Below are 51689 nucleotides of genomic sequence, written 5' to 3'. Positions count from 1 at the left end.
ATTTCAGCACAATCGTCAACTCCTTCTTTTTCTCTACTTTACTCAGCATTTGCATGCGTCGTTCAGCGAGGGGGCGAATTATAGCCAAGCAACAGCCTGTCCGCAAGAGCCATTTATGGCAAGACAAACGATTTCACCAGAGTCAGCTCGCCGGCGGCCCGCATCGGCACCTGGAAGCTTTGCAGCTTTTCACGCGGCGTGCCTTCGTTGGTGATGATCGATATGCGCGCGACAGTCAGCATGGCGGTGTTTTCGCCGCTGCCGTAGTAATTGACATAGGCGTGATAGTTGCCCTTCACGGGCGCCGCGCTGGAAAAGATTTCCGGACCATAGCCAGTCGTCACGTCCACGTCCAGCGCGCCGCCATCTTTTAATACGCGGTTGCCATACCAGGCGTGGCCACCATCCGGCGTGACCACATGCAGATCGAGGTCGGTGCCGGCACTGTCCCAAGACAGCACGATGCGCAGGCGCGCCTGGGTCTTGCCCTGGTAGCTGTCGACAAACTGGGTGCGCGCGCGACTCCGACCATCGGGCGAGCGTACTTCCACGCTGTTCGAGCCGCTGCCGAAACCGTAAGGCCGGCCATAGCTGCCATCCTCACCAACTTCCATCGGCATCGCCACGCCGTTGACCACCAGGGTAGCGGGCTTGCCCTTGACGGCGCCCGCGATACGGCCCCGTATCTGCGCCGTTTCAGCCTGGCCCGGCTGCAGGTTGACCGACGCGGCGGGGTAATTGACCGCTTGCGTATAGTCCTCGCGCGCACCGGCCGAATTGCGCCAGCCGCTCTTCGGTGCGTCGATGGTGACCTGGGCCTGCGCCCATAGTGGCAATAGCATTAGCGGAATCGCGCAACGGATATAAAAACTCACAGGGCCTCCAGGTTAAGGTCGACGAGCCGGCGTGCCAGCCGCTCGACATATTCTTCGTCCTGGCCGCGCGGATGATTGCGCAGGCCAAGGTGTAAATATTCATGGGCCAGGGTGATGCGGTCTTCGCGCGTGGCCAGCGGCCGCATATAAATTCGGTTGCGCGACTGCTCCGAATATGGCGCGCCGCTCTGCAAGGCGCAGACCAGCGGCGCTTGCGGCGGCGCTTCATAACCGGCCTCGCGCAGCAGCACGCGCTGCCAGCGCGGCACGGACCGCGCCAGCCAATCCTCGTTCTGCGCCAGGCGCCGGCAACGCGCGCCCGTATTGCCGAAGGTGCTCAGGGCGCCGCCGGGATAGGCCGCCGCCAGCAATTCATCATAGTGCTTGCCCTGTCTGGCCTGGCGCACCGCCTCGCTCCACGCCATCGTGCCCTCGGACGCCTGGTTACTGTGATAGCGCACGGTGACGCCATCGACAATCAGCTGGTCGGTCCAGCGCGCAATCGCCAGGGCCGCTGGCGTGGCGGGGCTGGGACTGACACGCTGGGTCGCGCTGCTGTCGGCGATCTGCTGGCAGCCCGCCACCGTCACCGCGTTCTGCTGCAGATACGTGCGCGCGGCAATCGCCAGCGCCTTGGCCGCTTCCGGCTCGTTGGCATTCGCTTCGCGGTCGAGCACGCGCGCCACATATTCATTGACGCCGAAGCGGCCACGCAATTGCGGACGGCCGCCCTTCTCTTGCAGCAGCATCAACTCGCCGGCGCTGCGCAAGGCCAGGTTCTGGCCATTGTCGAATTGCACATGGTAGCGGCCATTGAGCGGGCCAGGTGCGGCCACGCCACGTTCGCCGCGCACGGTGCGGATCGGATAGCGCTTGAAATAATCGACCACCACGCAACCGCCATCGTCGGCCACGCCTACCGGCGGCAAGCTGGCGGCAAGCCTGGGCGCCCACTGCTCGAAGACATTGCTGCTGCCGCCCGCGCCGCCGAACCAGATCGGCGTACCATCGGCCAGCCAGCCGGCCGCGCCGCCGATACGTTCGTCCGTCCGGCGCCGCTCGTGCCAGGAATACGTTTTGACGCGCAGTTGGCTGCCGAACCATCGAGCAGTACCAGCGCCGCGTCCATCGAGCACCACGCGCAGCAGCGCCGCTTCGGCGTCCGCGCGGCTGGCGGCCGGGATGCTGTCCAGCGCGCGCAGCAGGCTATCGAGGCGCACCGTGCGCGCCGGCGCAAGTTGCGCAGGGTCGGACAGCCAGGCAAAGTCGCCTGCGGGCGCCGCGCCCAGGCGGCCGGTCCAGTACTGGCGCCACGGCGTGGCCGTGATCATCAGACGCCTGGGCGAGAAAAAAGGGCCACACGATTGCGCCAGTGCCACGTCGTGGCCGATGCTCTGGCCAGCATCGCAGCAATACACCTCTTCCGGATCGCGTCCGCCGCAGCGGTAGTCCGGCATCGCCACCTTGTTATCGCTCGCATATACATACACGAACAGCTTCCACAAGCTGGCCAGCGGTACTTGCCGCGCGCCGTCAAACGGCGGCGGCGCCGTGCCACCCTGGCGCAACTGGTGCACTTCCATCTTGCCGTCACGCCACCAGGCCACATCCAGCGATGCAGACCAGGCAGGAGCGGCCAGCAACAGGGCCGCCATGAATGCAGGAAGTGCTACGCGCATCACTCGACCTTCAGCGCGCGCGTGGTCTTGCCGCCGCCTTCGAAGGCTTTCTGCTCCGGCTGGTACATGCGGTAAAAGCGCGCCGGCGGCAGCACATAACTGCCCTTCTGCGCAAAGCGCAGCAAATGGCGCACCGTCACCTCGCCGGCCAAAGGCTCGATCGGCACGGCGTAGCCGTCGCGGCGCTCCGTGTGGCGCGCGCGTTCCAGCGCGGCCGGCTTGTCGCCCGCCATGACCATGCCCCAAGTAGTCGATTCGACCATGGCGCCGGGCGGCAGCGCCACTTCCAGCAAGCCAAAACGGTGCTTCGCACCTGGCCCCGCTTTCAAGGTGATTTCATCGAGGTACAGCGCGTCCGTGCTGAGCGCTTCGCCCGGCTTGACCAGCTCCGTCGTGTAACCGCCCTTGCCCGCCTTCATGCGCAAGATGCGGCGCTCGACGGCAACCGGCAAGGTTTGCGCTTCGGCCGCGTGGCTGTCGTACTGCAGCACAGCCACCGTGCCGGCCGGCGCCGGTGCGGCGAGACGCAATTTATCGGGAATACTCTTGGTGTCGCTCCAGCGCCAGACCGGCTGGCCGCTGCGGCTGTCGCGTTTTTGCCAGGCGCCGTCCAGCGCGACGACGGGTCCCTTGCCGAACGATACGCCGCCCAGCTTCTTTTGCACCCACATCAAGGTCATCGCGCGGTCCAGTGTCGGCATCTCGGCGCGCACACTGGCCAGCACCGCGTCGGCCTGGGTAGCCGGCACTTCGCCGGCCAGCATCAGCAAGGCTTGCGCCACCGGCGCTTTGGACTCGCGCAGCACCTGCCACGAGCTGGCCACTTGCAGTTGCAGCCCATGCGGCAGGGCGATGCCATTCTGGCTGACCACCAGCGCCACCAGGCCAAGGCCCATCGCTTGCGTCTCACGGTCAGAAGCTCCGCCCAGCAGCAGGCTGCTCGTGTCGCCAGGTTGGCGCGGCTTGCCGCCCAGGACGGCAATCGCGCTGTCATCCACCAGGCCGGCCGCCAGGGTCTGCGTGGGCAGGCCCATCTCGCGCGCCATCCACAGCACCAGCGCGCGGTCGCCCATCGCATCCTTCAAGCCATGTTCGCTGTAGACGGCCAGCAGCTTGTTCCAGTGCTCGGGCGGCAGCTCGATGTGCAACGCGCGCGCCGCGTACCAGTCGGCGTAATAGGCGTAGGCCGTCATCAAGGCATTGCCGGCCGTGGCATTGCCCCACCAGCCGAAGACGGCGTTCGGGCCCGCCATCGATACCAGGCGCAGGCGTTGTGCCGTGAGCAGCGTTTGCAGGCGCTCGCTTGCCGCGCCGGCGTCCGGCCCCAGGCTTTGCGTCGCCAGCGCGAGCGGAATCAAACGGCTGGCCGTCTGCTCGACGCAGCCATACGGATAGTCGATCAGGTCGTCGGCAATGCGCGTGAACTGGCTGGCTGCTCCTTGAGCGAACGAAACGCGGATATTGCGGGCGTCCGCCGGCAGCTTGAATGGAATATCACCAGTGCCGCCGTCGAGCGGCAGCACCAAGGAGCGCGGGCTGCTCCACGCGGCGGGCAAGGTTTGCATGGCCGTGTCCAAGGCGTCGACCAGCTTGCCACTCTGTTTCAGCTCCAGGCGCAGCGGCCCTGTAGCGCCAGCGGCGAGCGGGAATTCGACGTAATTGACACCTGGTTTGGCGGACATCTTTTCCGTCTTCGGCTGCGCCCCGCCGGAAAGCACGACGTCGAGCGCCTGCTCCTTGCCCGTCTGGTTGAATACCGCCACCGAGGCACGCGGCGCATCGCCGGCGCGCATCCAGTCGGGCGCGGTCCACTTGGCATAGAAGTTTTTATCGGAACGCAGATAGGCCGTGCGCTGGCCCACGCGCCCCTGTTCATCCATCGCGCGCCCCGTGATCCTCCAGCGGGTCAGCGCGTCGGGCATGGTAAAACTCACGCGCGCGTTGCCATTCACGTCGGTCTTCAGCGAGGGCGCCCAGTACGCCGTATCGATATTGTCGCGGCGCGGACGTTCGAGCACCTTCACGCCACGCTCGTTGTAGTTGTGGCGCGCCGGCGCGCCCGCTGTGCGGCCCTGCGCCATGTCGTAGCTGATGAAGGACAGGCTGGCCGTCGTGCGCACGTTGTTGCGGCGCGGGTGATAGAAAAAGTCGCCGATGTCCGGCGCAATTTCCGGCTGCAGCACATAGATCATTTCATCGACCACGCCCAGCGCCACCATGGTGCTCAAAGGCTTGCCATCGAGGGTCGCCGTCACATCGAGCGTGACTTTTTCGCCCGGCTGGTAGACCTCCTTGTCGCTCTTGAATTGCAGCGCGATGCGCGGCTCGATCACTTGCAGGCCCGCGTTCTCGAAGACAAAGTCGCCATTGCGCGTGTACGCCACCGAGAACGTCATGTTCGGGCCATGCTCTTCTTTTACCGGGATGCGCACCCTCCACTGGCGCGGCGCCACGCGTTTCGCCTGATACCAGTTGGCGGCGCCGGCCATCAGACCATGGTGTTCCACCTTGTCGCGCTCGAGCGTCAACAGCGCCTGGTCGACCTTGTCGGAGAACGTGATCAAGGCCTCGGCCGTGTCGCCCGGACGATAGCGGGCGCGGTCCAGCACGATCTCGATGCTGCCCGGCGTCGTTTGCACGCCATCGCCGGCGACCCAGTGGCTGGCGGCGGCCAGCAGGTTGCCGCGCTCGTCGCGCAGCGCCAGCTGATACGAGCCGGAGGCGGGGAACGTCACGTCCCAGCCCTTGGCATTTGGATCGAACGCGCCGTCGGTCTTGCTCTGTTTTTCCAGCTGCACCATCTCCCAGCGCACGGGTTTGGCCGCGCCCTGGCCATCGGCCACCAGATCGAAATGCACGGCCTGGCCAGGATCGGAAAACTGGCGCGTCGCCTTCAACTGGTAGCTGCTGCTCGAGCGTTCTATCATCAGCTCGCGCGTCGCCTTGACGCGGTAAGCCGCACCATCGGTCGCCAGCACGGTCAAGATGTAGCGCGACGGATCGGCGGCGGGCGGCAAGCTGAAGTCCACATTGCCGCTGCCGTCGCTCGTCACTTCCTCCGTCTTCAGGGCCACGGGAAACAGGCCGCTGTAACGCAACTCGCCTTCGACCATGGTGTTTTGCTGGCCGCGCAAGGACAAGGTCATCTTCGCGTTTTTCACGGGTTTGCCGTCAGGGTAGCGCAGCGCGATGCTGCCCTTGACGGCCTCGCCCGTCTTGAATTCCGGCTTCGAAGGCTGGACGTTGATTTCAAAGTGCGGCTTGACGTATTCAGCCACGCGGAAGGCCGCGCCATACACGCCATCCTTGTAATTGAAACGCAGTTCATAGCCGCCGGCGGTCGCTTCCGTGGGCAAGCGGAAGCGCGTGTCGGCGCCCGTCTCGCCGGACAGCTGCAGCGTTTGCGTCAGCAGCGGCGTGCCATTCGGATTGAGCACCGTCAAGCTGATCGGCGCCGCGCTTGCTGCCTGCGAGTTGCGCGCGGAGGTAAATTCGCGGCCCAAAAACTTGACGTTGACTTCATCGCCGGGCCGGTACAGGGGCCGGTCCGTCACGGCATAGATCTTGGTGTTGTAGATCTCGCTGTCATAGTAAAAATTCTCGGACACGAACACGCCGCCGGCGCGGTCCTGGCCCAGCACATATGTGTGTTCCGGGCTGCCGCGCTCGAGCGAGGCGACACCATCGGCACCCGTGGTGGCCGACTGCAGCACGCCCGTGCCATCGGTCCACGCCACATTGGCGCCAGCCACGGCGGCGCTGTTGTCGCGCCGCGCCGTCCATACGAGCATCTGGCCGGACGACACCTTGGTCACAGCCACCGTGTCCGACACGAATACCAAGGTGGTGGCGCGGTGTTCGCCGATGATCGCTTCGATCAGGTACAGGCCCGGCTTGCGTTTGCCCAGCGGTATCATCACGTTGCCGGCGCCAGCGACGATGAAGTCGCTGCTGGAGCCATCGAGCTTGACGCCTTTCGGCGGCGCGATGGCCTTGGCTTGCCAGATCGGATAGCGGAAGCTGTCGACCAGCTCCATGCCCTTGATCGGCTTGTACTGCGGATGGTTGGCGAACACGGTGCGCCGGCGGATCGCGTCATTGGTCGCCAGCTGCGGCTGTTCTTTTGTCACCGCGAGGCGCGCCTCGCCGGAAAACAGCTTGCGCCAGGCCAGGCGCGACTGCTTCCACCAGCTATCCCACAGAAAGCTCAAGGTGTTGGCCAGGCCTTCGCCCTGGTAATTGCCCTCGACCTGAATGCGGTGCAGATTGCGCTGCTTTTTCAGGAACTCCATCGGTTCGGGCACGCGGTAGACGACGATGTCGGCGCCCGAATATGCTTCCAGGTTCATGCGCCCCATGTCGCGGCCCGGCACCTCGAGGCGCACGCGCGCTTCATCAAGACTGCCGTAGCTGGCGTCCGACAGCAGGAAAAACGGTTCACCCTTGAAGGTGCTGTAGTTGCTTGGATCGCGCGGCTGCGCGGAGGCGTTGCCCAGCATGAGCAGCGCCAGAAAGCCCATAAATAACAGCTTCATGACAAAAACCGGCTTCATGATAAAAACGCCAGCCGGAACACCCCGGCGAAATTGGGATTGTTGACCACAGGTTGCCACCGCGTGTCCTTCCAGCTCGTAAGTTCTTTGATATCGACGGTCCGCAGACCATTGTCGTCGGGGGTGACGGTGCCGGTGTGGTAGGCGATGCGCGCTCCCATCCAGACCATCAAATGCTGTTCGTCTCCCTGGTCGAAAAACAGCAGGTCGCCGGGCAGCGCCTGGCTGATTTCGCGGGCGATGAAACGGCTGTTGTGCTGCACCAGCGCCAGCGCCGTGACGAAGTGGCCGACATTGCCGCCTGTCTGCACCCAGCGGTTGCGCAAGGCGGCCTGATCCGCGCTCAGTTCCAGCTCGGGCGGCAGGCGCCGGTCGCTGGCGATGCCATTTGCATGCAGCCACTTCGCGTCATGCACGGTGAGCGCCTCATTGACGGCAAAGCGCACCAGGCCGGCGCAATCGCGGTGCGTCCAGCGCGGCGACGGGCCACGTTCGATTTGCGCGTTGACGATGCGCAGCATCCAGGCCTGGAAGGCACGGCTTTGCGCCTGCGACAGCTGCACCTGAAGGTCGGCGGCCGCGCGCAAGGCCCAGGCGGGCATTGCCACGGTGGCGGCGCAAGCCGCCAGCCAGCGCAAGGCGGCACGGCGTCCATGCCGCCCATGCCACAGCGTCATCGCGCGGCCTCTTGCCATTCCAGCGTTTCCCATGACGTGCCGCTGGCTGGCTGCCGCTTGAGCACCATGCGCAGCGGCGGATATTTTTTCAAGGCGTTCAGGCGCGGCACCAAGTGTTCGTTGGCGGCCGCGCGCAAGACCGGTTCGTTATTCGCCGGCAGGGTATCGAAGGCTTCCAGCTGGATCAGCCGGGCCAGCGACGCCGGCGCGATCAGGCCGATCGTGCGCGCGCCATCGGGCAGCAGGTCGCTGGCGGCCGGCGCCTGCTTGCGGCGCACGGCCAGCACCTGGTCCACCAGCTTGCCGTCGGTGGAAAAGACAACGGTATTGCCGGCCACGGCCAGCGCCGGCTTGGATTGGCCCAGCGCCGTGGCGACACTGCGTTCCCAACGCGTGGCGCCATCTTTACCTGTCGTTTTGCGCACGGGGTCCTTGCCGCCGATGGCCGCCTCGAACAGGCTGCCATAGACAGCGTCATCACCGGCCTGCGCACTGCGGGTGGCAACAAAAACTGGTGTATGCAGCCGCGAGCTGCCATACCAGCAGGCGGCGGCGGGGCCTTGCAAGTGCCCGGCCAGCGGCGCCACCGGCTCCGATGTCTTGCTGCCCAGGCGTTTGAGCACGGGCTGCAGCGCGGTCCAGTCGACCGGCACGCTGAAACAGGCGCTCGGGTTGTGCGGCAGCTGCGGCCACAGGGCGCTGCTGTCATAGCCGCCGTTTTTCAGTTTATCGGCATTGAGCAGCACCTTCGATTGCCAGGCGCCCTGTTGAAAATCGAAGCGCAGCGCCTCTAACGCGCCAAAGAAAGGCTGGTAGCCGAAGGACAGGAAGTCCGCCTTGACGGCGATGCTGTGGCCCTCGGGCGCGGCGCCGTCGAGATGGAACTGTGCATGAAAGACCTTTTGCTTGGCAGCTTCCGGCGCCAGCAGGCTGGCCACGGTTTTCTCGGCCGTGCCATCGCCATGCTTGCCGTCGCTGCCGCCATACAGCATGCCGGGATGAGACAGGATGACCAGGCGTTGGCCATGCGCGGCAAACAGCAAGGTGCGCTGGTAAGCGTAGTTCAGCGCATACACGGGCACCTGGCCGCCATCGACGCGCAAGCTGCCGGCCACGCGCATCTGCGTATCCTTCAGGGCGATCTTTCCCGCTTCTTCCAGCAAACGCGTCAGCTGGCTGCGCGACACGGCGATGGCGAAATGCTTGAGCGAGCCGTCGGCGTCGCGCCACAAGGCCACTTCCGCCGGCTGGTCCAGCACCATGCGCAGCAGCTGGTCGCCCCAGCCCAGCTCATGCTCGTAAGCGATACGGCGCAAGCTGCCCTTCAGGCCCAACCGGTCCTCGCTTTGCTCGTAATAGAACAGGAAATCCTCGCGCAGCACGTCGCGCGCCAGCGGCACCGTCAGCAAGTCGCGCGGTAAGGCCGACAGGCTTTTCGTGCGGACCAGCGCGTCGGGCCGGGATAAATCGAGCTTCAGGCCATTGACCGGCCCCATCGCACCCCAGCCAAAAACCCGGTAGCCGACCAGTGCGGCGGCTACCACGGCCACGCCGGCAAGCGTCCCGAGCAGGACTTTTTTATTGAGTACTTTTTTCGCCAGCACCTTGTATCCTTTTAGCCTGCCGTAGCATTGACAAGTTAGTAATTATTGACAAATGGTAACATGGCATTTGTTGCCGCAGCGCACAGCTGACGCGACAGCGTAAAATAGCGGTTTCGCCGTTTTCATCGCCTCCCATGACCATCCTGCTCTCCACCCTGAACGCCCGCTACACCCACGCCTCGCTGGGATTGCGCTATCTGCTGGCCAATATGGGGCCGCTGCAAGCGCAGACGCGGCTGCAGGAATTCGTCATCGGCACGAAAACCACGGAACTGGTCGAACGCATCCTCATCAACAAACCGCGTATCATCGGTTTTGGCGTGTATATATGGAACGTCGAGGAAACAACCAAACTGGTGGCCATGCTCAAGCGCGTGGCGCCCGAAGTCATCATCGTGCTGGGCGGGCCGGAAGTGTCGCATGAAGCGGGCGAGCAAGAGATCGTCAAGCTGGCCGACTACCTGATCACGGGCTGGGGCGACGTCACCTTTCCCAAGCTGTGCGGCGAGATCCTCAACGGGCCGAAGCCGCTGATGAAGATCCACGCGGGCGTGCAAGCGCCGCTGGCGGAACTGCAGCTGCCCTACTCCTTGTATACAGACGACGATATCCGCCACCGCACGATTTACGTGGAAGCGTCGCGCGGCTGTCCGTTCAAGTGCGAATTCTGCCTGTCGGCGCTGGACAAGACGGCCTGGCCCTTTGCGCTGGAGAACTTCCTGGCCGAGATGGAATCCCTGCATGCGCGCGGCGCGCGCCTGTTCAAGTTCGTCGACCGCACCTTCAATCTGAACATCAAGACCAGTTTGAAGATCATGCAGTTCTTTCTCGACAAGATCGAAGCGAATCCGGACGATCCGATCTACGCCCACTTCGAACTGGTGCCAGACCACTTGCCTGACGCCTTGAAGGAAGGCATCAGCAAATTCCCGCCCGGCGCGCTGCAGTTCGAGATCGGCATCCAGAGCTTCAATCCGGACGTGCAATCGCTGGTCAGCCGCAAGCAGGACAATCAAAAGGCGGCCGACAACATCCGCTGGCTGTGCGAGGACTCGAACGCCCACTTGCACGTGGACTTGATCGCCGGCTTGCCGGGCGAAGATGAAGCGAGCTTTGCGGCCGGCTTCAACAAGCTGGTGGCCTTGAAACCGCATGAAATCCAGTTCGGCATATTAAAGCGGCTGCGCGGCACACCCATCATCCGCCATACGGAAAACTATGGCATGGTGTTCGATCCGCACCCGCCGTACACCATCCTGGCGAACAAGCAGCTCGACTTCATGAGCATGCAGCGCCTCGTGCGCTTTGCCCGCTACTGGGACCTGGTCGCCAACTCGGGCCGCTTCGCCAATACGGTGCAATGGATGCTCGGTGACGCGCCATTTGAAAACTTCATGGATTTTTCGAACTGGCTGTACGCCCACACGGACGCCACCCACCGCATCGCCATGGAGCGCCTGGCCAAGCTGGTGGCGCAATGGCTGCAGACGCGCGGCATGAGCGCGCTGGAGGCCAACGCCCTCGTGGCCAGCGACTATGCGGGCGGCGCGCAAGCGGCCGCTCACGCCAAGCCGGCCGAAGTGAGTACTGGCAGCGCCAAGGTGCGCCCGGACGTCGCCCTGCCGCAGCGGCAGGCGCGCCACCTGGCATCCTGAGGGGCCGGCGATTGAACAGCGGTGGCGGTCTGCGCCATTCTCCCTTAAACTGGCACGATGCCGACTGTACAATCGCCGAAACTGACCCTCTCCCAGACCAGCTCCCAACAGGGAGCCCTTGTCACTGCCAGCGGCACCTGGCAGGTGCACGCGCTGGCGCATGACAATGCCATCAAGGCCATCGACGCCCAGCTCAAGCCCTTGCAGGGCGATGCCAAGGCGCAATGGGACCTGTCGGCCATCGACAGCATGGACCATATCGGCGCCCAGCTGTTCTGGAATGCCTGGGGCAAGCAGCGCCCCGCACAGCTGACCCTGGCGCCGTCGCAGGAAGAGTTTTTCCGGCGCATCGAAGAAACCGGGCCGTTGACGACGCCGCCGTCGCGCGCCAACCGCCTTACGCCCGTGATGAAGCTGGGCATGGCCATCCTGCTGTTTTTCGAACATTTGAAGGGCTTTATTGCCTTGGTCGGCCAGGTGACGCAGGATATCGGCCGCTTCGCGCGCCATCCGATGCGCGGGCCGTGGCGTGAAATTTCCGCCAATATCTTCCATGCGGGCTTCCAGGCGCTGGGCATCACGGCTCTCGTCGGCTTTCTGATCGGCGTCGTGCTGTCCTACCTGTCCGCGCAGCAGCTGCGCGCGTTTGGCGGCGACATCTACCTGGTCAACCTGCTGGGCATGAGCGTCATCCGCGAACTGGGGCCGCTCTTGGCCGCCATCCTCGTGGCCGGGCGCTCCGGTTCGTCCATCACGGCCCAACTGGGCGTCATGCGCGTCACGGAAGAACTCGACGCCATGCTGGTGATGGGCATTTCGCACGGTTTCCGCCTGATCATGCCGAAAGTGCTGGCCCTGGCCATTTCCATGCCCCTGCTCGTCATCTGGACGGATACGGCCGCGCTGATCGGCGGCATGGTGGCGGCCAAGGTGGAACTGAACCTGTCGGCGCGCTACTTCATCCAGAAGCTGCCCGATGCCGTGCCGCTGGCCAACTACATGATCGGCCTGGGCAAGGGCGTCATCTTCGGCATGCTGATCGCGCTTGTCTCGTGCCACTTCGGCCTGCGCATCAAGGCCAACACGGAAAGCCTGGGGCGCGGCACCACCACCGCCGTCGTCACGGCCATCACCGTCGTGATCCTGGCCGACGCCGTGTTCGCCATCGTCTTCAATGGAGTGGGCTACTGATGGCGGACGACACCAATATCGCCTGCGGCACCGGCAAGGAAGGCCAATTCAACCTGCACGGCAACGCGCCCGTGGTGGACATCACCAATCTGTGGACCAAGTTCGGCCGCACCGTCGTGCACCAGGACTTGAACCTGGAAATCGAGCGGGGAGAGATCCTGTCCATCGTGGGCGGTTCCGGCACGGGCAAGACGGTGCTGCTGCGCCAGATGCTGGGCCTGGAACATCCGGCGCGCGGCTGCGTCAAAGTCTTTGGCGAAGATATCAATAAAGCAAGTTCAGACCAGCTGCAACAGTTGCGCAACCACTGGGGCATGCTGTTCCAGCAAGGCGCACTGTATTCGGCACTGACCGTGTTCGACAATGTGGCCCAGCCGATGCGCGAATTGCGCGTGCTGCCCGAAGCGCTGGTGCACGACGCGGTATTATTAAAGATGAATATGGTGGGCCTGGGCCCGGAACATGCGCTCAAGATGCCGTCGGACTTGTCGGGCGGCATGATCAAGCGCGTGGCCCTGGCCCGCGCCCTGGCGCTGGAACCGAAGCTGCTGTTCCTCGACGAACCGACGGCGGGCCTGGATCCGGACCTGTCGGAAAGTTTTGTCGCCCTGATCCAGTCGCTGCACCGCGAACTGGGCTTGACGGTGGTGATGGTCACGCATGATCTCGACACCTTGTTCGCCCTGTCCACGCGCATCGCCGTGCTGGCGGAAAAACACGTGATCGCCATCGGCCCCACGCGCGAGGTGATCGAAGTCGACCACCCGTTCATCAAGCAATTTTTCCTCGGCGACCGCGGCAAGCGCGCGCTGGCCGTCCTCGATGAGAAACAGGCGGCGGCGGGCAAGGCGGCGCAGCCAGGCGACGACGCCGGCACAGACACGAAAGCGGAGAAGTAATGGAAAACAGATCACATGCCCTGATGACGGGATTTTTTACACTGACCCTGCTGGTGGCCGCCATCCTGTTCGGCGTCTGGTTCAACCGCGACCGCGTGGAACGGGTGCCGTACCTGCTCGCCACCACCCTGTCCGTACCAGGCCTGAACCCGCAGGCGACCGTGCGCTACCGGGGCCTGGAAGTGGGCAAGGTCGACGCCATCGACTTCGACACGCAAAAGGCGGGGCAAATCCTCGTGCACATCAGCGTGGCGCCCGACACCCCCGTTACCAATACCACGTTTGCCACCCTCGGCTACCAGGGCGTGACGGGCATCGCCTACATCCAGCTCGACGACGAGCATGTGGGTTCGAAACTGCTGGGCACCAGCAAGGACAAGCCGTCGCTGATCCCCCTGCGCGCCGGCTTGCTCGACCAGCTGGAAAAACGGGGCAAGCGCATCCTCGACCAGGCCGAACAGATCACCAACAAGGTCAACAACCTGCTCAGCCCCGACAACCAGGCGGCCATGCTGGGCGCCTTCACGGAAGTGGGCAAGGCCGCCAAGGCTTTTGGCGCCATTCCGCAGCAACTGGAACCGACCCTGACACAATTGCCGCAACTGACGGAACAGACGCGCCAAACCCTGACGGCCGTGAGCACGGCCAGCAAGAATGTGTCGGACTTGACGGCCACGTGGAAAAAACTGGGCAACGATATCCAGGCGCCAGGCGGCGTGCTCGACAAGGTCAATGGCACGGTCGACCGGGTCGGCAGCTCGGTGGAAACGGTGGCCAATGGCGTGTCGCTGGAAGTCTTGCCGCAAGTCATCGAGCTGAGCGGCGAAGCGCGCTCCTCGATGCGCGCCCTGAAAACCACCATGAGCACGCTCAATGAACAGCCGCAGAGCATCTTGTTCGGCGCCCCAGACATCCCGCCCGGCCCGGGCGAGCCCGGTTTTTCGGCACCGGGCAAATAAGGAGAACACCGCATGCCTACCCCACGCAATCTCAGCGCACTCATCCTGGCCGCCGCATTCCTGCTGGGCGGCTGCGCCAGCCGCGGCCCCGTCCCCACTTTCTATGATTTCGGCCCGGCCGCACCGCTGGCAGACGCGCAAGCAGCCGCGCCAGCCGTGCCCGTGCTGGTAATCGCCGACGCCAACGGTCCATCCTGGCTCGACAGCCAGCGCATGTATTACCGCTTGCTGTACGCCGATGCGCAGCAATCGCGTCCGTACGCCTACAACCGCTGGAACACGCCGCCGCTGCAACTGCTGAGCCAGCGCCTGAAAACGCGCGTGGCGCAAAGCGGCGTGAAAGTGTTGTCGACCACGGACGCGGCCGCCGGCATGCCCCTGCTGCGCATCGACGTCGATGATTTCTCGCAAAACTTCGATACGCAGACGCAGAGCAGCGGCCACGTGTCGCTGCGCGCCTCGCTGTTTCGCGGCCACCGCCTGATCGACCAGAAAACCTTCAGCCGCAGCGGACCCGCCGGCAGCGCCGATGCGCAAGGTGGCGCGCAAGCGCTGGCGGCGGCATCGGACGCCATCGCCGCCGACCTGCTCACCTGGCTGGGCACGCTGAATATCACGAAAGAATGACCGACCCCGCATCCCCCGCCAGCCCGGCGGCGCCGCTGCCGCCCGTCCGTTCCTCGCCCGTGTCGCGCGCGACCCTGCTCGCCTACGTCTTCCTGATCGTGTATGCGAGCTGGTTCCCGTTCACGGGCTGGCACAGCAATGGTTTGTCGCCGCTGACGTTCCTGGAAAACACGCGCATGCCCCGCTACTGGACGGGCTTTGACGTGGGCATCAACGTCGTCGGCTACATTCCGCTGGGCGCGCTGATCGTGTATTCGCTGTTTCCGAGGATCACGGGTTTCTTTGCCGTCATCGTCGCCAGCCTGTGCGGCATGTTGATTTCGGGCAGCATGGAAGCCGTGCAAACCTATTTGCCCAGCCGCGTCTCGTCGAACCTCGATTTTTATACGAATGCGGCCGGCTGCTGCATCGGTTCCATCATCGGCGCCCTGACGGCGCGCAAGCTGCTCGACCAAAGTCATTTGTTCCGCTTGCGCCAGCGCTGGTTTGCCCAGCACGCCAGCCAGGGCTTGGTGCTCGTGGCCCTGTGGCCGCTGGCGCAAATCTATCCGCAAGGCTATCTGTTCGGCCTGGGCCAGCTGCTGCCCATCCTGTCGGACTGGCTGTCGCAGCTGGCGGGCATCGACATCGACCTGGCCGCGTATCTGCGTCCCGACGTCATCTTGACGGTTGAGCAATATTGGCTTTCGGAAACCATCATCACGGCTTGCGGCATGACGGGCGCCGTACTGACCCTGCTGTGCCTGCTGCGCCGCGCCGCGCCGCGCACCATCTTGATGCTGGCCCTGATCGCCGCTGCCTTGATCGTGCGCTCGATGGCCAGCGCGCTGCTGTTTTCACCGGAAAACGCCTTCGTCTGGATCACGCCGGGCGCCCAGGGCGGCTTTTTGATCGGCCTGATCATGCTGGGCGGCCTGGCCTTCGCGCCGCACGTGGCGCAGCGCCGCATCGCGGCCGCCACCTTGCTGCTGAGTCTGGTGATGGTGAATACGACGCCGATCAACCCGTATTTCATGTCAACCTTGCAAGGCTGGTTTCAAGGCAAGTTCCTCAACTTCAATGGCGCGGCGCAATTTTTGGCCTTGCTGTGGCCCTTCATGGCCCTGTGGTTCCTGTGCCTGCCCTCGCACCGCCTGAACCGGCAGGAAGATGTGCAGCGCCAGCGTCGCGAAGACCACCCATAAGCGTTATCATGGCGCATTGATGATTCCGCAGGAGCATAGTATGAGCGACGCACCGTATTTTGAACGCCACGTTTTTTTCTGCATGAACAAACGTGAAGACGGCCGCAACAGCTGCGGCGACCATGGCGCGGAAGCGGCACAAAAGCATTGCAAGCGCCGCATCAAGGAACTCGACATGAACGGCGCGGGCAAGATCCGCATCAACCAGGCCGGCTGCATGGACCGCTGCGAAGAAGGCCCGCTGCTGGTGATCTACCCGGAAGCGACCTGGTACACCTACGTCGACACCAGCGATATCGATGAAATCATCGATACGCACCTGGTGGGCGGCAAGATCGTCGAACGCCTGAAAATCTGAGCCGCATATTTAATTTCAACGTTTTAACTTCAAATTAAGCCTACGCCACCAGTATGAGCATCATGAACAGAAACTCGGAAAAATTTACCCTCGCCGGCCATGCAGGCAGCATGGAAGGCTTGCTCGATTTCCCGGCAGACACTCCCCGCGGCATCGCCCTCGTTGCCCATCCGCATCCGCTGTACGGCGGCACGATGGACAACAAGGTCACGCAAACCCTGGCGCGCGCGTTTGTCGCGCTCGGTTACGTGGTGGCGCGCATCAACTTCCGCGGCGTCGGTGCTTCCGAAGGCGTGCACGACCATGGCGTGGGCGAAACGGACGACATGCAGTTGCTGTATGAACACATGCGCGGCCTGTACCCGGGCTTGCCCGTGGCACTTTCCGGTTTCTCGTTCGGCACCTTCGTGCAATCGAAACTGCAGGAACGCCTGGCCGCCGCCGGCACGCCCGTCGAGCGCCTGGCGCTGATCGGCAGCGCGGCCGGCAAGTGGGCCATGGCCGACATTCCCGCCGACACCATCTTGATCCACGGCGAACTCGACGACACGATCCCCCTGTCCGCCGTCTTCGACTGGGCCCGTCCACAAGACATTCCCGTGATCGTGATCCCCGGCGCCGACCACTTTTTCCACCGCAAGCTCAATCACATCAAGAACCTCGTGATTGCCCTGTGGCATGGTGACAAACCCGCAATCGCAGCAGATGATCATTGAAGTGTGGGCTTACTAGCGCCTCCACGGCTATAATTGATCCGTTTTTTCCACGCGGCCATGCAAGCACCAACAGCATGGCCCTCAGCCTTCATCTTTTTCTCGCAGACCAGCCTCCATGAAAAAACTTTTAGCGGCACTGGCCTCCAGTGTATTTTTCTTTTCCGCCGCCTACGCCCAGAGCGTTCCAGCCCCGACCATCGCCGCCAAGTCCTGGCTGTTGCTTGACGCCACCAGTGGCCAGATCATTGCTTCGCAAGATCCGGACGCGCGCATCGAGCCGGCCTCGTTGACCAAGATCATGACGGCTTACCTGACGTTTGCCGCCATCCGCGAAAAGAAACTGGCGCTGGACCAGAAAGTCAACGTGTCCGTGCGCGCATGGAAAGTCGATTCGAGCAGCTCGAAGATGTTCATCGACCCCGCTACCCCTGTCTCGATCGACGACTTGCTGCACGGCCTGATGATTCAATCAGGTAACGACGCCGCCGTGGCGCTGGCGGAAGCCGTTGCCGGCGATGAAGGCACGTTCGTCGTGCTGATGAACCGCGAAGCCCAGCGCATGGGTCTGAAAAACACGCGTTTTGCCAATCCGCATGGCTTGCCTAGCCCCGATAACTATTCCACGGCGCAAGACCTGTCCGTGCTGGCCAAGCGCGTGATCGCCGACTACCCGGAATTCTACAAAATCGATTCCATCAAGAGCTTTACGTACAACAAGATTACCCAGCCTAACCGCAACCGCCTGTTGTGGCTGGACCCTACCGTCGATGGCATGAAAACGGGCCACACGGAAGCGGCCGGCTATTGCATGATCGCCTCGGCCCGCCGCCCAGGCGGCACGGGCGAGCGCCGTTTGATCTCCGTGGTGCTGGGCACCTCGTCGGACCAGGCCCGCACGCAGGAAAGCCAGAAGCTGCTGAACTGGGGCTTCCAGAACTTCGATACGGTCAAACTGTACTCGAAGGGCCAGGCAGTGGCCACGCCGGAAGTGTGGAAGGGCTCGAAAGGCACCGTGAAAATCGGTTTCGCCCGCGATGTGCTCGTCACCGTACCAAAAGGCACGGCTGCCAAGATGAAACCTGTGCTGGAACGCAAGGACCCGCTGGTCGCGCCATTGGCTGAAAACGCCCCTGTCGGCAAGCTGAAAATGATGGTCGACGACAAGGTCCTGCTGGAACTGCCTGTCGTGGCACTGGAAACCATCAACCAGGCAACGATCTTCGGCCGCGCCTGGGATTCGATGCGCCTGTGGATGAAATAAGCAGTTAGCGTTCCCCATAAAAAATGCCCGCAGATGTTGCGGGCATTTTTTTCGTCTGTCTCGCCGCCAATTTCTCCACAGCATGCTGTAGCGTAGCTGGCTATAATCGTGGCGTCACCTTCATCTCCACCATCAGAAAGCCAGCCCATGAGCCATGTGTTTCCCGCCAGCCTGCAAGCGCCGCGCAGCCGTTTGAGCAGCAACGGTCCCGAACTGTCGCGTATCGTTGCCGGCATGTGGCGCATCGGCGAGTGGAATATGTCGGCGCAGCAGCGCCTGGCTTTCATCGAACAATGCCTGGCGCTGGGTGTGTCAAGTTTCGACCATGCCGACATCTATGGCGATTACAGCGCCGAAGGGCTATTTGGCGAAGCGCTGGCCCTGCAGCCGGGCTTGCGTGACAAGATGGAGCTGGTCAGCAAGTGCGGCATCAAGCTGCTGTCGCCGCACCGTCCCGGCCATGCCATCCAGCATTACGACACGAGCGCGGCGCACATTACCAGTTCCGTGGAACACACCCTGCGCCAGCTGCACACGGACCGCCTGGACTTGCTGCTGATCCACCGTCCCGACCCGCTGATGGATTTCGACGAGATCGCCGGCGCCTTCACGCAATTGAAAGCGGCGGGCAAGGTGCTGCACTTTGGCGTGTCGAACTTCAGCCGCCACCAGTTCGAGTGCCTGCACCGGCGCTTCCCGCTGGTAACGAACCAGGTGGAATTTTCGCCGCTGCACGTGGCGCCCCTGTTCGATGAAACCTTCGACGGCTTGCAGGACGTGGGCGTGGCGCCGATGATCTGGTCGCCGCTGGCGGGCGGCCGGCTGTTCCAGGGCGGCGACGCGAATGTGGAGAACTTGCGCAATGTGATCAAGCAGATCGCCGACCAGCTGCAGCGTCCGTTTGCCAGCGTGGTGTTTGCGTGGATCATGCAACTGCCTTGCCGTCCCCTGCCGCTGACGGGCACGGGCCGCATCGAAGCCGTCGGCGTGGCCGTGGAAGGCACGCAGTTTACACTCAGCCGCAGCGACTGGTTCGCCATCCTGCGCGCCGCACGCGGGCACGAGGTGGCTTAGTCAATTTCATCCGGATCGTTGAAAACCTGGGGAAGCGCAATGCCGCGCCAGCCCAGGTACCACGCCAGGTTGAGCAGCAGGGTGGCGCCGATGTAGACGGCGAAGAACAGCGCGAAGAAGCTGGTCTTCAGCCACACGAGCAGGGCGATGGCCAAGATCAGCACCAGCAGCGCGGCCAGGCTTTTCTTTTGCTTGGAGCTGGGGAAACGCAAAGTCGACACCATCAGGCTGCCCACGCCGACGAGCAGCAGCATCAGCAGATAGCTGTGCAGCATGGAATCGATGGGCGCCGGCCAGGCCACCACGACGGCCGCCACGCAAGCGGCCCCGGCCGTGATCGGCATGCCGACGAAATACAGGGGGTCCGTGCGCCCCACGTTCACATTGAAGCGCGCCAGGCGCATCGCACCGCACGCGACAAAGAAGAAGCTGGCCATGCCGCCAAAGCGCAGCAGCAGCGGATCGTGCACGCCCATCTGCACGAAGCCGTAGCAGTACAACAGGACGGCCGGGGCGCAGCCGAAATTCATCACGTCGGCGATGGAATCGAGCTGCACGCCGAACTGCGAACTGGTGTTCGTCAGGCGCGCGACATAGCCGTCGAGCGCATCGAACACGCCGGCCAGCACCAGCAGCGCCGCCGCCAGGCGGTAGGCATCCGCGTCGCCCACGGCGGCGTTATCGACGGAAATGACGATGCTGGCAAAACCGCATGCTATCGAAAGCAAAGTCACCATGCTGGGCAAGGCGTATTTGGCGCGCTGCAGGCGCGACTTGGGCAATGTGTTCAAATGTATGGGCAATCAAAAAATCGGAAGTAAGGCGATGCAGCGGCAAACGCTGCGCTACGCTCATTCTACCCTGCGCAGCTGCGGCACCGTCCGCGCACGAGCACGACATATCTTTTCATGGATGCGCTACGCGGTATCAAAATACCTTAGAATCGTTTTACAGGACAGCACGCTGGCCCCACCGCTGTCCGCCTACCTATACAGGAGCCAACTTGATTGCCTCGTCACTGCGTTGGAAATACTGGATACCCGCCCTGCTGAGTGCAGCACTGCTGAGCGCCTGCGGCGGCGGCGATAGCGGCAGCAATACGTCGCTGAGCACCTCGACCCCGGCCGGACAGCTGACACAGGAGCCGGGCGCTCCCGTCCTCAGCAACAATATTGCCACCGATGGCTTTAACTGGTTCAACTACCGGCGCAGCCAGATCGGCCTGTCGCCTATGGTGCGCAACAGCCTGATCGACAGCGCGGCGCTGGGCCATTCCAGCTATCTCAATCTCAACAGTACGGTGGCGCACGAGCAGGTGCAGGGCAAGCCCGGCTTTACGGGCGTCAAGCTGGGCGACCGCCTGGCCAAGGCCGGCTACGTCGTCACGTCGCTGCAGGGCGAAGTCATCGCCGGCGCGGGCAACACGTCCGGCTTTTACCTGGCCGAAGAGTTGGTCACGGCCATCTATCACCGCTTCGTCATTTTCGAGCCGCTGTTCAAGGAAGGTGGCGCGGGCGCGGCCGTCAGCAGCTCCGGCTATGCCTATTTCACCACCGACATGGCCGGCAACCGCAACTATGGCCCCGGGCTGGCGGCGGGACAGATCGTCACCTATCCTGTCAGCGGACAGCAGAAGGTGGCCGTCAGTTTTTCCAGCGATAACGAATCGCCCGATCCCGTGCCGAACCAGGACGTGGTCGGCTACCCGATCAGCGTGCATGCCAACTACGGCACGCCCGTCAGCGTGACGGCATTCAGCGTGCGCCAGCGCGGTGCCGCCACGGACCTGGCGGTACGCCTGCTCACCAGCGGCAACGATGTGCATACGCCGGTCTCGGCCGCGTCCATCATCCCGCTGGCGACCTTGAACGCGAACACCAGCTATGACGTGAGTTTCATCGGCAAAGTCAATGGTGCGGACGTCACGCACAGCTGGTCATTCACGACGCGCTAGCGATGTCGCTGGCGGCCAAGCGGGCGCGGCGTCGAGGATGACTGGATGTAGAATAGCTGTTCCTGCTTTACGGCAATTGACAAGTTTTGGGGCGCTCTGCACAGCATGCTGAAACCACACGCCACTTGCGATGATGATGCCGCCGTTGCGGCATCCGACATGGTCCGTATTCTCGATGTCGAGAACGGACTGGGCCGCATCATGGGCGACCGCATCCTGTACCTGAAAATCCTGCGCCGCTTCCTGCACGACCACGGCACCACGCCGTGCCAGATCCGCGCCGAATTCGACGCGGGCAACTACGCTTCCGCGCGCCTGAAGGCGCATACCCTGAAAGGCGCCGCCGGCATGATCGGCGCGCGCCACGTGCACAGCCTGTCGGAAACCCTGGAATCGGCACTGCGTGCGCAGGCGCCCGACCTGGCCCAGCAGATGCTGCAGCTGGAACTGGCGCAGGATCAATTGCTCGGCGCGGTCAGCAGCATGCTGGGCACGCCGGAGGCAACCCACACGGCGGCGCAGGACGTGGCGCCCGACCCGGCCGCACCCGCCATCCAGCTGCTGCTGGCGCGCCTGGCCAGCCACCTGCGCGAAGGCGACGGCGCGGCCATCGACATCCTGGAAAACTCGGCCAGCCTGCTCGCTGCCAGCCTGGGCGTCAACGTCTACCAGGAGGTGGCGGCCGCCGCGCACGAGTTCGATTTCGACGGCGCCCTGGCGGCACTGCTGCGGCGCCGCTAGCGCTCAGCTGTTGTACTGCGCCTCTTCCGCATACGCCACGCAACAACTCTTGCAACAGAAACGGCGCACGGCATCGAGCGGCTTGTCGCAATACCAGCATGCGCCTTTCGGCGGCAGCGCTGCGATCAATTGCGGCAGGGAAGGCAATGGCGGCGCCACCATCCCCCTTCTTTCCACGACTTCCGGCTGTTCGCTGTCCATGGCGCTTCCTTTCCTAGCGGCACTTCAAGGCCGCTCAGCAAGATTACGTCAGCGTCGTTTGAAGCCCATGACATTTCTCAACCGGGGCCACGCTTGCCCCATCGGCCCCTTGAAATTTCCAAACGACAACGTTGTCACTTCACACTACAATCAGTGTTCCGTTCACTTGCGCGCCCGCCATGAAACACATTCCCCTGCTGCTCTCCTGCCTGCTGCTCAGCGCCTGCGCCACGCGCGCGCCCACCGCCTACACGCTCAATTCAGGCGCCGAACGCACGCCGGAACAATTGGCGGTGGTGTTCGAACACGCCGACCTGACCCTGCGCATCGACCCGGCCAGCCGCAGCATTGCCGGCGATGCGCGCCTGACCTTCCTTGCCACGCACCCGATCTCGCGTTTCGCGCTGGACCTGGACCGCAACCTGCCTGTCGACACCATCGAAATCGACGGCAAGGCGCTGCGGCCGCAAGACTATGCCAACCCGGACGGCCGCCTGAGCATGACCTTGCCTGCCACCCTCGCGGCAGGCGCGCGCACCACCATCCGCGTCGTCTACCACGGCGTGCCGCACGTCGCCGTGAAAGCGCCGTGGGATGGCGGCATGGTCTGGTCGAGCACGGCCGATGGCGCGCCGTGGATCGCCAGCGCCGTGCAAGGCGAGGGCTGCGACCTGTTCTGGCCGTGCATCGACCACCCGATGGGCAAGGCCCGGCTGATCGACCAGCACATCATCGTGCCGGCGCCGCTGGTCGCGGCCGGCAACGGCATCGCGCTCGGCATGGATGAGGCTGATGGCTGGCGCACCTGGCACTGGCGCGCCAAGCATCCGAGCACCTATGGCATCGCCCTGAACGTGGCGCCCTACCGCAGCATGCAGGGCGAGTATGTGAGCCGCTACGGCAACCGCATCCCCCTGCAATTCTGGTATCTGCCGGAAAGCGAGGCCAAGGCTGGCGCCCTGTTCGCGGAATTGCCGCCCATGCTCAACTTTTTTGAAAGCGCCATCGGCCCCTACCCGTTTGCCGATGAAAAGGTCGGCATCGCCGAAACCCCGCACAAGGGCATGGAACACCAGACCATCAATGCCTATGGCAACAAATTCGCCAAGACCAGCTATGGCTACGATGAATTGCTGCAGCATGAGTTTGCCCATGAATGGTTCGGCAACCAGCTGACCAACAGCAACTGGGACGACATGTGGCTGCACGAAGGCTTCGGCACGTATATGCAACCGCTGTACATGCAATATCTGCGGGGCGAGCAAGAGTATTTTGCTTCGCTGCAGCAAATGCGCGCCGGCATCGTCAACAAGGCGCCCATGGTCTCGGGCAAGCCGAAAACCGAGGAAGAAGTGTATGACCTGAAAAAGGGCGGACCGGGCGGCGATATTTATGTGAAAGGGGCGCTGGTGCTGCACACCTTGCGCGGCCTGATCGGCGACGACGCCTTCTTCCGCGCCGTGCGCCTGCTCGTCTACGGCACGGAACAGCCGCAGCCGGGCCAGTTCCAGCCGCGCTATGGCAGCACCAAGGAATTCATGGACATCGTCTACAAAGTCACGGGCAGCAACTACGACTGGTTCTTCCAGACCTATCTGTACCAGGCCGCGCTGCCGGAACTGTACGCCGTGCGTGACGGCGACACCTTGCGCCTGGAATGGAAGACGCCTGCCGACATCGTCTTCCCGATGCCGGTGGAAGTGCGTATCGGCAAGGAGATCCATACCGTTTCCATGTCGCTGGGCTTTGGCGAACTGCCCCTGCCGACTGGCGCCACGTACACGCTCGACCCGCGCTCACGCGTGCTGCGCCGCGCCGAGCATATCGAGACGTTCCAGAAGTTCAGGGAAGAGCAGGCGAAGGGGAAGAAGGGGTAACAAAACCTGGGGTCTGACCCCGGCCTTTTCACCGTTCGGACTTATTTCCGAAAGCTCCTGACCGCATCATTCGCATGCGCGTCGATGACTTTTTTGATCGCCGGCTGTCCCGCATACTTGGCGGACAGCCGTTTCCACTGCCGCTGCGCCTGGCCGCAAGCATCGTCCACGGCAGCGATGATCTCGCGCTGGCGCGCCTTGTCGTTGTCATCCCACTCGCCGGCAAAGTGCTCGCACATCTGGGCATGCTCGACAAACCGCGCCACGTCCTTGGGCAACTTTTCCTGCGCACCGGCCAGCAGCGGCAGGCAACTGAACAACAGAACAAGCAGCAGCTTCATCGAACCTCCTTACTTGCCGATGCAGAAACGGCTGAAGATCACCCCCAGCAGATCGTCAGGCGAAAACTCGCCCGTGATGCTCGACAGTTGGACCTGCGCCAGGCGCAGCTCTTCGGCAAACAGGTCCAGCGACTGGTCGTCCTGCGCCGCGTGCGCGGCCGCGATATCGAGATGCTTGCCGGCCGATTTCAGGGCGATCAAATGACGTTCGCGCGCCAGGTACAGCGATTCGCCCGTCTGCTGCCAGCCGGCGATGCGCAGAAGCTCGGCGCGCAAGAGGTCAATGCCGATGTGCTCGTGCGCCGACAGATACACGTGGGTGGCGTCCGGCATGCTGTCGACGCCGGGTTTATGCCCGGACAGATCAATCTTGTTCCACACGCGCACCACGGGCACGCCTTCGGGGAAGGCGGCGACGATGGTTTCATCGGCCAGGGTCGGGCCGTGGTCGGCGTCGAGCAGGTGCAAGATCACGTCCGCCTTGCCGATTTCGCCCCAGGTGCGTTCGATGCCGATGCGCTCGACGGCGTCGATGGTGTCGCCCGCGCTGCGGATGCCGGCCGTGTCGATGATGTTGAGCGGAATGCCTTCAATCTGGATGGTTTCGCTGACCTTGTCGCGCGTGGTGCCGGCGATCGGCGTGACGATGGCCACGTCGGCGCCCGCCAGCGCGTTCAGCAGCGACGATTTACCGACGTTCGGCTGTCCGGCCAGCACGACATTGAGACCTTCGCGCAGCAGCGCGCCCTGCGCCGCCTGCGCAAACACTTTGTTCAACGCTTCGATCACGGCCTTCAATTGACCGCGCGCATTCGATTTTTCCAGGAAGTCGATTTCCTCTTCCGGGAAATCCAGGGTCGCTTCGACCAGCATGCGCAAGCCCGTCACCTGCTCGACCAGCGCGTGGATCGTGTTCGAGAACGCGCCCGACAGCGATTGCGAAGCGGACTTGGCCGCCGCTTCCGTGGAAGCGTCGATCAGGTCGGCCACGGCTTCCGCTTGCGCCAGGTCCAGCTTGTCATTGAGAAAAGCGCGGCGCGTGAATTCGCCCGGTTCGGCCAGGCGCAAGCCGCTGTCCTTGCCCGCTTCCAGCACGCGCGCCAGCAGCAACTGCAGCACGATGGGGCCGCCGTGCCCCTGCAATTCCAGCACATCTTCGCCCGTGTACGAATGCGGACCCTTGAAGTGGATGGCGATGCCCTGGTCGATGATGCTGCCATCGCTTTCCGTGAATGGCAGGTAGGTGGCGTGGCGCGGTTTCAATTGCTGCGCACCGAACAGGGCCGTCATTAAAGGAGCGAGGTTTTTGCCGGAGGCGCGTACCACGCCGATGCCGCCGCGACCGGGAGCGGTGGCGATGGCGGCGATAGGGGAAGAGTCGAGTTTCATGGGGGATATTGTAGATGAAAAAAAAGCCCGCGCGAGGCGGGCTTTCTGTTCGCTGGCCGGAATTACTTGGCGGCAGGCGCGTATTTCTTGGTGATCACCCATTGCTGGCCGATCGACAGGACGTTGTTGACGACCCAGTAGAGTACCAAGCCCGACGGGAAGAAGAAGAACATCACCGAGAATGCCAGTGGCATGAACAGCATCATCTTCGCTTGCATCGGATCGGCAGGAGCCGGGTTCAGCTTGGTCGTGATGTACATCGAGATCGCGTACAGCACTGGCAGGATGCACCATGGGTCATGCTGGGCCAGGTCGGTAATCCAGCCGATCCATGGCGCGCCGCGGATTTCCACGGACGCGTTCAGCACCCAGTACAGGGCGATAAAGACGGGCATCTGGATCAGGATCGGCAGGCAGCCGCCCAGCGGATTGATCTTTTCCGTCTTGTACAGCTCCATCGTGGCCTGGTTCATCTTTTGCGGATCGCCTTTGTAGCGCTCGCGAATCGCTTGCATCTTCGGCGTGACCAGTTTCATCTTGGCCATGCTGCGGTAGCCGGCGGCCGACAGCGGGAAGAACGCCAGCTTGATCAGGATCGTGAAGGCGATGATGGTCCAGCCCCAGTTGCCCAGCACGCTGTGGATCTGTTCCATGACCCAGAACATCGGCTTGGCGATGATGGTCAGCCAGCCGTAATCCTTGACCAGTTCCAGGCCAGGCGAGACCGGTTCGAGCAGGTGGGCGATTTGCGGACCCGAATACAGCTTGCTATCCATGCTGGCCGAGGCGCCTGGCGCCAGGGTAGGCAGTGGCAGCACGTTGCCGATGGCGTACAAGTTGGTGCCGACCTTCTTCGTGAAGATGTCGCGCTTGGCGTTTTCAGGCGGAACGAAAGCCGAGACGAAGAAGTGTTGCGAAATCGCAAACCAGCCGCCATTCGCCGTGGCCGGATGCAGGCCCTTCATGGCGTTGTCGTTGCCCTTCTTCTCGTCTTCCACTGCCGCTTTTTCGATTTTCTCGAACGTCAGCTTCTGGTACTTGTCTTGCGGCGTATACAGGGTCGGACCCGTGAAACTGCTGTTGAAGAAGGAGTCGCCGACCGGCTTGTTGCCGTCATGCGTCAGTTGCAGATACAGCTGCGGCGTCACGGGCGCTGCGCCCACGTTGGCCACGTCGTGGCGCACGTCGATGACGTAGTCGCCGCGCTTGAAGGTAAACGTCTTGGTCAGCTTGACGCCGCCTTCGACCGCTTCCATCACCAGTTGCACTTGCTTGCCGTCGCCGAGGGTGCGCACGCCAGGCTGTACGGTGAAACCGCTCGCGTGGGTGGGAAATGGACCGCCGACCAGGCCCGACTGCGCCAGATAGGTGCGGTTCGCGCCTTCGTCGAACAGCACTTCGTTTTGCTTGCCATCGTCAGGCTGGCACCATTTGAACAGGCCGAAGCAGCCGCCGAACCAGCCCGGATTGCCCGCGCCCTTGAACTTCAGCAATTCCAGACGCTTGACCTGGCCGCCCAGGGTGTCGATGTCGACCTTGATGACGTCGGTGGTGATGGTAATCACTTCGCGCTTGAACGCGGCGGGATCGGTCGCTTCGCCAGGCACGGCGGCTGCGCCGGCAGCCGCGGCAGCCAGGGCGTCCGTCTTGGCCGGGGTGACAGGCGCCTTGGCGGTTTGTTCCGTGTTCGCGGAGAACATCGACGGCTTGCCGTTCGAGATCATCCATTCGTTCCAGAGAATTACCAGCGAGACGGAAAACACGATCCACAGGATGGTACGTTTATTGATATCCATTAGGGTATTTGTCAGGAGTGGTTGCAACCGCAAGCGGTCGTTGAAGATTGTTTACCGTCGGCCGGCGGCACCGGGTCGACGCCCCCTTCATTCCAGGGGTGGCAACGGCACAGGCGCTTGGCAGCCAGCAGGCTGCCCTTGGCCGTACCGTGCACGCGCAGCGCTTCCATCGCGTAATGCGAACAGCTCGGATAGAAACGGCAATTCTGTCCCAGCATGGGGCTGATCAGCAACTGATAAGCGCGCAGCAGGAACAGCAGCAGGGTTTTCATGGCGCGGATGGTGGTGGCGCAGCAACAGAACGGGCCTGGGCGGCGATTTGCGCCGCGAACAGGCGGCTCAATTCTTCACGCAGCTCGGCTTTGAGCTTGGTCGTGGTGGCCGGGCCATCCTTGCTGTTGACGGCGCGCGACAAACGCACCACGCAGTCGACCGGCGGCATCGCGCTGTTGCGAAACAGCTCGCGCGTGACGCGCTTGATCGTGTTGCGGGTCGCCGCGCGCGGCGCGAAACGCTTCGCCACAACGACGCCCAGCCGCGCATGCGGCAATTGATTGTGTCGGGTGTACAGCACAAAATGCGCTGTTTTTTGCGAAGGGCGCAAACGAAAAACGGATGAAAATTCATCCGTTTTAACGATACGCCGAACGCGCGCGAAGTCGTGTGAACCTTCGCGTTGATTGCCGACTGGAGTACAGCTAGCCACGCGATCAGCTGTCAACGACAAGCCTAGACGGCCAGACGTTTGCGGCCCTTTGCGCGACGTGCGTTGAGCACATCACGGCCACCACGGGTAGCCATACGAGCGCGGAAGCCGTGCGTACGCTTGCGGCGAACGACGGAAGGTTGGTAAGTACGTTTCATGTTGGTCTCGCTAAAAACAAAAAAAATGCAAAATCGGGTCTGACGTCCCGTCAGTTTTTGGTGCCAATGACAATCGCGCACTTATGCCAAGGCACAAGCTGGCCAATCTCATCGCCCGCTTAATCCACGCTTAGTCCATATTGTCGTTCCAAATGAATAAACACGGAATACGGGCGGGGAACCCTGAATTATTCAGCATATGCCCCCCTCTTGTCAAGGATTGCCGTGATCGCCTGGAAATTTGCGCGCCGGCCCCCATCTGCTTGCAAGGCCCCGCCACAGGCCGCGCCAGCACTGCTTGTGACGGGATAACCGGGGGATAAGTCGCCTCTTATGCACATGGCGCCCCACCCCGCCACAGAAAAATAAGCGTCGTGCCTGTGGATAACTTTCTCAGTCGGGAGTAGAATAGCGCGTTACGTGTGGCGAGCCCTCGCGCGACGCCGGCCTTGCAACACGGTGAACGCAGGGCAGAATCGATACGCCCTCCCACACCTTTTCACATAGACATACATGGATAATTTCTGGCAGGCCTGTTCCGCGCAGTTGGAACTGGAGCTGACACCGCAACAATTCAGTGCGTGGATCAAACCGCTTATCCCTCTCGATTACGAAGAGGGCAAGCTGCGCATTGCTGCGCCCAATCGCTTCAAGCTCGATTGGGTCAAGACCCAGTTCGCCAGCCGCATCACTGCCCTGGCCATTCAGTACTTCGAAGCGCCGACGGAAGTGCAGTTCGTGCTCGACCCGCGCCTGGCCTTGCCGAAGAAGCCCGTTGCCGCCAGCACCCCGGCCAGCGATCCGAATGGCGGCGCGCCCAGCGCGCGCGCCGCGGAGCCGCAGCCCAGCGTGCCGGAACTGAGCATCGGCGCGGCGCCGCGCCGCGAGCAGAGCCGCATCAACACCGACCTCACCTTCGACAGCTTTGTGACCGGTAAGGCCAACCAATTGGCGCGCGCCGCCGCCATCCAGGTGGCGAACAATCCGGGCGTGTCGTATAACCCGCTGTTCTTCTACGGCGGCGTCGGCCTCGGTAAAACCCACTTGATCCACGCGATCGGCAACCAGGTGATGGCCGACAATCCGGGCGCAAAAATTCGCTACATCCACGCGGAACAGTACGTTCGCGACGTAGTGACCGCTTACCAGCGCAAGGGTTTCGACGATTTCAAGCACTACTATCACTCGCTCGACATGCTGCTGATCGATGATATCCAGTTCTTTGGCGGCAAGAGCCGCACGCAGGAAGAGTTCTTCTATGCGTTCGAGGCATTAATTGCAGCGAAGAAACAGATCATCATCACCTCGGATACGTATCCGAAGGAAATCACGGGCATGGACGACCGCCTGATCTCGCGCTTCGACTCGGGCCTGACGGTGGCCATCGAACCGCCGGAACTGGAAATGCGCGTAGCGATTCTGTTGAAAAAAGCCAAGCAGGAAGGCGTGACATTCTCCGACGACGTGGCCTTCTTTGTCGCCAAGCACTTGCGCTCGAACGTGCGCGAGCTCGAAGGCGCACTGCGCAAGATCCTCGCGTACTCGCGTTTCCATGGCAAAGACATCACGATCGATATCGTCAAGGAAGCCCTGAAGGACTTGCTGTCGGTGCAGAACCGCCAGATTTCCGTGGAAAACATCCAGAAAACCGTGGCCGACTTCTTCAATATCAAGGTTGCCGACATGTATTCGAAACGCCGCCCCGCGAATATCGCCCGGCCGCGCCAGATCGCCATGTACCTGGCCAAGGAATTGACACAGAAGAGCCTGCCGGAGATCGGCGAACTGTTCGGCGGCCGCGACCACACCACGGTGCTGCATGCCGTGCGCAAGATCGCGCTGGACCGCACCAAGAATCCGGAATGCAACCATGAATTGCATGTGCTGGAGCAAACATTAAAAGGCTAAGCGCCGCTTGAGCAAGACTGGCTCAAAACGTGCTTTACCCTTATCATCTGGGAGGGCACCGCAGCCGGTCTGTCGGGGCTCCCTATGGCAACAATTGTTAAATTAATACGTTAAACGTCGTACTGTTCAACCTATACATTGAGGATAAATATGCAATTGGTCAAAACCACCCGAGATACCCTTCTCCGGCCACTGCAGATCGTGAGCGGTATTGTCGAGCGTCGGCACACTATGCCGATTCTGGCCAATATCCTCATCCGCAAAGACGGTGAAAATGTCTCCTTCCTGTCGACCGACACCGAAGTGCAGATCACCACGCACGCGGAAATCGGCTCCGGCGCGGACGTCACCGGCACCACCGTGGCCGCGCGCAAGCTGCTGGACATCCTGCGCGCCCTGCCCGAGTCGGGCGACGTCACGATGACCCTGCTGAACAAGCGCCTGACCGTGCAAACGGGCAAGTCGCGTTTCGCCCTGCAAACCCTGGCGGCGGAAGAGTTCCCGACCGTGCAACAGGCGGAAAGCTACAACGCCTCCGTCACCCTGCCCCAAAAAACGCTGAAACACCTGTTCAACATGGTGCATTTCTCGATGGCGCAGCAAGACATCCGCTACTACCTGAACGGCTTGTTGCTGGTTCTGGATGGCAATAATGTGATCGCCGTGGCTACCGACGGCCACCGTCTGGCGTTTTGCCAGGTCGCCACCGAGCAGACGTTTGCGCGCCAGGAAGTGATTATTCCGCGCAAGACCATCATCGAACTGCAGCGTCTGCTGGAAGAGAACGATGAGCCGGTCCAGCTGGACATCGCCGCCAACCAGGTGAAACTGACCTTTGCCGACATCGAGCTGATCTCGAAGCTGGTGGAAGGCAAGTTCCCCGACTACACGCGCGTGATTCCAAAAGGCTACAAAAACGACTTCACCATCGGCCGCGATGAATTGCTGCGCTCGCTGCAACGTGCCGCCATCATGACCAGCGACAAGTTCAAGGGCGTGCGCTGCATCATCACCCCGGGCAGCATGAAGATCAGCTCGACCAATGCGGACCAGGAAGAAGCCGTCGAAGAGCTGGAAATCGACTACGGCGGCGACTCCGTCGACATCGGCTTCAACGTGACGTATCTGCTGGACGTGCTGAACAACCTGAAATGCGAATACGTCAACATCGCGCTCGGTGATTCGAACTCGTCCGCCCTGATCTCCATCCCCGACAATGCCGACTTCAAGTATGTCGTCATGCCGATGCGCATCTAAAGACCACAGCAGTGACGTAGGTCGGATTAGCGCAGCGTAATCCGACCTGCTGAATCGCCGTCTGTCGGGTTACGCCGTTCCGGCTAACCCGACCTACGGTCATCAGCCAGCAGCCCCGAATCAATCAGCAATCGTTATTTGAGAAAGCAGTCCATGTCCGAGAATCCACAAGACACCCCGATCCAGGCCAAAACGGAAGAATACGGCGCCTCCTCCATCCAGATCCTGGAAGGCCTGGAAGCCGTACGCAAACGCCCGGGCATGTACATTGGCGACACCTCGGACGGCACCGGCTTGCACCATCTGGTATTCGAAGTGCTGGACAACTCCATCGATGAATCGCTGGCCGGCCACTGCACGGAAATCCACGTCACCATCCACAGCGACAATTCGATCTCGATCACCGACAATGGCCGCGGCGTGCCGACCGGCCTGAAAATGGACGACAAGCACGATCCGAAGCGTTCGGCGGCGGAAATCGTCATGACCGAATTGCACGCGGGCGGCAAGTTCGACCAGAACTCGTACAAAGTCTCGGGCGGTTTGCACGGCGTGGGCGTGTCCTGCGTGAATGGCCTGTCGAAACTGCTGAAACTGACCATCCGCCGCGATGGCAAAGTGCATCACATGGAATTCGTGCGCGGCGTGCCGCAAGACCGCCAGATCGTCATGGTCGGCGACATCGCCACCTCCCCGATCCGTGTCATCGGCGAAACGGACAAGCGCGGCACCGACGTGCATTTCTGGGCTGACGAAGAGATTTTCACGCACGTGGAATTCCACTACGAAATCCTGGCCAAGCGCATCCGCGAATTGTCCTTCCTGAACAATGGCGTCAACATCAAGTTGTCCGACCAGCGCACAGGCAAGGAAGAAGTGTTCGCCTTCGAAGGCGGCACCCGCGGCTTCGTCGAATACATCAACAAGGCCAAGTCGGTCTTGCACCCGACCATTTTCCAGGCCACGGGCGAGCGCATGTCGGACCAGAACACGAACATCTCGGTCGACGTGTCGATGCAGTGGAACGATGCCTACAATGAACAGGTGCTGTGCTTCACGAACAACATCCCGCAACGCGACGGCGGCACCCACTTGACGGGCCTGCGCGCGGCGATGACGCGCGTGATCAACAAATACATCGATGAACACGAGTTCGCCAAAAAGGCGAAAGTGGAAATCAACGGCGACGACATGCGCGAAGGCCTGACCTGCGTGCTGTCGGTCAAAGTGCCGGAACCGAAATTCTCGTCGCAGACGAAAGACAAGCTGGTATCGAGCGAAGTGCGCGGCCCGGTGGAAGAGATCGTTGCCAAGACCCTGGCTGATTACCTGCAAGAAAAACCGAACGACGCCAAGATCATTTGCGGCAAGATCGTCGAAGCGGCACGTGCGCGCGAAGCCGCCCGCAAGGCCCGCGACCTGACCCGCCGCAAAGGCATCATGGACGGCCTGGGCCTGTCGGCCAAGCTGGCCGACTGCCAGGAAAAAGATCCCGCCCTGTGCGAACTGTACATCGTCGAGGGTGACTCGGCAGGTGGCTCGGCAAAACAGGGGCGCGACCGCAAGTTCCAGGCGATCCTGCCGCTGCGCGGTAAAGTGCTGAACGTGGAAAAAGCCCGTTTCGAGAAAATGCTGTCGTCGGAGCAGATCACCACCCTGATCGCCACCCTCGGCACCTCGATCGGACCGGACGAATTCAACGTCGAGAAACTGCGCTACCACCGCATCATCATCATGACCGATGCGGACGTCGACGGCGCCCACATCCGCACCCTGCTGCTGACCCTGTTCTACCGCCAGATGCCGCAACTGGTCGAGCGCGGCCACATCTACATCGCGCAACCGCCGCTGTACAAGGTGAAAGCCGGCCGCGACGAGCGCTATCTGAAAGATGACGCCGAGGAAGCGAGCTACATGATGACCGTGGCGCTGAACACGGCCGTGCTGGTGCCGCGCGAAGGCGCCGAAGGCATTTCCGGCGAGACCCTGACGGAACTGGTGCGCAAGTTCAACCTGTCGAACACCATCATGACCCGTCTGACGCGCGTCATCGACCGTGCCGCCCTGACGGCCATCATGACGGGCGTGCAGCTGGACCTGTCGACCCTGGACTTGGCGGAAACCTCCGCCCTGGCCCTGCAGACGGCCATCAACGACAGCGCCGTGCGCGTGCACGTGCGTTCCGATGACTTGTCGGAAAAGCACAAGCTGCACATCGAGCGCATGTACCACGGCAACGTCAAAGTCACCGCCATCGACGCCGACTTCGTGCAAGGTCCGGACTACGCCGTGCTGAGCAGCGGCGCCGTCACCTTCGAAGGCTTGATCGGCGAAGGCGCGTTTGTCCGCCGCGGCGAAGGCGAGCGCATGAAGGAAATCGCCGTGGTCGACTTCCACCAGGCCATGCAATGGCTGCGCGACGAAGCCGAACGCACGGTTTCGAAACAGCGCTACAAAGGTCTGGGCGAAATGAACCCGGACCAGCTGTGGGAAACAACGATGGACCCAACCGTACGCCGTTTGTTGAAGGTGCAGATCGAAGACGCGATTGCCGCGGATCAAATCTTCACGACGCTGATGGGCGACGACGTGGAACCACGCCGCGCCTTCATCGAAAACAATGCGCTGAGGGCGGGGAATATTGACGTTTAAGCAGTATTCTTGATATATCGGGCGACACTATGTGTCGCCTTTTTTTATCATATTGAATGGCATGATGACATCCAAACTAAGCCGCTACAATCAAAATGCGACAGTTCTGATGGAAACGTCTTAGCTGCTCGTTCAATCATCTCCATAGCAGTCCGAGCTCCGCAAAGAGCTATGCAAGCTGTACTACAGCAGCATGCTTGCCCCGAGGTAATCTGCCCCCCGGGCTAACCTGCTGCTTGACGAAAGCCCTCGCCCTCGGCAGTTTTCTTGATTGCAGCCAGCCGTTTCCAATCTTTCTGCAGTGCGATTTTCATGAATCCCTGAAGAGTACTTGCCTTTAGGACGAGTGCACGATCAGCCGGTGACAGGTGCGCGCCACCTTGTGACCAAGAATAAAGAGAAGTCCAGTAGCCTGATTCAGCCAAGTGCAGCAGCTTGCTCTGCAGGTCAATAGCGTCGTCGACTTGGCCCTGCTTTCTGCCATCTACTTTCTTTTCCTCATAGAAGTCTTTAGAGATAGCGATGCCGCGAACGGTACTGACGTAAGGGACTTTCAGTGCAGCGATGGCATCCCAACACTCCGCGCGCTTGCACCATTCACCGATGTTCCTGACCCCATTTGGTGGTGAAAGCAAGGTGTTCTGCACCAGCGGAGCAATTTCTTCCAGCCTTGCAGCAACTTCCAATCCAGCATCTTGGCTATTCCATATACGTTCAAGATCGAGCTCTTCACGCATATTCCTGATGTCGTGAAAAAGTTTTGCAACTGTGTAAGTAACAATATTGACTCGATATCCGCCTTCATACCATAAGCCTCGGCCTGCATCTACCGTTTCTTCCATTTTCTTCCAGACGAGAGACACCGCTGCCATGTTACGGAAGAAAGATTCACCATAGCGAGGACTAAGACGTTCCCAATGCTCGGACTCGGAGATTTCCGCACTTTCGCTTGAGAATGCGCCCGCGAACTTCGTGAAGTTCTTCTGCGCGCCCAGACTTACCCAGTGTGGTTTTGTATCCCACGTATGGGAGTACTTGGCCAAATCTGTTTTGCTTATAAGTTGTTCTGCAGGATACTCCCGCTCGAACACCGCTTTCTTAGATTTGTCGAGATAAAGCTTACCATTCTGGTACTGACCGCGGGCCCGTTCGTAGAACCATTTGCTCTGAATACGCTGACCGGCACGTGCGGGCGTAAGCAGCCGGCGCGAAATTTCCTCCATCTTCCTATGGAAAGGATGATTTGAGAAGAAGTCCGCTGCCGCCACCTTGTTTTGCGTGTTAGCGAACTCGGCAATGCTTGGAATCAACTCCTGCGCCCTATCAGGAAGTACTCGCGTGAGCTTCATCGGCACCGACACGCCTGCGAGGCTAAGATGGTCTTTCTTGCGGGCACTAAGTATGCTAGCCGTAGTCTGGCCTCCATTTACGATCTGCAGGTCCGTCAATCCTGTGATCATTAGCTGACCATTGCGCGACTCAACAGTTACATCCGATGCAGTCGCAGCGATGCCATTGTTATAAGCGAAGAATAGCCCTGGCTCATCTTGAATCGTGGCGCGAATGCCCTTGTTGACTCCACCTTTCATTCCAAGAAAAGCACGTACATTGCCTTCAAGAAGACGGCCTCCGTAGCGTTCGAACATGTCGGCTAGTTGATCTCCTTTTACGACACATAGATAGGAGCAGATATCACCGCTACTGGCAGCCTCAAGGCACGGGATTGCTGTGCCTCCAGCCTCTTCAAGCTCGATCCTTACTGCTTCTCGTTCACGTCCGGACTCATACAACGCGGTCAAGCGGTTTAGATCCCAGATGTGGCGTTCTACGGGAATTCCTGAAATATCGTCTCGAGCGTCTTCCTTGAAACGACTGCTCAGTGAGAGGTTGCTAAAAATATGGATGCGGATGCGGTTAATCCGGTGCACTTCGCTATTAAGCTGGAGCGCCAGATCATAGGCGTCATTTGCATGGGCAATGCTCTCATGCAGGCTGTTTTCGACGGCCTCACGAACAAAATTTTCCACCCATGCAGAAAGCTGATCGACCGCGGCGCTTCCGAGCGTCTGCGGCGCTGCGATATCCTCCCATTTCCCGATGACAATACCGACGGTGCCGTCAGATTCGTCGATCGGTGTAAAACCATGCAGTTTCAGTGTCCTGTTCTTTGTTCCGGGCGACTGATATTCTGCAGACCGGAATTCACCGAACACGGGGTCCTCTGCGAGTCTGTCGGCTACCTCATGTACGAAAGCCAAGGTATCGACGAGATGCCTAGCTGCGCTTCGTCGTGCCACCATCTGCCTCAGTTCGCCAAGAAAGTCCTCAGGCTGCATCTTGAGTCTCCAGTACCCTGAATTTCTCGAGCGCGGAGAACAGGATGGAATAACTAACTTCAGGAATCCCGACCGGCAGGTTGACCGGAATAATTCGGGGAAAGGCAGGACCCACAGTATAAAGCCGCGTCTCGAGTATGGAGTAGGCTATGCTTCGGTAATATTCGTTTTCCACATAGCCTGCCTTTAGCAACTTTTCCCGGAACACTGCAGCGCCGCCGGGAGCAACCGCCAGAAGTTGCTCAATGCGCGTCGCAAGCAGAGGTAATGTGAGAGCACCGGCTTCCTCGCTCGAGGCCTCCCGCAGCACACACGTCCGAAGTACCAGTGGCAATAGACAATCCAACTGTTCGACGGACGAAATGCTGACTGCTACTGCGTTGGCAGATACTGCCTTTACCTCGACCGCATGATCGGAAAACAAGAAATCCTGACTTGTGCCTCCAGGACCTGTCCAAGCAAATAAGGATAGCAATGGCTCGTCAGGGCGGAGTCGGATAAACTCTTCCAGTGCGATTAACTCGCCTATCAAACCTTTGATTTGGAATTTTTGCAGCAGGCCGTTTCCACCGTCTTGAAATAGTCGCTTCCAAAGCATAAGGCGCTCCCGAAACAGAGCGACAAGGGCCGTTTCAGTAGCAACCTCCGCAGCCGCGTCAGCCAAGTCTTGGCACAATCGGCCGAACACGCCTTCGAGCCCTTGGCCTGCCAGCCGCAAACCCATCAGCCAGCGACCTCCGGAACGCTGAAAACGTATATAGTCTAGAGCGCCGGTATCACCATCGATCGATGGGGGCAGTGCACTTGTGCCGATGGCGAGCATCGCAAGCCCGTTTACATCGATGGCAGCATAGATATCGAAGGGATGATCCGGATCAAGCCTGACCAGTTTCCAGCCATTGTCATTCGGCGGGCTGGTGATAGCCTCATAACGGATCGCCTTCCATATATCCTCAATCTTCGTCATCATCTTCTCCTGCATCATCTCCGAACAGGTCCCGCAGCGCGACCTGGTTAAGCCTATATACAACTTTCTTTCCTTCCGAGAACGGATCAAAATCCGGGAAACTGAGGCTGATTGCAACCATCGGATCCGTACCGATCTCCGAGGCACTCATCATCCTGCTCGTGCTCAGGTTCCTTTCAGTCGGCTCTTTCGCCTGGATAAAGTGAATCGTCAGTAAAGGATGCAAACGGAATCTCCGGTATTGGTGTCCCGGCACCGAGCGTGTTTTTTGATCTTTCTTGTTCTGCTGCTCCCAATCGAGTTCGGCAGCCTGGATCTCCATGTCACCCATTTTTACAAGCTCGTCGCTTGTGTCGCCGACCCTCTGCTTGTTCAGCCGGAGGTATGGAACTCCTTTTGGCACTTTCTCGAACTGCCGTTGGCGGCAACGCACGGTGCCGGAACTGCCGTCGGCGAGCATCACCGTCACCCGTTCCACAATGTCACCTAAACCTTGTGGAATGCAAACGTCCCAGTTGTCGAGCATTGCGAACGGGTTACCTTGAATAAAGCCCACCAATGGACGTATCCCATCCTGCGAGTCCGGAATAAACTCCGTATTCATGTTGCTGATATTGAGCGCTGAAAGGAAAGTAGCGATCCGGCTTCTGTCAATTCCGGTCCAGACATAACGGTTGCCAGCTATGTCGGCAGCCCCCTGTTCAAGCATAAATTTTTCGACTAGCCGGACGTTCTCTGCGTTCAGCGCAGGCGCCCTCAGGATGCTTGCCGTTTCGGTGCCAAATGCACTGAATGACACAGAATGCACAACGTCCTGGCCGCTTCGCATCTTGTTCTGGGCGGTGACGATCAACGTGTCAGGATGTGACTTAACCCGAATGCCAAACCGGGATGGAGGCATACGGTTGGCGCTCATGCGCCGGAAATCGGTACGCAGTTCCGCGACCGCTTGAGCGATATGTTCATACCACTCTTGGGTATCGGCATCCATCCAGATACGGAACAAATCGTCATATCCGGCACGGTAACCAAACCAGCGCCCCATCTGCAGAAGCGTGTCATATGCTTTGGAGTTGCGATAGAAATAACTGACACTCAGACCCTCTAGCGTGATTCCCCGTGATAACGTAAGCCCCCCTACCGCAATGACACGGCGACCTTTCTCGGTATCGCGATAGGTCGAGTAATCGAGCTTTTCCTCCGGCGGTGATTTCTGATTGATCGTTACAACTTTGATTGAAGCAACAGAGTCATTAAGGTTCTTGCGAATTTGGTCCCAAGTGACTTCCACGTTTTGGAATTCTTGGTCCCAAGCGGCCTTTAGACTAACGAGTTCTGGGTGGGCGCGCCACGATCTGCCGGCGAGGTACTGGTGAACCTCCTGTTTCAGGGTGTAGAGAAAGCTATTGATCTTCTCCGATACACGTCCTTGAACATCGGTAAATCGGCTCACGTTGACGAGCATCGAGCGGTGCTTCAGTTCTTCGCCGCGAATATCGCGCACGGCACAGGCAAGCAAAAATACACGGACAGCGTCGTACAGGCTCTCAGGCAATGCCTCTACCGTATGCTCTTTCTTGTGCGCATACGGGAAACTATCCTCTGCATCGATGATGTCACGAAGCTGTTGATAATACTTGCCATCTTCGAGGAAGATGCTTGAGGCGCCAATGTAATGTGATGGCGTGTTGAGGCTGTAAATGAAATTTGATGGAAAAAGATCGGTTTCATTATCCGGATTGATGAAAACATTGGCAAATGGCGTCGCGGTGTAGGCCACGTAAGATGAGCGGGAAAACTTCCCGATGGCCTCGCGGATGAGACGGTTGATCGTCGCTGGTTCTTGTCCTTCTTTTCGAACGTTAACCGATGCGTTGTCTGCTTCGTCGTCTATAACAAGCAGCGGCATGTCGTGGATGGCGTGGCCCGTCAGTTTCAGTTGTGCGTCAAGCCAAGCGACGAGATTTTCCAACGGCGCTTTATTTTTTTTCATGACAAACAGGATTGGCTCGCTGATGTTTGCCAAGGGAATGCCGTTGAGGACTTGGGCATTACTGGTTAGAAAATCACGCTCAACAGAAGTTAGTACGTTGGCGGAACGCTTTCTATTGATTCCTGCTCCAATGGCTTTACTCTCGCGATCGCGGGCGAGAAGCTTGCTGCTGTCACGCCCAACAAATCCTAAATCGAGCCGTTCTTGGGTCTGCTTGCGCAGATCCTCGATGACGCCGGTCAACAGGACTATTACACGGTAACCGGCATCTGCGGCCTTGGCGATAAGTCCGCTGTAGCTTGCCGTTTTACCGGATTGTACGTCACCCATCACCAGACCTCGGATTCCCCATGACTCCTCTCTAACGGGGTTGCCGCATTCGGTCAGAATGCCATCTGTGTCTTCGTCGAGCACGCGGACAACGTTCGGACTCCAGCCTTGGCTCTGTAGCAGCCGTCTATAGCTATCCCAGTAGTTCCATTCGATACTACCCTTTACATCGGAAACCCAAGGTGCAAAGCTGCTCTCACGTACGACTTCACCGACCGTCATGCGGATACCGATTGTCGATTCCAACTTCTTGCGCACGTGCGCCAAACCATCTTCACCAAGGCCTGCATCGAGCAGAGCTAGCTTTCCAAGAACTTCTTGAAGAAGTTCGTCGGTAAGCGTCCGCCCATTGATTAACATCATAGCCATTCCAACGTGGTCCATTGAAAAACTGGTCATTGTTCAAATTCCTTCAGAAGCTGTTCGTGATATTGAGGAAACCGCGCAACCGGATCGAGGGCGACCACGGTCTTGATCGGAAATCCGGTAATTTCCATAATTCTTGCTGCGACAGTAGCTGTCTCCGCATATTTATCTTCTGGTTTTGTCCTCCGATCACCACACATATCGGAATAGATTGATTCCAGCGGCAGCGCAGCAGCCACCAGATCGAGGATATGTTGCAGTGCTTTTTGTGCAGGCCCCTCAAGCGTGTCCGTCAGACTACGAATGATCGAATTATTCGAATTGATCTCATATCGGAAGGCTCCAGGCGAAGGCTCGATTCGATCCCAAAGGGGTTCGAATCCGAGAGGTTGCTTCTGCCTGCGCCCAGGAAAAGTAACAGTCTTCCTGCTGATACCGGCGAAGTGTGGAATCAGTTCACGAAGGCGGTTGCGGATAATGTCAGGCGGGTAGGCTGCAGATTTCTTGATGTCCAGCGACCATAAATGATCAAGCGTATTGGGAATGTCGACCTGCACGCGTGTCAACTTGAAAAATTCTTCCTTCGGAACTAACCGGAACCAAGTGCCCCAAATAACCAGCCGACGGTTGCGGTAGACATAAAACCCTTGGCTGCTGCGTAGACCCTCACGACCACCTGCACACTCTGCCTCATTGGGCGTCAGATGGCTCATATGCGGTAGCACATAAGGCTGCACATGAATGGACTGGCCGTTCACGCTAATGTCCTGCCCCTCCAGCGGCTGGGTGAAGCTGTTACTCTTCAGAAATGGATCGATCAGTTTCAGCGGTAGTCCATTAATCGCAATGGCTACAGGAAGGCTACCAGCCTCTCGTCGGGTATAGCGGTGAAACACGAAGGAAAGGTGTCGATGCAGGTTCGCCATACGCGCCGTCATCTCAGTTGCAGGGTCGAGCGAGCCCGACATCAAACGGTCCAGCTGCTGCCAGACCACCAGCGTTCCGCTTTCCTGTCCCAGCAACTCTTCGTAAAGCGGCAGCTTCCTACATTCGCGTAAGTCGGGTATTACGACGACCCAGCGCTTTTCGGTACGAACTACGTCCAAATCCCAGCAGCGGATATTAACCTTACCACCCTTCTTGCTGACGACGGTAAGGCGGCGGCACTGCGATAGGGAAGCCGTTTTCAGTCCAAGACCGAAACGGCCGAGATCCTGCACCGAGCGTGCATCAACCGGATTGCTGCTACCGTGACGCATCGCCTTAGTGAGGTCTGCAGCGCTCATACCACGCCCGTCATCAAGGACTGCGACAAATGGCTCGCCGGTGCCTTCATATTCAATATGGACACTAGTTGCATCTGCGGAAATACTATTATCGATAAGGTCTGCCAACGCGGTTTCGGGGGTATATCCAATCGCGCGCATGGATTCAATAAGGCTCACCGGATCTGGAAGCACTTCAAGGGTCTTGGCCAAAAAATTATTTCCTCGACAAGGTTTTAATCATTGCCCCAGCTCGCAGGACAGCGACGATACTTAAACGAATCCAGTCGGGAAGGCTTTCTGAGATGGGCTGCAAAATACATTTGCACGACCAACGCGAATTCTACCTTCACAAAAGCAACGATAAAGCTCAATATACTAAAAAATCAACCATTCGCAATTCTTTTTCTAGAATACATCTTTCATAAAGTAACAACAAGCGGCCGCAGTGCGTATCGTTACGCAGAGCGCGTGTCAAGTGCATTTATAATATGATTCTAGATTATTCTGCGACTGGGAAAGCACCAGATTCTCATATTGCGCTCCCTGATTTCGACGGAGCTTACTTCAAAAGTAGATTTGTTATTTTTTTGATATTTATAGAGTGTCACCACTCTTGCAAAAATTTCTGGCTGATGATTCGGCTGCCGACTTTTCTGTAGCCCCTCTTTGCACAAGAAAGTTCAACAGTCGGACCACAATATCCGTAGACTGGGCAAGCGGGGGGAGTGCGTACTAGAGGGAACGTTTGGTAATGCGAACGACCGAATTAGCCGCAATGCAATTTGATGACTTGGGGCTGATCTATGTTTTGCTGCGTGATTTCACGAGCGAGCAACTGAAGTCTGCCCAGCGGTTCGCGCTTGAGTTCGCACTCCCAGACAACGAACACGTGCCATCCTGCTGCCTGCAACGCCGCCAGATTCTTGGCATCCCGCTCCAAGTTGCTCTGGAACTTCGTTTTCCATCGTTCGACATTCGATGCAGGTTGGGTCGCAAAGCGACAGCCAGCATGTTGGTGCCAGAAACATCCATGCACGAAAATCACGACGCGGTATTTTGGCAAGACAAGATCAGGCGAACCGGGAAGGTCGCGAGCGTGCAACCGGTAGCGGAAGCCCAGCGCATGAAGATATCGTCGTACAACCATTTCAGGTTTCGTATTTTTCGACTGAATCCCAGACATCATTCTCGACCGGGTGGCTGAATCGACTATGTCCATTTTTCCTGGTATCCTATGTGTCTATACGAGTTTTTTATCTAAGGCAAAGTTGCTCATCAAACAGAAATCCAGTTTTACGGGAAATATTCCCATCGTAGACCTTTTTGCTGGCCCAGGAGGTCTTGGTGAGGGATTTTCGTCAGTAGAAAGTGACCCTTTCAGAATAATTGTATCGGCAGAAATGAGTTCCTCTGCGCACAGTACACTACGTCTGAGGGCTTTCTATCGTCTACTCAAACGTCGAGGTGGAAATTCCCTTGAATCTTATTACCGGTTCTGCAATGGTGAGTCGGAATGTCCGTACGACAACGCCAACCATGACGCGTGGTTGGAGGCAGGCGAAGAAGCGCGGCAACTGGAATTGGGAAAGCCTCATGACAACGATGAGCTGGACCGGAGAATTTCCGCCCATGAGCTTGGTCCAGATACTCCATGGGTGCTGATCGGCGGCCCCCCATGTCAGGCATACTCGCTCGTGGGGCGGGCTCGCAACCGCGGCAAGGTCGAGTACCGTGCGGAAGAGGATCACCGCCATTTCCTCTACAAGGAGTACCTGCGGATTATTCAGAAATACCGTCCCGCAGTATTCGTAATGGAGAACGTAAAGGGCATTCTCACAGCAACTGTTGGCGGGAAAAAGATTTTCGAGACAATCCTCGAAGATCTTTCTGATCCTGACAAGGCAATGCAAATGCCGGCTTCCGGAAGCGGGTACCGCATACATTCGCTTACCTGTGCAACCAGCTACTCCGCCAAGGATGCCCCTCGCAATATCGATGTCCACGATTTCGTCATCAAGGCAGAGCAGCATGGCATACCACAGGCACGTCACCGTGTGATTCTCATCGGCGTGCGCGAAGGCATTGACTTGGGTACTCCGAGGCAGATCGAGAAAGCGGGTGAGGTTACCGTTGAGCAAGTTATTGGATCTCTTCCCAAGCTACGTAGCCGGCTGAGCAAAGAGCCCGATTCGGATGAGGGTTGGGGAGACGTAGTAGCAAACCACTTCAGCGAAATGGCACGTGAAGTCGAGGAAGGATACGGGCATATCGGGCTGCAGGAGGTACTCAAGGAAGCATCCGTTTCGATCAAACGGGGACTCGGTACGGGTAACAAGCAGCTTGGTATCCTAAAACAGGATATGGAGAGTCTTAAACTACTCGATGGCTGGTATCACGACCCGCAACTTGCTGTATGGTTAAACCATGATGCCCGAGGACACATGCGCACCGATCTGCGGCGCTATGCGTACGCGGCGGCATTTGCCGACGCGTTTGGCTGGTCGCCGAAGGGACACGTCGAATTCTCACTGCAGGGATTGAGACCTAACCATGATAATTGGGAAACGGGCAAGTTCTCTGATCGCTTCCGTGTCCAGTTGCGCGGGCGGCCAGCCACGACGGTTACTAGCCACATTTCCAAGGATGGTCACTATTTCATCCATTACGATCCAACGCAGTGTCGCAGTCTGACGGTGCGGGAAGCAGCAAGGCTGCAAACCTTCCCGGACAACTATTTTTTTCAGGGGAATAGAACCGAACAGTTCCATCAGGTAGGAAATGCTGTCCCTCCCCTTCTTGCAAAAAAAATTGGAGATATCGTTTATGCTTTGTTGAGAGGCGCCGATGCTGGCGTCTCCCCCCCTGTGCAACAGGATATATGGGAACAGGGTACTCGGCAGGAAGCAGATGCTTGATCACCAGTGAACTTGATGAGTTATCCAGCTGATTGTGGCAGGTTCAAGAATCGGGAAAGCATCTGATGGCATGATTCTGATAGTCTGCATTTCGAGCTAAAGTAGCTCCAAGCAATCAAGCATGGCGTTACTACGTATACGCCATGCTTCCGAAGTGCAGCCTTCTAGTTTTATAGCGTCATTGATACCCCAAGATTTATTTCAACTAAAAGCACCTAGTAAAAGCTCTGAATGTATCACCAGCAGATTTTAACCTTGTTGCCCAACAACAAAATTTTCGTATTGGACAGTACAGTCAGTCCCTTCCCCCCAAGAAACCAGTACACTAGTTCCTGAGCGCAACTAATTTTGTACGCGCGCCATGCCGCCTGCCGTTGCCGGGAGGCGCCCCTGCCGCAAGGCGTGTTGTCTGCCTGGACAAATGGAATGTTCACTTCGCGCAGTCTGTCTCCTGCCTTCTATTACCTGTTCTTTTCAGGAGAACGGGAGCAGCAGCAGCGCTTTTTCAAGGAACTGCATTTCATTTCGATAGCCATCCTGACGTTTGGCCTCGCTTGCTGGCTGGTCACGTTCAGCCTGACCTTGCCGCGCGCCTCGTTCGATCATGCGCAGGCGGCGCTGGGCGTGACGGGCATGCTGGGCGGGCTGCTGCTGACCGTGTATGCGAAGTCCTTGCAGGCGATTATCGCCAGCGGCACCATCAGCGTGCTGTTCATCGCGTTCGGCTTTCGCGTGCTGATGCTGGGCACGGAAGACCCCGCTTTCTGGGTGTTGCCGCTGGGCGTGATGATCACCCTGACGACGGCGCCCATTTTCAGCGGCATCGCGTATTACCTGGGCGTATCGCTATGCGTGTGGGCCATTCTGGGGCTGGGGCAGTTTCCCGTGCATGCGGGCCAGGCAGACCAGCACTGGCCCGTGCTGGCCGTCACCATCAGCGTCATCATCGGCCTGGCGCTGAATATCTATTTTCTCGTCTTGCGCATCCACAACTACCGTGCCCAGCGCGACCTGGCGACGATGGCTTACAAGGATGGTTTGACCGGGCTCAACAATCGCCGCATGTTTACGCAAGGCGCCCGCGCCCTGCAGCGCACGGCGCGCACGCCTGCCTATTTCCTGATGATCGACATTGACGACTTCAAGCAGATCAACGACGTGTACGGCCATGACGTGGGCGACGAGGTGCTGAAAAAGATCGCCGACGTGATCGCCAAACTGTCTGGCGAGCACCTGTGCGGGCGCCTCGGTGGCGAGGAGTTTGCCGTCATCTACCTGGGCGAAAAGAACGCGGCCTGCGCCTTTGCAGCACAGCTGGTCGACAGCGTCGAGGCGGCTTTCGTGCCGGAACGCAAGGTGTCCGTCAGCATCGGCGTCGCAGAGCTGCTCAAGGAAGCGGACTTGTCGCACAGCTACCGGCGCGCCGATGAATCCTTGTACCAGGCCAAGAAAAGCGGCAAGAACCGCTACGTGCTCAACGCTGCCTGAACACCGCCGTCCGAAGTCGCGTCGAGCAGCACCAGCAAAGCTTGCGGGGAAATCTTCCAGGGATCGCACTGCGCGGGGCCCACCTCGTACCAGCTGTCCTGGGCGCCGATCTTGAGGATGGTCAAGGGAATGTCCTTGCTCTCGAAGAATGCCAGCATGGGGCGAATCAAACGGCTCACCTTGGCGTGGTCTTCTCGGTACAACGAACTGGTATAGAAGCAGCCCTTCTCTCCCATGCGCAATTTCCTGGCCGCGCCGACACACGAGATCTGGGCCATGGCAATGGGGGCAGTGATTCAATAGCCAAGCTTGGCAGAAAGAGATTTATTCCTGAAATGCTAAGATCGCGGCCCGCGCATGCCGGCAACCGGTCCGGCATGGCGTCTCGACAAGGATGGCCATTGAACACCCCAGGAAAAATCACTCTACGCATGCTGACGCTGTGCGCCGCGCTGTGCCTGCCGCTTTCCACCATGGCAGAAACTATTTCTGCCGAAGATGCCGCCTTCGTGGCCGCCACCGTGCCCGTGCCATCGCCGCCGCTGCGCCTGAGTGCGCATCCGGAGATCCGCGCCGACGTCTTCAAGCTGCTCGGCTATGCGCGCGGCAGCTATACGCAGGGCAACACCCTGATCGCGCGCCAGGTGCTCGACAGCATGTATTCATTCGACGACATCACGCGCACCATGCTGCCCGACGGGCGCTCGGTCCTGGCCTCCATCGATGCCGGCACACACGGTGCACGGCGCGCCGCCATGCTGTTCGATCCGCAACGCAAGCTGTTGGCGCTGGGCCTGGTCAACGGCCATTGCCAGGCCGCCACCGGTGACGCCACCCCCGCCTGCCTGCCATCCACGCACGCCGTGCTGACGGTGTTCCTGCCACCGGGCGCGGAGGATGAGATGGCCGCACCGCTGCTGGTCTGGGCACGGCAGTTGCCGACCACGCTGGCACAGGCTGCGCCGGCACAGCGACAAAGCATTGCTGCGGTGGAATACATCACGACCCGCCCCGGCCAGCCCGGCTGGGAACCGCGCGACGTGCCGCCCGGCTTTCCCGCCAGTTTGCTGCACCTGCTGTTGCCGAATGCGGAATTGAACAGCAGCTCCAGCGGCGGCAAGATCGTCACACCGGCGGGCCTGGCCGGTTTGCCCATGCGCACGCCGACGGAAGCGGCCGAGGCCGGTGACGAGCCCATGCCCGATGCCGACATCACCGTGCGCAGCTATGCCGATTTCCACTGGGTGCTCAACACCTACGCCAAGCTCGCCAAGGGCGCGCAAGTGAAGGGCCATGACGACAAGGTGGTGTTTACGGGCAACGATACGAGCGGCCGCTACACGGTGACCTTGCGCGAACCCAACAAGGACGATGGCGTGCTCGTCACCGTGGCCAGCTGGCGGGAAAAATAAGCGCAAGAGCAGGGAAAGCATTGCCATTACGCACAAGAACATGGCATTTTGGCATTTTGCGGTATGATTTCCGGCCGTGCGGCGCGGCCATGTCCCTGCCTTGCCCACCCTGCCCTTCAAGCCAGTCACGCTTGCGTCGCATCCTGCCCCTAAGGAATTCATATGTTCGGTTTTAACTTGCGCGTTGCCAAGATGGTGTGGACGGCTTTCCTCATCGCCTTCCTGCTGTTTCTCACCTACAAGGTTTCATCGACCCTGATCGTCGTGGTCTTTGCGATTTTCTTCAGCTACCTCGTGTATCCGCTGATCGGCCTGCTCGAACGCCATGGGCCAAAGCGCTTGCCGCGCACGGCCGCCATCGGCATCGTCTTCCTCGTGGTGATCTTGCTGGTGGCGGTGCTGGGCTCCATCTTCGGCGCGCGCATCGAGGAAGAGGCGATCAAGCTCAGCGATCAATTGCCGACCCTGCTCAAGGGCAATAACTTTGCCGAGCGCATCCCGTTGCCGGAATTCATGGAGCCGTTGCGTGCGCGCCTGCTGTCGTTCATGCAGTCGCAGCTGAGCAGCGGTACGGGACAAGCGATGCCGCTGGCGAAAGAACTGGGCTTGACCGTCATGCATGCGGCCAGCAACCTGATCTATCTGGTGCTGGTGCCCGTGCTGAGCTTTTTGCTGATCAAGGAAGGGCCGGACATGCGCGACGGCTTGCTGTCCCTGCTGAACCGCCCGAACAAGAAACTCTGGGGCGCCATCATCGATGACCTCGACATCTTGCTGTCGCGCTATGTGCGCGCCCTGCTGCTGTTGTCGATCGCCACGTTTGTGTCCTACAGCATCGCTTTTTCCCTGATGGGCGTGCCGTACAGCCTGCTGTTGGCCGGCGCGGCCGCCTTGCTGGAATTCATCCCGTTTGCGGGCCCGCTGGCGGCGGCCGTCATCGCCGTGGTCGTGGCCGGTTTCAGCGGTTTCGAGCACGTGTTCTGGCTGATCGGCTTTATCGCCGCCTACCGTTTGTTCCAGGATTACGTGGTCAACCCGTATTTGATGAGCGAAGGCGTGGAAGTGAGCCCGCTGATGGTGATCGTTGGCCTGCTGGCCGGCGACCAGCTCGGTGGCGTGGTCGGCATCTTCCTGTCCGTGCCCGTGATGGCGGCCATCAAGATCGTCTTCGTGCGCGCGCGGGCAGCCTTGCAGGCGCGCCACGATGCGCTGGAGAAAGCGGAACAGGCCGCGGAAGAAGCGCGTGTCCAGGCCTTGGCCGAGGCGGCGCGATTACAGGAACAGGGCAGCAAGGCCACCCTGGAAGCGCAGTAACTTAGAACTCTTCCCACTCTCCGCTATTGTCCGCTGCAGGCTTGGCCGGACGCGGTTTTGCGGCAGCGACAGGTGCTGCCGCGGCGCGGGTTGGCGCCAGGCGCAGCGCCGGGCGTTTCAAGGCCGTGCTGGCGGCGGCCACGACAGGCTTGCGCAAGGCAGGCTTGGCGGCAGGACCGCTATTGTTGGCATCGAGCTTGAAGATGCTGACCATTTCGGCCAGCGCCGCCGCCTGTTCCTGCATGGCTTCCGAGGCAGCCGCCGCTTCTTCCACCAGGGCCGCATTCTGTTGCGTCACGGTATCCATTTCTGCCACGGCCTGGTTGATCTGGCCGATGCCCAGTTCCTGCTCGCGGCCGGCGGCGCTGATTTCGCCCATGATGTCCGTCACGCGGCGGATGCTGGCCACGATTTCGTCCATCGTCGTGCCCGTCTGGCTGACCAGCGCGCTACCGGCGCCCACGTTCTGCACCGACGCTTCGATCAGCAGCTTGATGTCCTTGGCGGCGCTGGCCGAGCGGTGCGCCAGATTGCGCACTTCTGTGGCGACGACGGCAAAGCCGCGGCCTTGTTCGCCCGCACGCGCCGCTTCCACGGCTGCATTCAAGGCCAGGATGTTCGTCTGGAAGGCGATGCCGTCGATCACGCCGATGATGTCGGCGATCTTTTTCGACGATTCGCTGATGGTGCCCATGGTATCGACCACTTGCGCCACCAATGCGCCGCCTTTTACCGCCACGTCCGAGGCCGACACGGCCAGCTGGTTCGCCTGGCGTGCATTGTCGGAATTCTGCTTGACGGTCGAGGTCAGCTCTTCCAGCGACGAGGCCGTTTCTTCCAGGCTCGACGCTTGCTGCTCCGTGCGGCTGGACAGGTCCAGGTTGCCCGAGGCGATTTCATTGCTGGCCGTGGCGATGGCGCCGCTGCCGTCGCGCACGCCGCGCACGGTAGTCGACAGGCGTTCCTGCATTTTCTGCAAGCCCGTCAGCAAGGCGCCCATTTCGTCGTTGCGCGTGATGACGATGTCATTGGCCAGATTGCCGTCGGAAATGGCGCCGAAATGGCGCAGGGCCTGGTCCAGCGGGCCGAAGATGGCGCGCAGCAGCAAGATGCTGGAAATAATCGTCAGCAAAGCGCCCACCAGCACGCCGCCGATGGCCATGGCCAACTGGGTGCGATAGCTGGACTGGCTTTCCGCATACATCCGGGCAGCCGAAGTGGCCTGATACTGCGTCAATGTTTCAGCGGCCTGGTCCAGGGTGCGGTACAGCGGCGTCAGTCCCGTCATCATCAAACCGTCCGCTTGTGCGACGTTGCCTTCACGCAAAGCCTTGCTCATGACCAGCAAGCCGTTGCTCATGTAATCGCTGCGCTTCTTGTCCATGTCGTCGGACAGGCGCTTTTCATCCGCGCTTTGCGGCAAGGCCAAATACACCTTCCAGGACTTATTAGAGGCTTCCATGAATTGTTCGGCACGGGCCAGGATATCCTTGGCGTCGGTCGCATCGGGATGCACCATCACGCGGTCCATCGTGAACCGGGCGCGGCCCAGCAGAATCTGCGATTCGCCGATCGCTTGCGTCGATGCCAGCTGATTGCTGTAGACCTCGTTGAGGCTGTTGTTGGCCGATTTCAGGCTGATGATACTCATGACGCCGAGCACGGCGATCAGCAAGCCCAGCACACTCATGGTGGCAATCAGGCGCATTTTTATTGTTATGTTCGACAGCATGCAATTTTCCTTGGTAGGGGCGCAACCATGCCTGCGCCCGCCAAACGGGATAGCAGCAAACGCCTGATGGACGGGTCACGTGAATTGTTCAGGACAGGTCGATACGGCGTGTGCGGCGGCAGGGGGGAAGGCGGCCCGCGCATATCGTCAGGAGTGCAAGACAGGGCAACGAGGTCGAGGTTTCCTGTACTTTTATTTCCTGACTGCAAGATACAGGGAAAGATTACTAGTAGCAACATCCAGCATGGATTTTCACGCTTTGTAACAAGTAGATGATGTTTTTTGCGCAGAACTGGCATTCCGCAATCGTGCGCGGTCGCGTGGGAATGCCAGTTATGTTAATAGACGGTTTCTGCAATCGAGCATGCTCAGCATTTGTCAGCACCGTCCGGCGTCGCCCTTTACGGCACCTGTTTCACGTCATCGACATACAGGCAGCCACCGCCAGGTTCCACCCACTGGCCCTGCTTCTTGCCGTTGACATAGTTGCCCTGCCATTGCACCACGCCGTCGATGCGGCGTTCGCTGGGGCCGTTCAAGCGGTCTTTCACAAACGTGTCGTAGCCGGTGAAACTGTGCATGTCCACTTCGCGCCATTCGTCCACGCCCGGGCTCACTTCCCAGCGGCCCGTGCGCTGGCCACGCTGCATCATGCCCGTCGTCGTTTCATCGCCGCTTTCATACGTCCACGGCCCTTCGGCCTTGTCATCGACAAAGGCGCCAAACGAGCGAATGGTGTTCGGCTCCTCGTAGTGCCACTGCCCCGTGCGCTTGCCCTGTGCATACTGGCCACGGGCATACACGCTGCCCACGCAGCAACTCACGTTGTACTCGATGAATAGCCCATCCTGGCTGGCGGCAAAGCGCTGCGGCTGCGTTTCCCATGTGATCCACTTGATGTGATAGCTGGGTGCGCGGTTCCCTTTCCAGCCCTTGCCCAGCAGATACGTGACCGTGAGGAAATGGCCATCCTTTTCCACGAAGGTTTTTTTATAGGCAAACGCCGGCGCATCGGCCGGCTTGCCGGGCAATAAATCGCCATCGATATTGAAATAGCCGACCAGCTTGCCATGGCCATGCTCAATGGCGTCGAACTCGGCCACACCCGTGGGTGCGTAGGCTATGCTGTCGTCGATCTGCGGCACATGGGCCAGCGCCGTGCGCACCTGCGCCTCGTCCATAGTTTTCGCGCCGCGCTCGACGGTGCTGGTGGTGGCCATCGGTTTACCCTCGTAGAACCGCGCCGCCTGCGCTGGCGCCAGAGTGCCCAGCGCCA

At 60.1% G+C, this 51689-nt stretch carries 41 protein-coding genes (1 of these 41 only partly in view); 20 read left to right on the top strand and 21 right to left on the bottom strand.

The annotated features are described in order from the left end of the window. Positions 1 to 113: 113 nt before the first annotated feature. Genes V3C40_RS27365 through V3C40_RS27345 form a run of 5 tightly spaced genes read right to left on the bottom strand, consistent with a single transcriptional unit; the run spans position 114 to position 9388 of the window. Entirely contained in the window at positions 114 to 842 is a 729-nt protein-coding gene (locus V3C40_RS27365) for a YfaP family protein (protein ID WP_219329286.1), read from the bottom strand. A gap of 29 nt (positions 843 to 871) precedes the next feature. Beyond that, positions 872 to 2554: a DUF2300 domain-containing protein gene (locus V3C40_RS27360; protein WP_331779033.1), complete on the bottom strand. Its 1683-nt coding sequence runs from the start codon at positions 2552 to 2554 to the stop codon at positions 872 to 874. After that, a complete protein-coding gene (locus tag V3C40_RS27355; RefSeq protein WP_331779032.1) occupies positions 2554 to 7089 on the bottom strand; it encodes an alpha-2-macroglobulin family protein in 4536 nt (1511 codons plus the stop codon). The genes V3C40_RS27360 and V3C40_RS27355 overlap by 1 nt, the downstream gene beginning before the upstream one ends. 14 nt (positions 7090 to 7103) lie before the next feature. Further along, positions 7104 to 7784 carry a DUF1175 family protein gene (locus V3C40_RS27350; protein ID WP_331779031.1) on the bottom strand — a complete coding sequence of 227 codons (681 nt, stop codon included), beginning with the start codon at positions 7782 to 7784 and terminating at the stop codon, positions 7104 to 7106. Further along, complete coding sequence (locus V3C40_RS27345) at positions 7781 to 9388, bottom strand: DUF2138 family protein (protein WP_331779030.1); 1608 nt, start codon at positions 9386 to 9388, stop codon at positions 7781 to 7783. Before V3C40_RS27345 ends, V3C40_RS27350 begins: the two co-directional genes overlap by 4 nt. A 134-nt stretch (positions 9389 to 9522) precedes the next feature. Here V3C40_RS27345 and V3C40_RS27340 point away from each other — a divergent pair, with 134 nt between their 5' ends. The 10 genes from V3C40_RS27340 to V3C40_RS27295 all read left to right on the top strand — a co-directional run bounded on the left by V3C40_RS27340 (position 9523) and on the right by V3C40_RS27295 (position 19312). After that, positions 9523 to 11043 carry a B12-binding domain-containing radical SAM protein gene (locus V3C40_RS27340; protein WP_331779029.1) on the top strand — a complete coding sequence of 507 codons (1521 nt, stop codon included), beginning with the start codon at positions 9523 to 9525 and terminating at the stop codon, positions 11041 to 11043. Between the two features lie 57 nt (positions 11044 to 11100). Continuing rightward, positions 11101 to 12234: an MlaE family ABC transporter permease gene (locus V3C40_RS27335; protein WP_072457592.1), complete on the top strand. Its 1134-nt coding sequence runs from the start codon at positions 11101 to 11103 to the stop codon at positions 12232 to 12234. Next, positions 12234 to 13133, top strand: a complete 900-nt coding sequence (locus tag V3C40_RS27330) for an ABC transporter ATP-binding protein (RefSeq protein WP_331779028.1) — start codon at positions 12234 to 12236, stop codon at positions 13131 to 13133. The genes V3C40_RS27335 and V3C40_RS27330 overlap by 1 nt, the downstream gene beginning before the upstream one ends. Continuing rightward, positions 13133 to 14092 (top strand): MlaD family protein, encoded by a 960-nt coding sequence (locus V3C40_RS27325; protein WP_034754305.1) that lies wholly within the window; start codon positions 13133 to 13135, stop codon positions 14090 to 14092. The genes V3C40_RS27330 and V3C40_RS27325 overlap by 1 nt, the downstream gene beginning before the upstream one ends. Positions 14093 to 14104: 12 nt before the next feature. Continuing rightward, positions 14105 to 14719, top strand: coding sequence for an ABC-type transport auxiliary lipoprotein family protein (locus V3C40_RS27320; RefSeq protein WP_219329291.1), 615 nt, complete (start codon positions 14105 to 14107; stop codon positions 14717 to 14719). After that, complete coding sequence (locus V3C40_RS27315; RefSeq protein ID WP_319993468.1) at positions 14716 to 15903, top strand: VanZ family protein; 1188 nt, start codon at positions 14716 to 14718, stop codon at positions 15901 to 15903. The genes V3C40_RS27320 and V3C40_RS27315 overlap by 4 nt, the downstream gene beginning before the upstream one ends. 40 nt (positions 15904 to 15943) lie before the next feature. Next, positions 15944 to 16261, top strand: a complete 318-nt coding sequence (locus tag V3C40_RS27310; RefSeq protein WP_034781335.1) for a (2Fe-2S) ferredoxin domain-containing protein — start codon at positions 15944 to 15946, stop codon at positions 16259 to 16261. A 62-nt stretch (positions 16262 to 16323) separates the two neighbouring features. Continuing rightward, the gene (locus V3C40_RS27305) at positions 16324 to 16977 is read left to right on the top strand and encodes an alpha/beta hydrolase (protein ID WP_058050378.1); all 654 of its coding nucleotides are present in this window, start codon (positions 16324 to 16326) and stop codon (positions 16975 to 16977) included. Between the two features lie 115 nt (positions 16978 to 17092). After that, complete coding sequence (locus V3C40_RS27300) at positions 17093 to 18238, top strand: D-alanyl-D-alanine carboxypeptidase family protein (protein ID WP_034754313.1); 1146 nt, start codon at positions 17093 to 17095, stop codon at positions 18236 to 18238. A gap of 147 nt (positions 18239 to 18385) precedes the next feature. Then, a complete protein-coding gene (locus tag V3C40_RS27295) occupies positions 18386 to 19312 on the top strand; it encodes an aldo/keto reductase (protein WP_034754316.1) in 927 nt (308 codons plus the stop codon). Here the strand turns inward: V3C40_RS27295 and pssA are convergent. Continuing rightward, entirely contained in the window at positions 19309 to 20049 is a 741-nt protein-coding gene (gene pssA, locus V3C40_RS27290) for a CDP-diacylglycerol--serine O-phosphatidyltransferase (RefSeq protein WP_257620456.1), read from the bottom strand. The two genes, V3C40_RS27295 and pssA, sit on opposite strands and share 4 nt — an antisense overlap. A gap of 266 nt (positions 20050 to 20315) precedes the next feature. On the opposite strand from pssA, the gene V3C40_RS27285 reads away from it, so the two are divergent. Both V3C40_RS27285 and V3C40_RS27280 read left to right on the top strand, forming a co-directional pair. Beyond that, on the top strand, positions 20316 to 21266 hold the full coding sequence (locus V3C40_RS27285; protein ID WP_257620445.1) for a CAP domain-containing protein: 951 nt from the start codon (positions 20316 to 20318) through the stop codon (positions 21264 to 21266). Positions 21267 to 21371: 105 nt separating this feature from the next. Continuing rightward, positions 21372 to 22007 (top strand): Hpt domain-containing protein, encoded by a 636-nt coding sequence (locus V3C40_RS27280; RefSeq protein ID WP_319993470.1) that lies wholly within the window; start codon positions 21372 to 21374, stop codon positions 22005 to 22007. 3 nt (positions 22008 to 22010) lie between these two features. Here V3C40_RS27280 and V3C40_RS27275 read toward each other — a convergent pair whose 3' ends face one another. Beyond that, positions 22011 to 22208 carry a hypothetical protein gene (locus tag V3C40_RS27275; RefSeq protein ID WP_331779027.1) on the bottom strand — a complete coding sequence of 66 codons (198 nt, stop codon included), beginning with the start codon at positions 22206 to 22208 and terminating at the stop codon, positions 22011 to 22013. A 179-nt stretch (positions 22209 to 22387) separates the two neighbouring features. Here V3C40_RS27275 and V3C40_RS27270 point away from each other — a divergent pair, with 179 nt between their 5' ends. Beyond that, the gene (locus V3C40_RS27270) at positions 22388 to 24085 is read left to right on the top strand and encodes a M1 family metallopeptidase (protein ID WP_331779026.1); all 1698 of its coding nucleotides are present in this window, start codon (positions 22388 to 22390) and stop codon (positions 24083 to 24085) included. 41 nt (positions 24086 to 24126) lie between these two features. Here V3C40_RS27270 and V3C40_RS27265 read toward each other — a convergent pair whose 3' ends face one another. The 6 genes from V3C40_RS27265 to rpmH form a co-directional block, all read right to left on the bottom strand. Next, positions 24127 to 24426 (bottom strand): hypothetical protein, encoded by a 300-nt coding sequence (locus V3C40_RS27265; protein WP_070301978.1) that lies wholly within the window; start codon positions 24424 to 24426, stop codon positions 24127 to 24129. 9 nt (positions 24427 to 24435) lie between these two features. Continuing rightward, positions 24436 to 25815, bottom strand: coding sequence for a tRNA uridine-5-carboxymethylaminomethyl(34) synthesis GTPase MnmE (gene mnmE / locus V3C40_RS27260; protein WP_166448506.1), 1380 nt, complete (start codon positions 25813 to 25815; stop codon positions 24436 to 24438). A 62-nt stretch (positions 25816 to 25877) separates the two neighbouring features. Beyond that, complete coding sequence (gene yidC / locus V3C40_RS27255; RefSeq protein WP_070301977.1) at positions 25878 to 27611, bottom strand: membrane protein insertase YidC; 1734 nt, start codon at positions 27609 to 27611, stop codon at positions 25878 to 25880. A gap of 11 nt (positions 27612 to 27622) precedes the next feature. After that, positions 27623 to 27883, bottom strand: coding sequence for a membrane protein insertion efficiency factor YidD (gene yidD / locus V3C40_RS27250; protein ID WP_034754335.1), 261 nt, complete (start codon positions 27881 to 27883; stop codon positions 27623 to 27625). Further along, on the bottom strand, positions 27880 to 28317 hold the full coding sequence (gene rnpA, locus V3C40_RS27245; RefSeq protein ID WP_099403828.1) for a ribonuclease P protein component: 438 nt from the start codon (positions 28315 to 28317) through the stop codon (positions 27880 to 27882). Before rnpA ends, yidD begins: the two co-directional genes overlap by 4 nt. Positions 28318 to 28340: 23 nt before the next feature. Further along, positions 28341 to 28475 carry a 50S ribosomal protein L34 gene (gene rpmH / locus V3C40_RS27240; protein WP_010401996.1) on the bottom strand — a complete coding sequence of 45 codons (135 nt, stop codon included), beginning with the start codon at positions 28473 to 28475 and terminating at the stop codon, positions 28341 to 28343. Positions 28476 to 28988: 513 nt separating this feature from the next. On the opposite strand from rpmH, the gene dnaA reads away from it, so the two are divergent. From dnaA to gyrB, 3 genes are all read left to right on the top strand, one after another. After that, a complete protein-coding gene (gene dnaA, locus V3C40_RS27235) occupies positions 28989 to 30383 on the top strand; it encodes a chromosomal replication initiator protein DnaA (RefSeq protein WP_034754339.1) in 1395 nt (464 codons plus the stop codon). 150 nt (positions 30384 to 30533) lie between these two features. Beyond that, a complete protein-coding gene (gene dnaN, locus V3C40_RS27230; protein WP_034754341.1) occupies positions 30534 to 31640 on the top strand; it encodes a DNA polymerase III subunit beta in 1107 nt (368 codons plus the stop codon). Positions 31641 to 31793: 153 nt separating this feature from the next. Beyond that, a complete protein-coding gene (gene gyrB, locus V3C40_RS27225) occupies positions 31794 to 34292 on the top strand; it encodes a DNA topoisomerase (ATP-hydrolyzing) subunit B (protein ID WP_331779025.1) in 2499 nt (832 codons plus the stop codon). A gap of 224 nt (positions 34293 to 34516) precedes the next feature. Here the strand turns inward: gyrB and V3C40_RS27220 are convergent, their stop codons facing one another. From V3C40_RS27220 to V3C40_RS27200, 5 genes are all read right to left on the bottom strand, one after another. Then, a complete protein-coding gene (locus tag V3C40_RS27220) occupies positions 34517 to 36628 on the bottom strand; it encodes an AIPR family protein (protein WP_051991512.1) in 2112 nt (703 codons plus the stop codon). After that, positions 36618 to 37598, bottom strand: a complete 981-nt coding sequence (locus V3C40_RS27215) for a PD-(D/E)XK motif protein (RefSeq protein ID WP_161781508.1) — start codon at positions 37596 to 37598, stop codon at positions 36618 to 36620. Before V3C40_RS27215 ends, V3C40_RS27220 begins: the two co-directional genes overlap by 11 nt. Then, positions 37582 to 40317 (bottom strand): Z1 domain-containing protein, encoded by a 2736-nt coding sequence (locus V3C40_RS27210; RefSeq protein WP_331779024.1) that lies wholly within the window; start codon positions 40315 to 40317, stop codon positions 37582 to 37584. Before V3C40_RS27210 ends, V3C40_RS27215 begins: the two co-directional genes overlap by 17 nt. Continuing rightward, positions 40314 to 41762: an ATP-binding protein gene (locus V3C40_RS27205; protein ID WP_034754347.1), complete on the bottom strand. Its 1449-nt coding sequence runs from the start codon at positions 41760 to 41762 to the stop codon at positions 40314 to 40316. Before V3C40_RS27205 ends, V3C40_RS27210 begins: the two co-directional genes overlap by 4 nt. A gap of 556 nt (positions 41763 to 42318) precedes the next feature. Further along, positions 42319 to 42771 carry a very short patch repair endonuclease gene (locus tag V3C40_RS27200; RefSeq protein ID WP_331779023.1) on the bottom strand — a complete coding sequence of 151 codons (453 nt, stop codon included), beginning with the start codon at positions 42769 to 42771 and terminating at the stop codon, positions 42319 to 42321. Between V3C40_RS27200 and V3C40_RS27195 the strand changes: the two genes are divergently transcribed. Together V3C40_RS27195 and V3C40_RS27190 are read left to right on the top strand one after the other, a co-directional pair. Next, positions 42764 to 44467: a DNA cytosine methyltransferase gene (locus V3C40_RS27195; RefSeq protein WP_080698669.1), complete on the top strand. Its 1704-nt coding sequence runs from the start codon at positions 42764 to 42766 to the stop codon at positions 44465 to 44467. The genes V3C40_RS27200 and V3C40_RS27195 overlap by 8 nt on opposite strands. A gap of 426 nt (positions 44468 to 44893) precedes the next feature. Then, complete coding sequence (locus tag V3C40_RS27190; protein ID WP_331779022.1) at positions 44894 to 45955, top strand: GGDEF domain-containing protein; 1062 nt, start codon at positions 44894 to 44896, stop codon at positions 45953 to 45955. Here the strand turns inward: V3C40_RS27190 and V3C40_RS27185 are convergent. After that, entirely contained in the window at positions 45934 to 46191 is a 258-nt protein-coding gene (locus V3C40_RS27185; protein ID WP_331779021.1) for a hypothetical protein, read from the bottom strand. The genes V3C40_RS27190 and V3C40_RS27185 overlap by 22 nt on opposite strands. A gap of 195 nt (positions 46192 to 46386) precedes the next feature. On the opposite strand from V3C40_RS27185, the gene V3C40_RS27180 reads away from it, so the two are divergent. After that, the gene (locus V3C40_RS27180) at positions 46387 to 47367 is read left to right on the top strand and encodes a hypothetical protein (protein WP_331779020.1); all 981 of its coding nucleotides are present in this window, start codon (positions 46387 to 46389) and stop codon (positions 47365 to 47367) included. Positions 47368 to 47529: 162 nt separating this feature from the next. Continuing rightward, complete coding sequence (locus V3C40_RS27175; RefSeq protein ID WP_331779019.1) at positions 47530 to 48681, top strand: AI-2E family transporter; 1152 nt, start codon at positions 47530 to 47532, stop codon at positions 48679 to 48681. A gap of 1 nt (position 48682) precedes the next feature. Here the strand turns inward: V3C40_RS27175 and V3C40_RS27170 are convergent, their stop codons facing one another. After that, a complete protein-coding gene (locus tag V3C40_RS27170; RefSeq protein WP_331779018.1) occupies positions 48683 to 50413 on the bottom strand; it encodes a methyl-accepting chemotaxis protein in 1731 nt (576 codons plus the stop codon). A gap of 401 nt (positions 50414 to 50814) precedes the next feature. Then, positions 50815 to 51689, bottom strand: the 3' portion of a protein-coding gene (locus V3C40_RS27165) for a toxin-antitoxin system YwqK family antitoxin (RefSeq protein WP_331779017.1). The gene runs 40 nt beyond the window's last position; only the last 875 of its 915 coding nucleotides appear in the window; the start codon falls outside the window, past its right edge; its stop codon occupies positions 50815 to 50817.

Origin of the sequence: Janthinobacterium sp. LS2A (assembly GCF_036543145.1) — a bacterium.
GTDB lineage: Bacteria > Pseudomonadota > Gammaproteobacteria > Burkholderiales > Burkholderiaceae_D > Janthinobacterium > Janthinobacterium aestuarii.
This window is presented reverse-complemented; position numbering and strand designations above follow the sequence as displayed.

What these genes read in the sequence shown, in the direction of transcription:
- V3C40_RS27365 (WP_219329286.1), bottom strand. Translation starts at nt 842, where the DNA reads ATGCTATTGCCACTATGGGCGCAGGCCCAGGTCACCATCGACGCACCG.
- V3C40_RS27360 (WP_331779033.1), bottom strand. Translation starts at nt 2,554, where the DNA reads ATGCGCGTAGCACTTCCTGCATTCATGGCGGCCCTGTTGCTGGCCGCT.
- V3C40_RS27355 (WP_331779032.1), bottom strand. Translation starts at nt 7,089, where the DNA reads ATGAAGCTGTTATTTATGGGCTTTCTGGCGCTGCTCATGCTGGGCAAC.
- V3C40_RS27350 (WP_331779031.1), bottom strand. Translation starts at nt 7,784, where the DNA reads ATGACGCTGTGGCATGGGCGGCATGGACGCCGTGCCGCCTTGCGCTGG.
- V3C40_RS27340 (WP_331779029.1), top strand. Translation starts at nt 9,523, where the DNA reads ATGACCATCCTGCTCTCCACCCTGAACGCCCGCTACACCCACGCCTCG.
- V3C40_RS27335 (WP_072457592.1), top strand. Translation starts at nt 11,101, where the DNA reads ATGCCGACTGTACAATCGCCGAAACTGACCCTCTCCCAGACCAGCTCC.
- V3C40_RS27330 (WP_331779028.1), top strand. Translation starts at nt 12,234, where the DNA reads ATGGCGGACGACACCAATATCGCCTGCGGCACCGGCAAGGAAGGCCAA.
- V3C40_RS27325 (WP_034754305.1), top strand. Translation starts at nt 13,133, where the DNA reads ATGGAAAACAGATCACATGCCCTGATGACGGGATTTTTTACACTGACC.
- V3C40_RS27320 (WP_219329291.1), top strand. Translation starts at nt 14,105, where the DNA reads ATGCCTACCCCACGCAATCTCAGCGCACTCATCCTGGCCGCCGCATTC.
- V3C40_RS27315 (WP_319993468.1), top strand. Translation starts at nt 14,716, where the DNA reads ATGACCGACCCCGCATCCCCCGCCAGCCCGGCGGCGCCGCTGCCGCCC.
- V3C40_RS27310 (WP_034781335.1), top strand. Translation starts at nt 15,944, where the DNA reads ATGAGCGACGCACCGTATTTTGAACGCCACGTTTTTTTCTGCATGAAC.
- V3C40_RS27305 (WP_058050378.1), top strand. Translation starts at nt 16,324, where the DNA reads ATGAACAGAAACTCGGAAAAATTTACCCTCGCCGGCCATGCAGGCAGC.
- V3C40_RS27300 (WP_034754313.1), top strand. Translation starts at nt 17,093, where the DNA reads ATGAAAAAACTTTTAGCGGCACTGGCCTCCAGTGTATTTTTCTTTTCC.
- V3C40_RS27295 (WP_034754316.1), top strand. Translation starts at nt 18,386, where the DNA reads ATGAGCCATGTGTTTCCCGCCAGCCTGCAAGCGCCGCGCAGCCGTTTG.
- pssA (WP_257620456.1), bottom strand. Translation starts at nt 20,049, where the DNA reads ATGGTGACTTTGCTTTCGATAGCATGCGGTTTTGCCAGCATCGTCATT.
- V3C40_RS27280 (WP_319993470.1), top strand. Translation starts at nt 21,372, where the DNA reads ATGCTGAAACCACACGCCACTTGCGATGATGATGCCGCCGTTGCGGCA.
- V3C40_RS27275 (WP_331779027.1), bottom strand. Translation starts at nt 22,208, where the DNA reads ATGGACAGCGAACAGCCGGAAGTCGTGGAAAGAAGGGGGATGGTGGCG.
- V3C40_RS27270 (WP_331779026.1), top strand. Translation starts at nt 22,388, where the DNA reads ATGAAACACATTCCCCTGCTGCTCTCCTGCCTGCTGCTCAGCGCCTGC.
- V3C40_RS27265 (WP_070301978.1), bottom strand. Translation starts at nt 24,426, where the DNA reads ATGAAGCTGCTGCTTGTTCTGTTGTTCAGTTGCCTGCCGCTGCTGGCC.
- mnmE (WP_166448506.1), bottom strand. Translation starts at nt 25,815, where the DNA reads ATGAAACTCGACTCTTCCCCTATCGCCGCCATCGCCACCGCTCCCGGT.
- yidC (WP_070301977.1), bottom strand. Translation starts at nt 27,611, where the DNA reads ATGGATATCAATAAACGTACCATCCTGTGGATCGTGTTTTCCGTCTCG.
- yidD (WP_034754335.1), bottom strand. Translation starts at nt 27,883, where the DNA reads ATGAAAACCCTGCTGCTGTTCCTGCTGCGCGCTTATCAGTTGCTGATC.
- rpmH (WP_010401996.1), bottom strand. Translation starts at nt 28,475, where the DNA reads ATGAAACGTACTTACCAACCTTCCGTCGTTCGCCGCAAGCGTACGCAC.
- dnaA (WP_034754339.1), top strand. Translation starts at nt 28,989, where the DNA reads ATGGATAATTTCTGGCAGGCCTGTTCCGCGCAGTTGGAACTGGAGCTG.
- dnaN (WP_034754341.1), top strand. Translation starts at nt 30,534, where the DNA reads ATGCAATTGGTCAAAACCACCCGAGATACCCTTCTCCGGCCACTGCAG.
- gyrB (WP_331779025.1), top strand. Translation starts at nt 31,794, where the DNA reads ATGTCCGAGAATCCACAAGACACCCCGATCCAGGCCAAAACGGAAGAA.
- V3C40_RS27220 (WP_051991512.1), bottom strand. Translation starts at nt 36,628, where the DNA reads ATGCAGCCTGAGGACTTTCTTGGCGAACTGAGGCAGATGGTGGCACGA.
- V3C40_RS27215 (WP_161781508.1), bottom strand. Translation starts at nt 37,598, where the DNA reads ATGATGACGAAGATTGAGGATATATGGAAGGCGATCCGTTATGAGGCT.
- V3C40_RS27210 (WP_331779024.1), bottom strand. Translation starts at nt 40,317, where the DNA reads ATGACCAGTTTTTCAATGGACCACGTTGGAATGGCTATGATGTTAATC.
- V3C40_RS27195 (WP_080698669.1), top strand. Translation starts at nt 42,764, where the DNA reads ATGTCCATTTTTCCTGGTATCCTATGTGTCTATACGAGTTTTTTATCT.
- V3C40_RS27200 (WP_331779023.1), bottom strand. Translation starts at nt 42,771, where the DNA reads ATGGACATAGTCGATTCAGCCACCCGGTCGAGAATGATGTCTGGGATT.
- V3C40_RS27190 (WP_331779022.1), top strand. Translation starts at nt 44,894, where the DNA reads ATGTTCACTTCGCGCAGTCTGTCTCCTGCCTTCTATTACCTGTTCTTT.
- V3C40_RS27185 (WP_331779021.1), bottom strand. Translation starts at nt 46,191, where the DNA reads ATGGGAGAGAAGGGCTGCTTCTATACCAGTTCGTTGTACCGAGAAGAC.
- V3C40_RS27180 (WP_331779020.1), top strand. Translation starts at nt 46,387, where the DNA reads ATGCTGACGCTGTGCGCCGCGCTGTGCCTGCCGCTTTCCACCATGGCA.
- V3C40_RS27175 (WP_331779019.1), top strand. Translation starts at nt 47,530, where the DNA reads ATGTTCGGTTTTAACTTGCGCGTTGCCAAGATGGTGTGGACGGCTTTC.
- V3C40_RS27170 (WP_331779018.1), bottom strand. Translation starts at nt 50,413, where the DNA reads ATGCTGTCGAACATAACAATAAAAATGCGCCTGATTGCCACCATGAGT.